The organism is Streptomyces sp. NPDC001980, assembly GCF_040296885.1.
Taxonomy (GTDB): domain Bacteria; phylum Actinomycetota; class Actinomycetes; order Streptomycetales; family Streptomycetaceae; genus Streptomyces.
Map to the genome: position 1 here is coordinate 1 of NZ_JBEOYD010000006.1, position 57,671 is coordinate 57,671.

General features: G+C 69.1%; 51 protein-coding genes and 3 tRNA genes. 27 read left to right on the forward strand and 27 right to left on the reverse strand.

Annotation, left to right across the window (positions count from 1 at the left end):
* Positions 1-68: 68 nt before the first annotated feature.
* Positions 69-1,280, reverse strand: a complete 1,212-nt coding sequence (locus tag ABT137_RS10875; RefSeq protein ID WP_351706623.1) for an alkaline phosphatase — start codon at positions 1,278-1,280, stop codon at positions 69-71.
* Between the two features lie 491 nt (positions 1,281-1,771).
* Positions 1,772-1,855: transfer RNA gene (locus ABT137_RS10880), tRNA-Leu, on the reverse strand.
* 414 nt (positions 1,856-2,269) lie between these two features.
* Here ABT137_RS10880 and ABT137_RS10885 point away from each other — a divergent pair.
* The 8 genes from ABT137_RS10885 to ABT137_RS10920 all read left to right on the forward strand — a co-directional run bounded on the left by ABT137_RS10885 (position 2,270) and on the right by ABT137_RS10920 (position 12,966).
* A complete protein-coding gene (locus tag ABT137_RS10885) occupies positions 2,270-3,139 on the forward strand; it encodes an FHA domain-containing protein (protein ID WP_351705842.1) in 870 nt (289 codons plus the stop codon).
* Positions 3,140-3,149: 10 nt separating this feature from the next.
* Positions 3,150-3,674, forward strand: coding sequence for an FHA domain-containing protein FhaB/FipA (locus ABT137_RS10890; protein WP_089100420.1), 525 nt, complete (start codon positions 3,150-3,152; stop codon positions 3,672-3,674).
* Between the two features lie 98 nt (positions 3,675-3,772).
* Positions 3,773-5,332: a Stp1/IreP family PP2C-type Ser/Thr phosphatase gene (locus ABT137_RS10895; RefSeq protein ID WP_351706626.1), complete on the forward strand. Its 1,560-nt coding sequence runs from the start codon at positions 3,773-3,775 to the stop codon at positions 5,330-5,332.
* A 30-nt stretch (positions 5,333-5,362) separates the two neighbouring features.
* Positions 5,363-6,802 carry an FtsW/RodA/SpoVE family cell cycle protein gene (locus ABT137_RS10900; protein WP_351705845.1) on the forward strand — a complete coding sequence of 480 codons (1,440 nt, stop codon included), beginning with the start codon at positions 5,363-5,365 and terminating at the stop codon, positions 6,800-6,802.
* A complete protein-coding gene (locus tag ABT137_RS10905) occupies positions 6,799-8,283 on the forward strand; it encodes a peptidoglycan D,D-transpeptidase FtsI family protein (RefSeq protein ID WP_351705848.1) in 1,485 nt (494 codons plus the stop codon). The genes ABT137_RS10900 and ABT137_RS10905 overlap by 4 nt, the downstream gene beginning before the upstream one ends.
* Positions 8,284-8,452: 169 nt before the next feature.
* The gene (pknB, locus tag ABT137_RS10910) at positions 8,453-10,441 is read left to right on the forward strand and encodes a Stk1 family PASTA domain-containing Ser/Thr kinase (protein WP_351705851.1); all 1,989 of its coding nucleotides are present in this window, start codon (positions 8,453-8,455) and stop codon (positions 10,439-10,441) included.
* A 218-nt stretch (positions 10,442-10,659) separates the two neighbouring features.
* The gene (locus tag ABT137_RS10915; protein ID WP_351705854.1) at positions 10,660-11,118 is read left to right on the forward strand and encodes a hypothetical protein; all 459 of its coding nucleotides are present in this window, start codon (positions 10,660-10,662) and stop codon (positions 11,116-11,118) included.
* Between the two features lie 804 nt (positions 11,119-11,922).
* Complete coding sequence (locus ABT137_RS10920; protein WP_351705857.1) at positions 11,923-12,966, forward strand: restriction endonuclease; 1,044 nt, start codon at positions 11,923-11,925, stop codon at positions 12,964-12,966.
* An 87-nt stretch (positions 12,967-13,053) separates the two neighbouring features.
* Here ABT137_RS10920 and ABT137_RS10925 read toward each other — a convergent pair whose 3' ends face one another.
* Genes ABT137_RS10925 through ABT137_RS10950 form a run of 6 tightly spaced genes read right to left on the reverse strand, consistent with a single transcriptional unit; the run spans position 13,054 to position 17,217 of the window.
* Entirely contained in the window at positions 13,054-13,803 is a 750-nt protein-coding gene (locus ABT137_RS10925; RefSeq protein ID WP_351705860.1) for a class E sortase, read from the reverse strand.
* A 13-nt stretch (positions 13,804-13,816) separates the two neighbouring features.
* Complete coding sequence (locus ABT137_RS10930; protein ID WP_351705863.1) at positions 13,817-14,848, reverse strand: class E sortase; 1,032 nt, start codon at positions 14,846-14,848, stop codon at positions 13,817-13,819.
* Complete coding sequence (locus ABT137_RS10935; protein WP_351705866.1) at positions 14,845-15,483, reverse strand: aminodeoxychorismate/anthranilate synthase component II; 639 nt, start codon at positions 15,481-15,483, stop codon at positions 14,845-14,847. The genes ABT137_RS10930 and ABT137_RS10935 overlap by 4 nt, the downstream gene beginning before the upstream one ends.
* A complete protein-coding gene (locus ABT137_RS10940) occupies positions 15,480-15,641 on the reverse strand; it encodes a hypothetical protein (RefSeq protein WP_171060312.1) in 162 nt (53 codons plus the stop codon). Before ABT137_RS10940 ends, ABT137_RS10935 begins: the two co-directional genes overlap by 4 nt.
* Before the next feature lie 52 nt (positions 15,642-15,693).
* Positions 15,694-16,377, reverse strand: coding sequence for a class E sortase (locus tag ABT137_RS10945; protein WP_351705869.1), 684 nt, complete (start codon positions 16,375-16,377; stop codon positions 15,694-15,696).
* 27 nt (positions 16,378-16,404) lie between these two features.
* Positions 16,405-17,217, reverse strand: coding sequence for a DUF881 domain-containing protein (locus tag ABT137_RS10950; protein ID WP_351705872.1), 813 nt, complete (start codon positions 17,215-17,217; stop codon positions 16,405-16,407).
* Positions 17,218-17,369: 152 nt separating this feature from the next.
* Between ABT137_RS10950 and crgA the strand changes: the two genes are divergently transcribed.
* A complete protein-coding gene (gene crgA / locus ABT137_RS10955) occupies positions 17,370-17,624 on the forward strand; it encodes a cell division protein CrgA (RefSeq protein ID WP_046727637.1) in 255 nt (84 codons plus the stop codon).
* 306 nt (positions 17,625-17,930) lie between these two features.
* Here crgA and ABT137_RS10960 read toward each other — a convergent pair whose 3' ends face one another.
* The gene (locus ABT137_RS10960) at positions 17,931-18,830 is read right to left on the reverse strand and encodes a rhomboid family intramembrane serine protease (protein WP_351705875.1); all 900 of its coding nucleotides are present in this window, start codon (positions 18,828-18,830) and stop codon (positions 17,931-17,933) included.
* A gap of 98 nt (positions 18,831-18,928) precedes the next feature.
* Complete coding sequence (locus ABT137_RS10965) at positions 18,929-19,462, reverse strand: peptidylprolyl isomerase (RefSeq protein ID WP_351705878.1); 534 nt, start codon at positions 19,460-19,462, stop codon at positions 18,929-18,931.
* Between the two features lie 291 nt (positions 19,463-19,753).
* Between ABT137_RS10965 and ABT137_RS10970 the strand changes: the two genes are divergently transcribed.
* The gene (locus ABT137_RS10970) at positions 19,754-20,455 is read left to right on the forward strand and encodes a DUF5324 family protein (protein ID WP_351705881.1); all 702 of its coding nucleotides are present in this window, start codon (positions 19,754-19,756) and stop codon (positions 20,453-20,455) included.
* Positions 20,456-20,582: 127 nt separating this feature from the next.
* On the opposite strand, the gene ABT137_RS10975 is transcribed toward ABT137_RS10970, so the two are convergent.
* Positions 20,583-20,655 (reverse strand) — tRNA-Ala (locus tag ABT137_RS10975).
* Between the two features lie 185 nt (positions 20,656-20,840).
* Here ABT137_RS10975 and ABT137_RS10980 point away from each other — a divergent pair.
* A complete protein-coding gene (locus ABT137_RS10980; RefSeq protein WP_089100435.1) occupies positions 20,841-21,389 on the forward strand; it encodes a helix-turn-helix domain-containing protein in 549 nt (182 codons plus the stop codon).
* Positions 21,390-21,553: 164 nt separating this feature from the next.
* The gene (locus tag ABT137_RS10985; protein WP_351705884.1) at positions 21,554-23,125 is read left to right on the forward strand and encodes a serine/threonine-protein kinase; all 1,572 of its coding nucleotides are present in this window, start codon (positions 21,554-21,556) and stop codon (positions 23,123-23,125) included.
* Here the strand turns inward: ABT137_RS10985 and ABT137_RS10990 are convergent.
* Together ABT137_RS10990 and ABT137_RS10995 are read right to left on the reverse strand one after the other, a co-directional pair.
* Positions 23,089-24,348, reverse strand: coding sequence for a hypothetical protein (locus tag ABT137_RS10990; RefSeq protein WP_351705887.1), 1,260 nt, complete (start codon positions 24,346-24,348; stop codon positions 23,089-23,091). The genes ABT137_RS10985 and ABT137_RS10990 overlap by 37 nt on opposite strands.
* Positions 24,349-24,640: 292 nt before the next feature.
* Complete coding sequence (locus tag ABT137_RS10995; protein ID WP_003999697.1) at positions 24,641-24,769, reverse strand: DLW-39 family protein; 129 nt, start codon at positions 24,767-24,769, stop codon at positions 24,641-24,643.
* Positions 24,770-25,120: 351 nt separating this feature from the next.
* On the opposite strand from ABT137_RS10995, the gene ABT137_RS11000 reads away from it, so the two are divergent.
* The 3 genes from ABT137_RS11000 to ABT137_RS11010 all read left to right on the forward strand — a co-directional run bounded on the left by ABT137_RS11000 (position 25,121) and on the right by ABT137_RS11010 (position 27,292).
* Positions 25,121-25,462 carry a DUF6344 domain-containing protein gene (locus ABT137_RS11000; protein WP_351705890.1) on the forward strand — a complete coding sequence of 114 codons (342 nt, stop codon included), beginning with the start codon at positions 25,121-25,123 and terminating at the stop codon, positions 25,460-25,462.
* A gap of 283 nt (positions 25,463-25,745) precedes the next feature.
* Positions 25,746-26,534: a GntR family transcriptional regulator gene (locus tag ABT137_RS11005; protein ID WP_351705893.1), complete on the forward strand. Its 789-nt coding sequence runs from the start codon at positions 25,746-25,748 to the stop codon at positions 26,532-26,534.
* Entirely contained in the window at positions 26,531-27,292 is a 762-nt protein-coding gene (locus tag ABT137_RS11010; protein ID WP_502984501.1) for a glycosyltransferase family 2 protein, read from the forward strand. The genes ABT137_RS11005 and ABT137_RS11010 overlap by 4 nt, the downstream gene beginning before the upstream one ends.
* Before the next feature lie 94 nt (positions 27,293-27,386).
* Here ABT137_RS11010 and ABT137_RS11015 read toward each other — a convergent pair whose 3' ends face one another.
* Genes ABT137_RS11015 through ABT137_RS11025 form a run of 3 tightly spaced genes read right to left on the reverse strand, consistent with a single transcriptional unit; the run spans position 27,387 to position 29,826 of the window.
* Entirely contained in the window at positions 27,387-28,358 is a 972-nt protein-coding gene (locus ABT137_RS11015) for an FkbM family methyltransferase (protein ID WP_351705896.1), read from the reverse strand.
* A 3-nt stretch (positions 28,359-28,361) separates the two neighbouring features.
* Positions 28,362-28,565: a ferredoxin gene (locus ABT137_RS11020; protein ID WP_351705899.1), complete on the reverse strand. Its 204-nt coding sequence runs from the start codon at positions 28,563-28,565 to the stop codon at positions 28,362-28,364.
* A gap of 49 nt (positions 28,566-28,614) precedes the next feature.
* The gene (locus ABT137_RS11025; RefSeq protein WP_351705902.1) at positions 28,615-29,826 is read right to left on the reverse strand and encodes an amidohydrolase family protein; all 1,212 of its coding nucleotides are present in this window, start codon (positions 29,824-29,826) and stop codon (positions 28,615-28,617) included.
* Between the two features lie 245 nt (positions 29,827-30,071).
* Here ABT137_RS11025 and ABT137_RS11030 point away from each other — a divergent pair, with 245 nt between their 5' ends.
* The 3 genes from ABT137_RS11030 (at position 30,072) to ABT137_RS11040 (ending at position 35,615) form a co-directional block, all read left to right on the forward strand.
* On the forward strand, positions 30,072-30,521 hold the full coding sequence (locus ABT137_RS11030) for a DoxX family protein (protein ID WP_351705905.1): 450 nt from the start codon (positions 30,072-30,074) through the stop codon (positions 30,519-30,521).
* 96 nt (positions 30,522-30,617) lie between these two features.
* A complete protein-coding gene (locus tag ABT137_RS11035) occupies positions 30,618-31,121 on the forward strand; it encodes a hypothetical protein (protein ID WP_351705908.1) in 504 nt (167 codons plus the stop codon).
* Between the two features lie 345 nt (positions 31,122-31,466).
* On the forward strand, positions 31,467-35,615 hold the full coding sequence (locus ABT137_RS11040) for an nSTAND1 domain-containing NTPase (RefSeq protein WP_502984502.1): 4,149 nt from the start codon (positions 31,467-31,469) through the stop codon (positions 35,613-35,615).
* Positions 35,616-35,876: 261 nt separating this feature from the next.
* Here the strand turns inward: ABT137_RS11040 and ABT137_RS11045 are convergent.
* The 9 genes from ABT137_RS11045 to dnaA all read right to left on the reverse strand — a co-directional run bounded on the left by ABT137_RS11045 (position 35,877) and on the right by dnaA (position 48,782).
* Positions 35,877-35,953, reverse strand: a tRNA-Ile gene (locus ABT137_RS11045).
* Positions 35,954-36,064: 111 nt separating this feature from the next.
* Positions 36,065-36,850: a DUF3566 domain-containing protein gene (locus ABT137_RS11050; RefSeq protein ID WP_351705914.1), complete on the reverse strand. Its 786-nt coding sequence runs from the start codon at positions 36,848-36,850 to the stop codon at positions 36,065-36,067.
* A 19-nt stretch (positions 36,851-36,869) separates the two neighbouring features.
* Positions 36,870-39,464: a DNA gyrase subunit A gene (gene gyrA, locus ABT137_RS11055; protein WP_351705917.1), complete on the reverse strand. Its 2,595-nt coding sequence runs from the start codon at positions 39,462-39,464 to the stop codon at positions 36,870-36,872.
* A gap of 42 nt (positions 39,465-39,506) precedes the next feature.
* Entirely contained in the window at positions 39,507-41,570 is a 2,064-nt protein-coding gene (gene gyrB, locus ABT137_RS11060; RefSeq protein ID WP_351705920.1) for a DNA topoisomerase (ATP-hydrolyzing) subunit B, read from the reverse strand.
* Positions 41,571-41,944: 374 nt separating this feature from the next.
* Complete coding sequence (locus tag ABT137_RS11065; RefSeq protein ID WP_351705923.1) at positions 41,945-42,472, reverse strand: DciA family protein; 528 nt, start codon at positions 42,470-42,472, stop codon at positions 41,945-41,947.
* On the reverse strand, positions 42,469-43,590 hold the full coding sequence (gene recF, locus ABT137_RS11070; RefSeq protein WP_351705926.1) for a DNA replication/repair protein RecF: 1,122 nt from the start codon (positions 43,588-43,590) through the stop codon (positions 42,469-42,471). Before recF ends, ABT137_RS11065 begins: the two co-directional genes overlap by 4 nt.
* A 79-nt stretch (positions 43,591-43,669) precedes the next feature.
* A complete protein-coding gene (gene gnd / locus ABT137_RS11075; RefSeq protein ID WP_351705929.1) occupies positions 43,670-44,545 on the reverse strand; it encodes a phosphogluconate dehydrogenase (NAD(+)-dependent, decarboxylating) in 876 nt (291 codons plus the stop codon).
* Positions 44,546-44,723: 178 nt separating this feature from the next.
* A complete protein-coding gene (dnaN, locus tag ABT137_RS11080) occupies positions 44,724-45,854 on the reverse strand; it encodes a DNA polymerase III subunit beta (RefSeq protein WP_093500822.1) in 1,131 nt (376 codons plus the stop codon).
* Between the two features lie 954 nt (positions 45,855-46,808).
* On the reverse strand, positions 46,809-48,782 hold the full coding sequence (gene dnaA, locus ABT137_RS11085; RefSeq protein WP_351705933.1) for a chromosomal replication initiator protein DnaA: 1,974 nt from the start codon (positions 48,780-48,782) through the stop codon (positions 46,809-46,811).
* A 374-nt stretch (positions 48,783-49,156) separates the two neighbouring features.
* Here dnaA and rpmH point away from each other — a divergent pair, with 374 nt between their 5' ends.
* The 9 genes from rpmH (at position 49,157) to ABT137_RS11130 (ending at position 56,173) form a co-directional block, all read left to right on the forward strand.
* Positions 49,157-49,294: a 50S ribosomal protein L34 gene (gene rpmH / locus ABT137_RS11090; RefSeq protein WP_015659252.1), complete on the forward strand. Its 138-nt coding sequence runs from the start codon at positions 49,157-49,159 to the stop codon at positions 49,292-49,294.
* 21 nt (positions 49,295-49,315) lie between these two features.
* Positions 49,316-49,687 (forward strand): ribonuclease P protein component, encoded by a 372-nt coding sequence (gene rnpA / locus ABT137_RS11095; protein ID WP_089100455.1) that lies wholly within the window; start codon positions 49,316-49,318, stop codon positions 49,685-49,687.
* Positions 49,684-50,049, forward strand: a complete 366-nt coding sequence (gene yidD / locus ABT137_RS11100) for a membrane protein insertion efficiency factor YidD (RefSeq protein ID WP_351705937.1) — start codon at positions 49,684-49,686, stop codon at positions 50,047-50,049. The genes rnpA and yidD overlap by 4 nt, the downstream gene beginning before the upstream one ends.
* A 3-nt stretch (positions 50,050-50,052) precedes the next feature.
* Positions 50,053-51,372 (forward strand): membrane protein insertase YidC, encoded by a 1,320-nt coding sequence (gene yidC, locus ABT137_RS11105; protein WP_351705940.1) that lies wholly within the window; start codon positions 50,053-50,055, stop codon positions 51,370-51,372.
* A gap of 15 nt (positions 51,373-51,387) precedes the next feature.
* Positions 51,388-51,900, forward strand: coding sequence for a Jag family protein (locus ABT137_RS11110; protein WP_351705943.1), 513 nt, complete (start codon positions 51,388-51,390; stop codon positions 51,898-51,900).
* 117 nt (positions 51,901-52,017) lie between these two features.
* The gene (gene rsmG, locus ABT137_RS11115) at positions 52,018-52,734 is read left to right on the forward strand and encodes a 16S rRNA (guanine(527)-N(7))-methyltransferase RsmG (RefSeq protein ID WP_351705946.1); all 717 of its coding nucleotides are present in this window, start codon (positions 52,018-52,020) and stop codon (positions 52,732-52,734) included.
* 298 nt (positions 52,735-53,032) lie between these two features.
* Positions 53,033-54,106: a ParA family protein gene (locus ABT137_RS11120; protein WP_351706632.1), complete on the forward strand. Its 1,074-nt coding sequence runs from the start codon at positions 53,033-53,035 to the stop codon at positions 54,104-54,106.
* Positions 54,103-55,221 (forward strand): ParB/RepB/Spo0J family partition protein, encoded by a 1,119-nt coding sequence (locus ABT137_RS11125; protein ID WP_351705949.1) that lies wholly within the window; start codon positions 54,103-54,105, stop codon positions 55,219-55,221. The genes ABT137_RS11120 and ABT137_RS11125 overlap by 4 nt, the downstream gene beginning before the upstream one ends.
* Positions 55,222-55,555: 334 nt before the next feature.
* Positions 55,556-56,173 (forward strand): GNAT family N-acetyltransferase, encoded by a 618-nt coding sequence (locus tag ABT137_RS11130; RefSeq protein WP_351705952.1) that lies wholly within the window; start codon positions 55,556-55,558, stop codon positions 56,171-56,173.
* A gap of 61 nt (positions 56,174-56,234) precedes the next feature.
* On the opposite strand, the gene trxA is transcribed toward ABT137_RS11130, so the two are convergent.
* The gene (gene trxA / locus ABT137_RS11135) at positions 56,235-56,567 is read right to left on the reverse strand and encodes a thioredoxin (RefSeq protein WP_351705955.1); all 333 of its coding nucleotides are present in this window, start codon (positions 56,565-56,567) and stop codon (positions 56,235-56,237) included.
* Between the two features lie 49 nt (positions 56,568-56,616).
* Positions 56,617-57,585: a thioredoxin-disulfide reductase gene (gene trxB / locus ABT137_RS11140; protein WP_351705958.1), complete on the reverse strand. Its 969-nt coding sequence runs from the start codon at positions 57,583-57,585 to the stop codon at positions 56,617-56,619.
* Between the last annotated feature and the right edge of the window lie 86 nt (positions 57,586-57,671).

The following is a 57,671-nucleotide window of genomic DNA, read 5'->3' on the forward strand; positions in this document are numbered from 1 at the left end:
GGGCCCCCGCCATGACTTCCGTCACCGGCGGGGGCCCGCTTCTCGTTGTCCGGTCGTCAGCGCGTCGTTCAGCGGCGCGTCAGGGCCTGGCGCAGCACGTCGTACACGTAGGTGTTGGCGTGCTTGCCGGTGAATCGGTCGGACAGCGGGCCGGCCGCGGTCACCGGAACGTCCACACCGGTGTGGCCGGACGTGGTCCAGTCGATGTAGAAGCTCTTCTCGCTGCCGCGGATGCTGAACGGACCGTCCTCGGCGGAGATGCCGGTGCCGGACTCGTCAGCGGCGTCCGAGTCCTCGACGGCCAGGCCACCGGTCTCGTGGTCGCCGGTGACGACCAACAGGGTGTCGGGGTGGGTGGCGACGTAGGCACGAGCCACGGCCACTGCCTTCTCGAGTTCCTGCATGGACTGCAGGACGCGGGTGCCGTTGTTCGCGTGGGCGAACTCGTCGACACCCTCTTCCTCGACCATGAGGAAGAAGCCCTTCTTGTTCTTGTCCAGCGTGCTCAGGGCCTTGCTGGTCATGGTGGAGAGACCGACCACCGGGCTGTACACGTCGCCCTGGCCCTCGGCGCGCTGCTGGAACATCTCCTCGTTGGCGAAGAGACCGAGGAGCTTGCCGCCCTTGGCGCGGCTGAGCTGGTCCGCGTCGGAGACGTAGGAGTAACCGGCCTTCTTGGCCTTGTCGATGAGGTTGCCCTTGGTGCCCTTGCTCGCCTCGGACGGGTCCTCGGCGGGCTGGTCCTTGAACGCGCCGGCGCTGCCCGCGGGCAGCCACCAGTCCTCGCCACCGCCCAGGATGACGTCGGGCTTGCTGACCTCGATGTACTGGCGGGCGATCTCGTCCTGCGCCGAACGGTTGGCGGTGTTCGCGAAGAACGCCGCCGGCGACGCGTCGGTGACCTGCGCGGTGGTGACCAGGCCGGTGGCCTTGCCGGCTGCCTTGGCCTGCTGCCCCAGGGTGGCCAGCGGGTTGCCGTCCACGTCGACACTGATCGCGCCGTTGTAGGTCTTCTCGCCGGTGGCCCACGCGGTCGCCGCGGCGGCCGAGTCGGTGACGACGGCCTTCGGGTCGTCCGGCTCCGTGGTCAGCTGGCCCGAGGTGGGGAGCTTGTCCATCGCGAGCTGGCCGCCCAGCCCGGCCAGGTGCAGGCGGGCTGCCTGGCGCGTGGCAGCGCCCATGCCGTCGCCGTTGATGAAGATGACGTTCTTGGCGGTCGGGGTCTTGGCCGAGGCGTGCGGAACCGAGGCCGACGCGCCCAGCGTCGGGTTGACCACCATCGTCACGACCGCAGCGGCGACTGCGGCGGCCGCGGGAGCGGCGAACCGCCGAGCCCTACGAACATCCAGGGACACAACGTCCTCCGTTACTGTTCTTGCCCATTACTTGACCGCGAACATAAGGTCTCTTTGGAGGGTGTTGACCAAGAACAGATGACCAGTACGCGACGAGATCTCCAGCAGGAGGTGAAGGCGCAGGCCCCGTACTTGTTCGGACAGGTCACGCGAGGACGGACTCCTCCGCCCCCTCCCGCCGCACCCACCACCAGCACAACGCGGACAGCCCCACCCGTGAGATAGCTCACGAGCGGGGCGCCCCTGACATGTCTTGACAAGACTGTGCGATGCCTCACAGCCAACGGACAGCCACCGGCCGACGACCGACCACCGACGACCGACGACCGACGACCGACGACCACCGGACAACGAGAAACGGGCCCCCACCGTGACTTCCGTCACCGGCGGAGACCCGTTTCGTCGGTATCTCTCTGTGCGCGAGGGGGGAGTTGAACCCCCACGCCCTTGCGGGCACTGGAACCTGAATCCAGCGCGTCTGCCTATTCCGCCACCCGCGCATTGGGTGTGTCTTCCGGCTTCAGACCCGTTATTTCCTTCGGGCCGGCCCCTTCCGACATCGAGAACACTAGCACGTGGGGCAGGCTGGGTTCACATCCCTTATCCCGGGGCAGCGCTCACCTGGTGATCACGTACCGAGCGGTCGGCGGTCACGTATCAACCTCGTACCGGTCGAGCCCATCTACCCAGGAGACGGATCGGGTCCACAGTCAGGTGCGGGACACTGGTCGTGGGCCACCTCTACGATCCATGGCAGAACAACCGCCGATCCCGCGCAGGAGAAGCACGCCGAGGAGTTCGAAGGGGGCCGCTGGGGGAACCGGCTGATTGCCGGGCGCGTAGATACGATCAGTGAGCGGTAACGGCAACGGCAACGGCAGGCAGTACGGGCAAGGCGACAGAGGAGGTGCCCTGTGGGAGTCCTGAAGAAGTTCGAGCAGCGTCTCGAAGGTCTGGTCAACGGCACCTTCGCGAAGGTGTTCAAGTCCGAGGTCCAGCCCGTGGAGATCGCCGGCGCGCTGCAGCGCGAGTGCGACAACAACGCGACCATCTGGAACCGGGACCGGACCGTCGTACCCAATGACTTCATCGTGGAGCTGAGCGCGCCGGACTTCGAGCGGCTCAGCCCGTACTCCGGGCAGCTCGGCGACGAGCTCGCCGGGATGGTCCGCGACTACGCCAAGCAGCAGCGTTACACCTTCATGGGGCCGATCAAGGTCAACCTGGAGAAGGCCGACGACCTCGACACCGGCCTGTACCGGGTGCGCAGCCGTACGCTCGCCTCCTCCAGCGACCAGCAGGCCCCCGAGCGCGCCCCCGCGGGCGGTGCCCCGCAGCGCCCGGGCGGCTACGGCTACCCGCAGCAGAGCGCCGCCGCCCCGCCGATGCCGAGCGCCCCGCCGCCCGGTGCCCGCCCCGGCGGCTACGGGTACCCGCAGCCGACCCAGCCGGCCGCCCAGCGGCCGCCCTCGGGTCCCGTCGGCGCCCAGGCGCCCGGCGCCCGCACCCGCTACTGGATCGAGATCAACGGCACCCGCCATCAGATCTCCCGCGCAACGCTCGTGCTGGGCCGCAGCACCGAGGCCGACGTGCGGATCGACGACCCCGGCGTCTCCCGCCGGCACTGCGAGATCCGGACCGGAACGCCCTCGACGATCCAGGATCTCGGGTCCACCAACGGCATCGTGGTGGACGGGCAGCACACCACCCGCGCTACGCTCCGCGACGGCTCGCGGATCGTCGTGGGCAGCACCACCATCATTTACCGGCAAGCCGAAGGGTGAAGCGGGGGCAATGTCAGAGCTGACCCTCACGGTCATGCGGCTGGGTTTCCTGGCCGTACTGTGGCTGTTCGTGATCGTGGCCGTGCAGGTCATCCGCAGCGACCTGTTCGGTACGCGCGTCACCCAGCGCGGATCGCGTAGGGAAGAAGGACGCCGGCAGCAGCCCGCCGCCCGGCAGCAGGCCGCGCCACCGCAGCAGCGCGGCCAGCAGCCTGCGGCCGGTGGCCGCCAGCGCCGTAACGCCCCCTCCAAGCTGGTCGTCTCCGAGGGCACCCTCACCGGTACGACGGTCGCGCTCCAGGGCCAGACCATCACCCTCGGCCGCGCCCACGACTCGACGATCGTGCTGGACGACGACTACGCCTCCAGCCGGCATGCCAGGATCTACCCGGACCGCGACGGCCAGTGGATCGTCGAGGACCTCGGCTCGACCAACGGCACCTACCTGGACCGGTCCCGGCTGACGACTCCCACGCCGATCCCGCTGGGCGCGCCGATCCGCATCGGCAAAACCGTCATCGAGCTGCGGAAGTAGTGCTACATCATGGATAGGCGCGAGCGGAGCGAGCACGCAGCGGCGGACCGGACGCCGGTCCCCGGCGCGCTCCCGACCGGAGGGTGGGCACCGTGCGGATGTACCCGGAGCCGACGGGCGAGGTGCGCATGAGTCTGTCACTGCGCTTCGCCGCCGGATCGCACAAAGGCATGATCCGGGAGGGCAACGAGGACTCCGGTTACGCCGGTCCCCGCCTGCTCGCCATCGCCGACGGCATGGGCGGCCAGGCCGCCGGCGAGGTCGCCTCCTCCGAGGTGATCTCCACCCTGGTCACGCTCGACGACGACGTGCCCGGCTCCGACATCCTCACCTCCCTCGGCCACGCCGTGCAGCGCGCCAACGACCAGCTGCGCGCCATGGTGGAGGAGGACCCGCAGCTGGAGGGCATGGGGACCACCCTCACCGCCCTGCTGTGGACCGGGCAGCGGCTCGGCCTCGTGCACGTCGGCGACTCCCGCGCGTACCTGCTCCGTGACGGCGTGCTCACGCAGATCACCCAGGACCACACCTGGGTGCAGCGGCTCGTCGACGAGGGCCGGATCACCGAGGAAGAGGCCACCACCCACCCGCAGCGCTCGCTGCTCATGCGCGCCCTCGGCAGCGGCGACCACGTCGAGCCGGATCTCTCCATCCGCGAGGTGCGCGCGGGTGACCGTTATCTCATCTGCTCCGACGGGCTCTCCGGCGTCGTCTCCCACCAGACCCTGGAGGAGACCCTCGCCAGCTACCAGGGCCCGCAGGAGACCGTGCAGGAGCTGATCCAGCTCGCGCTGCGCGGCGGCGGCCCCGACAACATCACGGTCATCATCGCGGACGTCCTCGACCTGGACACCGGCGACACCCTCGCGGGCCAGCTCTCCGACACCCCGGTCGTGGTCGGCGCGGTCGCCGAGAACCAGCACCACCTGCACGACAACGGCTACATGCAGACCCCGGCGGGCCGCGCCGCCAACCTCGGCCGGCAGGGCCACGGCGGGGGCGGCGAGTTCGGCCCGCCCGGCTCCGGCGACACCACCGGCTACGTCCCCACCGACAGCTTCGGCGACTACACCGACGACGACTTCGTCAAGCCCCGCAAGGGCCGCAAGTGGCTGAAGAGATCCTTCTACAGCGTGCTCGCCCTCGCCGTGATCGGCGGGGGCCTGTACGGCGGCTACCGCTGGACGCAGACGCAGTACTACGTCGGCGCCAACGCCGAGCACGTCGCGCTCTACCAGGGCATCAGCCAGGACCTCGCCTGGGTGTCGCTGTCGAAGGTGGAGACGGACCACCCCGAGATCGAACTCAAGTACCTGCCGCCCTACCAGCAGAAGCAGGTCAAGGCGACCATCGCCGAGGGCGGCCTCAAGGACGCCCAGTCGAAGGTCCAGGAGCTGGCCGTGCAGGCCTCCGCCTGCAAGAAGGAGTCGGAGCGCACCGCCGCCGAGTCCAAGACCAGCTCCAAGACCGGCCAGGGCGAGGCCGGAGGCACCACGGGAACCACCAAGACCTCTCTCACGTCCAAGGCCTCGCCCACACCGTCGAACTCGGCGTCCTCCACGGCGTCACCGTCCCCGTCCCCCTCAGCGACCCCCAGCCCCGGCCCCACCCTCTCGGAGGATGAGCAGAAGGTCGTCTCGCTGTGCGGTAAGCAGTAGCAGGCAAGCCGTGAGAGGCCCCGTCACACGATGAGCAGTACTACCAACACGTCGACGAACCACACGTCCACGATCGGCTCCATCGGCACGCCGAGCCGGCGCAACACCGAGCTCGCGCTCCTGGTGTTCGCCGTCGCCATCCCGGTGTTCGCCTACGCCAACGTGGGCCTGGCCATCAACGACAAGGTCCCCGCCGGACTGCTGAGCTACGGCCTGGGCCTCGGCCTGCTTGCCGCCGTCGCCCACCTCGTCGTCCGCAAGTTCGCCCCCTACGCGGACCCGCTGCTGCTGCCGCTGGCCACCCTGCTCAACGGCCTCGGCCTGGTCGTCATCTGGAGACTCGACCAGTCCAAGCTGCTCCAGTCGATCCACGTCTCGGGCGGCAAGGCCACCAACCAGCTGCTGTACACCGCGATGGGCATCGCGCTGTTCATCGTCGTCCTGATCTTCCTCAAGGACCACAGAGCACTCCAGCGCTACACCTACATCTCCATGGTGGCCGCGCTCTTCCTGCTCCTGCTTCCGCTGGTCCCGGGCCTCGGCCTGAACGTCTACGGCGCCAAGATCTGGATCTCCGTCGGCGGCTTCACCATCCAGCCCGGTGAGTTCGCGAAGATCGTCCTCGCGGTGTTCTTCGCCGGCTACCTGATGGTCAAGCGGGACGCCCTCGCGCTCGCCAGCCGCCGCTTCATGGGGCTGTACCTGCCGCGCGGCCGCGACCTGGGCCCGATCCTGGTCGTCTGGTTCATCTCGATCCTCATCCTGGTGTTCGAGACCGACCTCGGTACCTCGCTGCTGTTCTTCGGAATGTTCATCATCATGCTGTACGTCGCCACCGAGCGGACCAGCTGGATCTTCTTCGGTCTGCTGATGTCGGCGGCCGGCGCGGTCGGCGTGGCCAGCTTCGAACCGCACGTCCAGCAGCGTGTCCAGGCCTGGCTCAACCCGATGAAGGAGTACGCGCTCTCCCAGAAGGGCGTCGCCGGCCACTCCGAGCAGGCGATGCAGGCCCTGTGGGCGTTCGGCTCCGGCGGCACCCTCGGCACCGGCCTCGGCCAGGGCCACTCCGACCTGATCCGGTTCGCCGCCAACTCCGACTTCATCCTCGCCACCTTCGGCGAGGAGCTGGGCCTGGCCGGCATCATGGCGATCCTGCTGATCTACGGCCTGATCGTGGAGCGCGGTGTGCGTACCTCGCTCGCCGCCCGCGACCCGTTCGGCAAGCTGCTCGCCGTCGGCCTCTCCGGCGCCTTCGCGCTCCAGGTGTTCGTCGTCGCCGGCGGTGTGATGGGCCTCATCCCGCTGACCGGTATGACGATGCCGTTCCTGGCGTACGGCGGTTCCTCCGTCATCGCCAACTGGGCGCTCATCGGCGTGCTGATCCGCATCAGCGACACCGCCCGCCGCCCGGCCCCGGCCCCCGCCGCCAACCCCGACGCCGAGATGACCCAGGTGGTCCACCCCTCATGAACAAGCCCCTGCGCCGGATCGCGATCTTCTGTGGCCTCCTGATCCTCACCCTGCTGCTGCGCGACAACTGGCTCCAGTACGTCAAGGCCGACACCCTCCGCGAGGACACCGCCAACCGCCGGGTCACGATCGCCCGCTACTCCACCCCGCGCGGCGACATCATCGTCGACGGCAGCCCGATCACCGGCTCCACGGCGTCCGGCTCCTCCGGTCTCAACGACCTGAAGTACAAGCGCACGTACAAGGACGGCCCCATGTGGGCCCCGGTCACCGGCTTCGCCTCCCAGGCCTTCGGCGCCAACCTGATGGAGTCCGTGGAGGACGGCATCCTCACCGGCAACGACGACCGGCTCTTCTTCCGCAACACCCTCGACATGATCACGGGCAAGCAGAAGCAGGGCGGCAACGTCGTCACCACGCTGAACGCAGCAGCCCAGAGCGCCGCCTACAACGGGCTGAAGAAGCAGGGCGGCAAGGGCGCGGTCGTCGCCCTGGAACCCTCCACGGGCAAGATCCTGGCCCTCGCCTCCTACCCGTCGTACGACCCCTCGTCCTTCGCCGGCGCCTCGGACACCGACGCCGCGGCCTGGAAGAAGCTCCAGAAGAAATACAACCCGAACGACCCGATGCTGAACCGGGCCCTGCGCGAGACCTACCCGCCGGGCTCCACCTTCAAGGTCGTCACCGCCGCGGCCGCGCTGGAGAACGGGCTGTACAAGTCGGCCGACGAGGCCACGAACTCGCCGCTGCCCTACGTCATGCCCGGCACCACCACCGAGCTGAAGAACGAGGGCAGCATCCCCTGCAAGAACGCGACCATGCGGATCGCGCTGCGGTACTCCTGCAACACCGTCTTCGGCAAGATCGGCGCCGACCTCGGCAACGACAAGATGCTCGCCGAGGCGAAGAAGTTCGGCTTCGACGCCGAGCATTTCACCCCGACCCGCTCCAGCGCCTCGGTGTTCTCCGACAACATGAACCAGTCGCAGACCGCGCTGTCCTCGATCGGCCAGTACAACACCGCCGCGACCCCGCTCCAGATGGCCATGGTCGCCTCCGCGGTCGCCAACGACGGCAAGCTGATGAAGCCGTACATGATCGACAAGCTCCAGTCCTCGGGCGTCGACACCATCTCCCAGACCGACCCCCAGGAGATGAGCCAGCCGCTGTCCTCCTCCAACGCCCAGATCCTCCAGTCGATGATGGAGACGGTCGTCAAGGACGGCACCGGCAAGAACGCCCAGATCAACGGCATCACCGTGGGCGGCAAGACCGGTACCGCCCAGCACGGTGTGGCGAACAGCGAGAACCCGTACGCCTGGTTCATCTCGTACGCCAAGCTCCCCGACGGCAGCAAGCCCGTCGCCGTCGCCGTGGTGATCGAGGACGACCAGGCCAACCGCGACGACATCTCCGGCGGCGGCCTCGCGGCCCCGATCGCGAAGAGCGTGATGGAGGCAGTCATCAACTCCAAGAAGTGACCCCGCTCACGTCCCCTTCACATCGGTGCACGTTGACATACCGGTCCTGTATCGGGTTACGGGCTTGGCCAGGTCACACAAACACAGCCGGGTACGGTAGGCCCGGACGGCAGCCTCCGACCGCACATCCGTGCCGGTCGGGACCGACGGAGAGGGCTGGTAGGGAACTATGGAAGAGCCGCGTCGCCTCGGCGGCCGGTACGAGCTGGGCCACGTGCTCGGCCGTGGTGGCATGGCGGAGGTCTACCTCGCCCATGACACGCGGCTCGGCCGCACGGTGGCGGTGAAGACGCTGCGCGCGGACCTCGCGCGCGACCCGTCCTTCCAGGCCCGGTTCCGCCGGGAGGCCCAGTCGGCCGCCTCGCTCAACCATCCCGCGATCGTCGCGGTCTACGACACGGGCGAGGACTACATCGACGGGGTCTCGATCCCGTACATCGTCATGGAGTACGTGGACGGCTCGACGCTGCGCGAGCTGCTGCACTCCGGCCGCAAGCTGCTGCCCGAGCGCGCGATGGAAATGACCATCGGCATCCTCCAGGGCCTGGAGTACGCGCACCGCAGCGGCATCGTCCACCGTGACATCAAGCCGGCGAACGTCATGCTGACGCGCAACGGCCAGGTCAAGGTCATGGACTTCGGTATCGCCCGCGCCATGGGCGACTCCGGCATGACCATGACCCAGACGGCGGCCGTCATCGGCACCGCCCAGTACCTCTCCCCGGAGCAGGCGAAGGGCGAGCAGGTCGACGCCCGCTCGGACCTCTACTCGACGGGCTGCCTCCTCTACGAGCTGCTGACGGTACGACCGCCCTTCGTGGGCGACAGCCCGGTCGCGGTCGCCTACCAGCACGTCCGCGAGGAACCCCAGCCCCCGTCGGTGTTCGACCCCGAGATCACGCCCGAGATGGACGCCATCGTCCTGAAGGCCCTGGTCAAGGACCCGAACTACCGGTACCAGTCCGCCGACGAGATGCGCGCCGACATCGAGGCGTGCCTCGACGGCCAGCCGGTCGCGGCCACCGCCGCCATGGGCTCCGTCGGCTACGGCGGCTACCCGAACGACATGCCGACCACGGCCATGCGCGCCGACGGCGCCACCACCATGCTCCCCCCGATGAACCCGGACGACGGCGGCTACGGCTACGACGAGCGCCCGGACCGCCGCCGCCAGCAGAAAAAGAAGAACAACACGTCCACGATCCTGCTCGTGGTCGCGGGCATCCTGGTGCTGGTGGGCTCGATCCTGATCGGGAAATGGGTGGTCAGCGGGGGCGGGGCGGACAAACCCTTCGCCGCCCCGAACTTCGTCGGCCAGACCTACGCGGATGCACAGAAGATGGCCGTCAATTCCAGCCTGAAGCTGGGCACGCCGACACGGAAGACCTGCAACAACGCGCCCAAGGGCAGCGTCTGCTCCCAGGACCCGACAGCGGGCTCGGACGTCAACAAGGGCGACACGATCAACCTGGTCGTCTCCACGGGCGCCCCGAAGGTCGTCGTACCGAGCGTCGTCGGTCAGAACATCGACGACGCCAAGACCACGCTCGAGGGCGACAAGTACAACTTCGTCGTCAAGACGAAGCAGCAAGTCTCCGGTGAGGACCCGGGCACCGTCCTGGATCAGGATCCGGCCCTCGGCGCGGAAGTCCAGAAGGGCTCCACGATCACCCTCACCATCGCCAAGGCCGAGGAGAAGGTGACGGTCCCCGACGTCACCGGCAGGAGCTGTGACGACGCCAAGGCGCAGATGACGGCCAACAACCTGACCGGCAACTGCACCGAGGTGGACACCACCGACGCCAACCAGGTCGGCAAGGTCGTCTCGACCGACCCGGGACCCGGTCAGCAGGTCAAGAAGAACTCGGTGGTGAACATCCAGATCGGCAAGGCCCAGCAGCAGACGGCCGTGCCGAGCGTCCTGGGCCAGACCGTGAGCCAGGCCAAGCAGACCCTGCAGGCGGCCGGCTTCACCAATATCCAGTTCAACGGCGACTCCAGCGACAACGCGCTCGTCACCAACCAGGACCCGCCGGCCAACACCGGCGAAGACGACCCCGGCAACACGCAGATCACCCTGACCACGGTGAGCACCGGCAACAACGGCGGGAACAACAACGGCGGTACCAACTTCTTCGGCGGTACGACCGGAAACTGACGCCGTCCTGCTCCGTCTGAACGGCGGAAGTCCCCCGAGCCGCACCACGCAGCTCGGGGGACTTCCGCCGTTTCGGTTCCCTGTGAGTCACATCACGCACACCGCAATGCTCTCCATGTCCACCATTTCAAGATCTTTGATCTTGAAATAGTGGACGCCCGCCCTGTGGAATGCGATCTCCATCGATTGCCTCACAGGCATCACACAAGGGGGTACTCATGAAGCGTCTCGCTTCCGCCGCTCTCACCACGGTCGCGCTCGCCGCGGCGGCTGTCGTCGGCACGACAGGCACCGCGTCCGCCGCCACCGGCCCGAACTGCAGCGACGCCTACCAGATCGGCAGCACCGGCTACATCACGGTGGACGGGGCGACAGCCGCCTCGGTCAAGCAGTACTACTCGCCGAGCTGTAACCGGAACTACGGCTACGTGTTCGTGTGGCAGAGCTTCCGCAGCGCGCACTCCCACTGGTTCGCCTCCGCCGGCGTCTCGACGACGAGCGACAGCGTGAACCACGCCAGCCAGGGCGACTCGGACGTCACGGAGATCTGGTCGGGCGCAGCCGCAACCGTGGGCTCCTGCACGACGGGGTACGGCTTTCTCGACGTGACCAACGCCGACGGCACCTCCTCAAGCGGAAACCACCAGGGCACCGGCCAGAGCAGCAAGGTCTGCTGACCCTGCTCACCGATGGCCGACGTGTGGTGGCGTTCAGGGCTCGTCAATGAGTCCGTCCAGACGGTGGGCGAGGAATCGCCGCCATTTGCGAACCGTGTCGGCGGCCACTTGCAGGCCCCTGGCGACCACGACAATCGGTGACACCTCAGGCCCTGCGCGCACGCCGGCACGATGCGTGCGCGCAGGGCCTGGGCAGGACGGCGGCTGCGACGGTCGCGCTGTTGTGCGCGGCCGACGCGGCGGTGCTGACAGGGGCCCGCTCGCTCATCGCGATCAGCGAGTGGATCACAGATGCCTCTCAGTCCGTCCTGGGAATTGGGAATCATGGGGCTCACAGCCGATCCGCTCAGCGCAGTCCGGCCTGTGCCGCACGCCGCTACGGTGTCCCGCATGATGCAGCGCGTTGACGGTGACACGCTGGACGCGGCGATCAGCGCGTACTCCAGGCCCGATCGCTACCCCGGCCCCGGGCGTGATGCGTGCTCGGATCTTGGACAGGGGATCGGGTGAACGACGAAGGGCGCGACCATCCGTGATCGCATGATTCCACTCGTGTGATCGCAAAGGCTGCACCCGCACGTTATTCCGCCCGGCCCTGCCCACGTCGCGCCAACTCGCTGATCAACACGGCCTCATTCTCGAGGAGTTGTGCACGTCCGAGCGACTGTCGTCGCTCTGTCGTCACTGAACACCTGCCCTTCTGTCGATCGTGTCTTCCCACTCAACCATTCGTTGGCCGGATCGGGTGGGGACTCGCAGCTCTGCCCTGGCCGTACGGCCACACCACGATCGAAAGGGCAGAGCGTGATCAACGAATCGGCACTGCTGGAATCGCAGAGCCTGCGCGACAGCGTGCTGGACCGCACCGACGTGCTCGACAAGGTGAAGGCGCTGTCACTGCTGCCGGACGGGATGCATGTGACGACGGCGATGGTGGCGACGTACTTCGAAGTCGCCGAAACAGTGATCAACAACCTGCTCAGCCGCCACAGGCAGGAGCTTGAGTCGAACGGCCTTCGCGTGCTCCGCGGTCCTGAACTGCGCGAATTCAAGGAACTCAACTTGAGTTCCTATGGCGGCCCGCAGCCCCGCTCCGGCCTGGCCATCTGGTCCCGCCGAGCCGTCCTCAACGTCGCCATGCTCCTCCGCGACAGCGAAGTCGCACGTCAGGTACGTGTCTACCTCCTCGACATGGAGTACCTGGCCCGGACCCAGCCTGTGGATAACCCGGCGCCAACAGACCTCCTGGCTCTTGACGACCGCATCGACCAGCGCATCACCCACATCCTCGGCAAGACCGTAGTACCGATGTTCAACGCCCTGATCGAGACAACCGGCGAGCATCGGCAAGAGCTGATCGCCCTGCGCGCAGGAGTCCAACGCATCGAGCGGCGGCTCCACCAGCACCACGCACGGCTGAAGAGGCTCGAAGGAGTCCGAGACGACCGCCCCGCCGTCGGAGTCATGGCCGCCATGGACGCCATGAACGGCCGCACCTTCGAACGCCACATCGCCAAACTGCTGATCCGCGACGGATGCACCAACGTCGTCGTACAGGGCGGCCACGGCGACCGTGGCGTCGACATCATCGGACTCACGGCCGACGGGCGACGCCTCGTCGTCCAGTGCAAGAGGTTCGCGCCCTACCTCAACATCACCAGCCCCGACGTCCAGAAGTTCATCGGGTCCGCGAAGGTCCTGTACAGCGCAGAGGTGGCGCTCTACGTCGCAACGTGCCCCTTCACTCCTGAGGCCCTGGACATCGCTGCCGAAGCCGGGATCACCGCCGTACACCGGGGGGTGCTGGAGGATTGGAGTGCCGGGGAACCGCTGAAGGTCCTGGCGTGAGAACGAGGTGACGTGAAAGGGCCCGAAGCTGCAAAGGGAAGTTGCGGCTTCGGGCCCGGCTCGCTCTTAGCGTGACAAGACGTCACGCTAACGCAGTTCCTTCGGCGGAGTCCGCTTGCTGTCGACCTTGTCGACGCGCACCAGCTCGCCCCACACCACGTACCGGTACCGGCTCGTGTACACCGGCGTGCAGGTCGTCAGGGTGATGTAGTGGCCCGGCTTGGTCTTGCCGGACTCCTTGGGGACCTGGGAGAGGACCTTGACGTTGTACTTCGAGGTCTCCGGGAGGATGTCGTAGACCTTGTAGACGTACCAGTTGTCACGGGTCTCGAAGACGACCGGGTCGCCGACCTTCACCTTGTCGATGTTGTGGAACTTGGCGCCGTGGCCGTCGCGGTGGGCGGCCAGGGTGAAGTTGCCGGTCTTGCCGGTGGTGGGGAGCATGGCCTTGGCGGGGTCGATGTAGTAGCCGGCCACGCCGTTGTTCAGGACGTCCGTCGACGTGCCCTTCTCGACCAGGACCTCGCCGTTCTTCATCGACGGCACGTGCAGGAAGCCGATGCCGTTCTTCGTGTTCAGCGCACCGGGACCGGTGTCCTGCTGGGCCCAGGTCTCCCGGACCTTGTCACCCGCCCGGTCGGCCTTGCGGTCGGCTATCACGTTCGTCCACCACAGCGAGTAGACGACGAACAGGCCGAGCACCAGGCCCGCCGTGATGAGGAGTTCACCGAAGACGCTGACCGCCATGGCGATCCGGCCGATCGGCCGCCGCCCCGGCACGGACGCCGCGTCCGGCGCGTCGGTCTGCTCTTCGGTGTCGTCGGCGGTCGCTGCCACTGTTCCTCTGCCCCTACTCGACGAGCGCGTCTGGCTTGCCCTTGCTGCGCGGGCGTTCCTCGACCATCTTGCCCCACACGATCAACCGGTACTTGCTGGTGAACTCCGGTGTGCAGGTGGTGAGAGTGATGTACCGGCCCGGCTGGGTGAAACCCGAACCCTTCGGCACCGGGTCCAGCACACTCACGTTGCTCGGCGACGTCACCGGCAGCATCGACGTCACCTTGTACACGAAGTACTCGTCCTGCGTCTCGACGACGACCGCGTCACCGGCCACGAGCTTGTTGATGTACCGGAACGGCTCACCGTGCGTGTTGCGGTGCGCGGCCAGACCGAAGTTTCCGGTCTTGTCCTGCGGCATCGCGGTCTTCAGCGCGCCCTCGCCGTAATGCCCGACCATGCCCTTGTCGAGGACCTTCTTGTTGCTGACGCCCTCCGCGATCGGCGCCACCACGTCCAGCTTCGGGATGTGCAGGATGGCGAAGCCCTGCCCGGGCGCGAAGACACCGGGGGCGCGCTTGCCGCTCGCCCAGTCCTTCTGCAGACTGCTGGCCTCGCTGCCGGCCTGAGCGTGGGCGCGGACGTTCGTCCACCACAGCTGGTAGGTGACGAACAGCAGCATCAGCACGCCGGTGGTGATGAACACCTCTCCTATCGCCCGGCTCGCCATGACGGCCGGGCTGGGCTTGCGCAACCGCTGCTGCCGACGGGCCTCGACCCGGGAGAGCGGCCGGCCCGCCGCCGTGCGCGGCGCGGTGTTCTCCTGCGGCGCCGTCTCCGATGCGCCACCATGCCGCCCACCACGCCGCTTGGCGGCCTTTCTGCGGGCCGCTCGGCCGCCCCCTGGGGTTCCGGTGCCGGAAGAGGCTGCTGTGCCCGCAGAAGCCGATATGGGCAGCGGATCGGGGATCCGCAGCGCGACCGTCTCCTCGTCGACCGGCGGGAGGGGCGGGAGAAACGCCGTCTCCCCGAGCGCGCCAGACCCCCCGTACGGCTGATCCCCGTACGAGGCACCGGTCTCGCGCTCGGGGCGCAGCGCGGTCACGCCGTGGCCCTGCCCACCACCGGGGCAAGCCCCGCCGACCTCGCCACGGCCCCCTGGTCACCGCACTCCACCAGCCAATTGGCCAGCATCCGGTGCCCGTGCTCGGTCAGCACCGACTCGGGGTGGAACTGCACGCCCTCCACCGGGAGTTCACGGTGTCTGAGCCCCATGATGATCCCGTCGTGGGTGCGGGCGGTCACCTCCAGCTCGGCCGGCACCGTCGCCGGCTCGGCGGCCAGCGAGTGGTACCGGGTCGCCGTGAAGGGCGAGGGCAGCCCCGCGAAGACCCCCTGGCCGCCGTGCTCGACCAACGAGGTCTTGCCGTGCAGCAGTTCCGGCGCCCGGTCCACCACACCCCCGTACGCCACCTGCATCGACTGCATGCCGAGGCAGACACCGAAGACCGGGACACCGGTCGCGGCGCAGTGCCGGACCATGTCCACGCACACCCCGGCCTCCTCCGGCGTCCCGGGACCGGGCGAGAGCAGCACCCCGTCGAAGCCGTCCTGGGCGTGCGCCGTCGACACCTCGTCGTTGCGCAGCACCTCGCACTCGGCACCCAGCTGGTACAGGTACTGGACCAGGTTGAAGACGAAGCTGTCGTAGTTGTCGACGACGAGAATCCGCGCGCTCACTGGTTGTCCACCGTCACATCGTTGAAGGGCAGCAGCGGTTCGGCCCAGGGGAAGACGTACTGGAAGAGGACGTAGACCACGGCCAGGACCAGCACAAGTGAGATCAGCGCCCTCACCCACGCGTTGCCCGGCAGATGCCGCCAGATCCAGCCGTACATGCCGTCCCTTCCGTTCCACCACGGCACCAGAATCCCGCCGTACTGCACCAGACTAACGGCGCAGCGCCTTAGGTCTGCCTGACTCCACAGGCTGTGTGGAGTCCAAGTGCGCCCAGACGATCAGCCGATGGCTGTGCCCCCATTCCGGATCGCACGTGGTCAGCGTGAGATAGCGCCCCGGACGCGTATACCCCGACTTACGTGGCACAGGGTCGATCACTTCAACGTCCGTCGGAACTGTTTTGTAAGGGCCTTTGTCGATCCGATACGTGAACCAGGTCGTCCCGTCCGTCAGGACGACCGCATCGCCCTCACGCAGCTTCGGGAAGTCGAGAAACGGGTCGCCGTACGTGCGCCGGTGGCCGGCGACCGCGAAGTCGCCCACCTGCCCGAGCCGGGCGGTCCGGGCGTAGTGGGCGAGGCCCTTCTTCAGCACATCGGTGCCGGTGCCCTCCAGGACCGGCTTGTTCCACGTGAAACCGAACCGGGGGATGTACATGATCGCGAAGGGCTTGCCGTAGTGGTACGCGGCGGGCTGCGCGGGTGCGGCGGTCGCCTTCGCCGTGGGGTGCACCGTGGCCTTCGCCGACCACTGCCGCTGTAACTGGTCGATCTGGTCGTGCATCTCGCTGTCGGCCTTCACACCGGTCCAGAACAGCACGTACGCGACGAAGAGCACGATGAGCGTGCCGACGGTGATGCAGAGCTCGCTGACGGTCCTGACGATCACGCGCACCGGCGGCTCCAGAAAGTGACGAGCTGCTTACCCCACGGGCTTCGCGTAGTGCAGATCCACTGTGCCCGAGTAGCCCGGCAGAGTCACCGTCCCGTCCTCGGTCACTTTCCAGCCGAGGCCGTACACGTTCACGTACACCATGTAGTTCTGGATGGCCTCGGAGTCCGCGAGCGACTTCTGCATCTTCGCCGGGTCGCCGATCGCCTGGATCTTGTACGGCGGTGAGTAGACCCGGCCCTGGAGAATCAGGGTGTTGCCGACGCAGCGCACGGCGCTGGTGGAGATCAGCCGCTGGTCCATGACCTTGATGCCCTGGGCGCCGCCCTGCCACAGGGCGTTCACCACGGCCTGCAGGTCCTGCTGGTGGATGACCAGGTAGTCGGGCTGCGGCTCGGGGTAGCCCGGGAGCTTGGCGGTGGCGTTCGGCGGGGCGTCGTTGAGCGTGACGGTGATCGCCTTGCCGGTCAGCTTCTGGGTGCCCGCATCCTTCTCCAGGCCCGCCAGCTGGTCGTCCTGGGCCTTGGTGGAGCCGTCGTCACGCTTGGCGAGCTTCTCGTTCTGGTCGCGCGTGCTCGCGTTGGACTCGTCCAGCTCCTTGTTCCTGCGGCTGTGCTCCTGGATCAGGTCGGAGAGCTTGAGCAGGTTGTCGTCCGAGCGGATGTCGGTGCCCTTGGCCGTGTTGAAGCTGGTGAAGAAGAGAAGACCGGCCAGGGCGAAGACGCCCACGGTGAGAATCCGCACCGGCCGGAAGCGCGGCCGGAGGCCGGAGGGGAAACCGCCCTCGCCGGCCGGGTCCGAACCCGTTGATCCGGTCGCGTTGGAGTCGGCAGAATTGCTCAACGTACCCTTATCTCCTTCAGCGCCACGGAAGCACTACGCTAACGGACGCCCGGGGGAGCGCTCAGTCTGCCCTTACTGTCCCCTTGTACGCTGCCCCGAGCCCGACCCAGTTACCTGCGCGGCCACGCAGCGCATCGACAGGAGAGACCCTCGTGCCGAAGTCACGTATCCGCAAGAAGGCCGACTACACGCCGCCCCCGGCGAAGCAGGCGACCGCCATCAAGCTCAACAGTCGGGCCTGGGTCGCGCCGGTGATGCTGGCCATGTTCCTCATCGGGCTGGCCTGGATCGTCGTCTTCTACGTGACCGACGGTTCACTGCCGATCGACAGCCTCGACAACTGGAACATCGTCGTGGGCTTCGGCTTCATCGCGGCCGGCTTCGGCGTCTCCACCCAGTGGAAGTAACCCGACCGACAGCTCTGCCCAGGGCTGTTCGCTGAGTTATCCACAGGCCTGAGCTGCTGTCCACACCCTCCTGGGGAAAAGACGACGATCTGTGGATAACCCGTTGGGTGTTGACGCCAGTACGACTACCACAACACCCGCCGCAAAATCCTTCGCCCCCTCCCTGACCTGCGACAACGCAGGTGAGTGGGAGGGGGCGCAGTTGTGCACGCACGTTTTGCACAAGATCGGCCACTGACTGTGGACAACGGTTCGGTATCGGTGCGGTGAGCCGCCGTGATCGGTGATCGGTGATGAGCCTCAGGCTCAGGTGAGCTGCGCGGTCCGGATGACCGTGATCACCACGGCCGCGACCAGCACCAGCGCACACGTGCCGTACTGGATCAGGTTCCGCCGCTCGCGCGGGGCGTGCACCATCGCGTAGCCGGTGATGACACCGGCGACCAGGCCGCCGATGTGGGCCTGCCAGGCGATGCCGCCGCTGAACGTGAAGATGAGGTTGATCACCAGCAGGGCGATGATCGGCCGCATGTCGTAGTTGAGCCGGCGGATGAGCACCGCGGTCGCGCCGAAGAGGCCGAAGATCGCACCGGAGGCGCCGAGCGAGGGCTGGTTCTGGGCGGCGAGCAGATAGGTGAGAGCGCTGCCGGCCAGGCCGGAGACGAAGTAGAGCGTGATGTAGCGGGCGCGGCCGAGGGCGGCTTCCAGGGGGCCGCCGATCCACCAGAGGCTGAGCATGTTGAACACGATGTGCATGGGGCTTGAGCTGTCATGCAGGAACATCGCGGTCAGCATGCGGTAGTACTGGCCCTGGGCGATGCCTTCGACGTCGCCGTACTGCGGGAACCAGGCCTGGCCGATCAGGTCGAACCGGTTGGTGAAGCCGTCGCCGACGGAGAGCTCGACCAGGAAGACGGCGATGTTGATGCCGATCAGGATCTTGGTGAGGAGCCGCGGGTCGGCGGTCATCGTGCCGCCGGCGAGGGTGCGGGGCTGGGAGGCGGCCGGGGGCGGGCCGCTCTGGCCTGCGGTGGTGCCGCGGACGCAGTCGGGGCACTGGAAGCCCACGGAGGCGCTGACCATGCACTCGGGGCAGATGGGGCGCTCGCAGCGGGTGCAGCGCACACCGGTCTCCCGGTCCGGGTGCCGGTAGCACTTGGGCAGGCTGTGGGCGTCGCGCGCGCTGCCTGTCGCCTGGTCCTCCATGGGATCCCCTCGCTCGTCGTGGGCAGTGTTCCGCCCCGCCCATCCTTACGGACGAGCGGGGCGTTTGGTTCCCTTCGGGCGCTTCGTTTTCGGACCGCTCAGCCGCCGCGCTTCTCGACGACGACCGTCTCGATGACGACGTCGTTCACCGGCCGCTTGTTGGGTCCGCTGACGGGGACGGCCGCGATGCTGTCCACGACCTTCTGGCCGGCCGGGTCGACGACCTCGCCGAAGATGGTGTGCTTGCGGTTGAGGTGGGGAGCGGGGTTCACCGTGATGAAGAACTGGGAGCCGTTGGTGCGGGGGCCTGCGTTGGCCATGGCGAGCAGGTAGGGGCGGTCGAAGCGCAGGTCGGGGTGGAACTCGTCCTCGAACTTGTAGCCGGGGCCGCCGATGCCGGTGCCGACCGGGTCGCCGCCCTGGATCATGAAGCCGCTGATCACCCGGTGGAAGACCGTGCCGTCGTAGAGCGGGTCCGTGGAGACCGTGCCGGTGTCCGGGTGGGTCCACTCACGCTCACCCTGCGCCAGTTCGACGAAGTTTCTGACCGTCTTGGGCGCGTGGTTCGGGAAGAGCCGGACCTCGATGTCGCCGAGGCTGGTCTTCAGGGTGGCGTAGAGGTGCTCGGCCACGGTCCGCCTTCCGTTGTGCTCGGATTCAGTGCCCTCGATCCTCGCACGGTACGGCGGGTCCGATGCCCGGCCGGGGCTTCCGGGCCTGGATCCTCACGAATCACTTGCGGAACCCCTTCTGTCATGCGGGGGCGCGCGGCGTCGATCCGTGGCATTGTCGTCGACAAGCCCCTCTTAGCTCTGGTTGCACCCGTATGCCCGTCCTCGCGCGCCGCCCGGCCCGCGAGCAGGCATGATCCGTAAAAGGGTGGAAAGTCGAAATACCGTACGCCACCGAGGAGGAGGAAACCCGTGACCCGCAAAGAGAGCGTGCGCGCCGCGACCAGTTCGGCGAAGGACAGCGTGCGGCACGCCGCGGAAGCGGTGGCGCCCTACGCCGACACGGCCAAGGAGCGTGCCGCGTACTACGCACAGGAGGCACGCGTACGGCTCGCGCCCGTGGTGTCGCAGGCCGCTGAACAGGCCCGCGTCCAGTACGACGCCCGTCTCGTGCCGCGTCTGGAGCAGGCCCGCATCCATGTGCCGCCGAAGATGGACCAGGCCGCGCACGACGCCGCCGACCTGACACGCAAGGCGGCCCGGCAGGCCGCCGACTACTCGCGTCCGAGGATCGAGCAGGCGGTGGCCGCGGCCGGTCCGGTCCGCGAGGAGGCGACCGCCCGGGGTGCCGCGGCGCTGGCCGCGCTGCGCGGCAATGTGTCGGCCGAGGACATCGAGAAGCTGGCTCGCCGGAACCAGCGGCGCTCGGCGTGCGGTCGTGCGTTCAAGGCGTTCGCGGTGTTCGGTGTGCTGGCCGGTGCGGCCTTCGCCGCCTGGAAGTGGTGGGACAAGCAGGCCAACCCCGACTGGCTGGTCGAGCCCCCGGCCGCCACGGAGGTCCCGGACGCGGGCCGCCTCAGCTCGGTGGACGGCACTTCCCCCCTCGACCCGGAGGTCCAGGCGAAGGAGGCGGAGGAGCACGGTTCCCGGTCCCGGGACGACAAGAACCGCTGAGCCCGGCGGATCGCACGTCTGCCGTGTCCCGTCCACGGCGCCGTTTCACGTGAAACCAATCGCTTGACCGTGAGGGCGAACAAATAACCCCTCTGACCGCGTTTACGCAGGTCAGAGGGGTTTGTTGTGGAGCCTAGGGGAGTCGAACCCCTGACATCCGCCATGCAAAGACGGCGCTCTACCAACTGAGCTAAGGCCCCGTACGGGAAGCGACCGGCCAAGCGGAAGGTCCGCGGGGTCGGTGCCGCAGACCAGAGTACCGGGTCACCCCCCGTACCTCGCAAAAAGATTGGGGGTCCCCGCAGATGACCACTCTCCGTAAGATGCTCGACGGGGTTCGCTGTAGCGAACCGTGGTTTTTTTGGGGAAGCGATGGGGAGACGCAATGGACGCCGCACAGCAGGAGGCCACCGCCAGAGCGCGGGAGCTGCAGCGGAACTGGTACGGAGAGCCGTTGGGGGCGCTCTTCCGTAAGCTCATCGACGACCTGGGGCTCAACCAGGCACGTCTCGCGGCGGTCCTCGGACTGTCCGCGCCCATGCTGTCGCAGCTGATGAGCGGGCAGCGGGCGAAGATCGGCAACCCGGCCGTGGTCCAGCGGGTGCAGTTGCTCCAGGACCTCTCGGCTCAGGTCGCGGACGGCAGCGTGAGCGCGGCCGAGGCGACCGAGCGCATGGACGAGATCAAGAAGTCCCAGGGGGGTTCGGTGCTCAGCAACACCACGCAGACGACGAGCGGTTCGGGAGCGCCGACGGTCAAGCGGGTGGTTCGCGAGATCCAGTCGCTGCTGCGCTCGGTGGCCGCCGCCGGTGACATCATCGACGCGGCGGACACACTCGCTCCGACCCACCCGGAGCTGGCGGAGTTCCTCCGGGTGTACGGCGCCGGCCGCACGTCGGACGCGGTCACGCACTACCAGTCGCACCAGAGCTGAGCCACGGCCCGGCGCGCCGGAGGGGGTCCGGTGAACCGGGCGGGGCCAGGCCCTGGCCGAGGGGGTCACGCGAGAGGGGTCGTATCGCTCATCCGGGGGAAGCAAGGGGGGTAACAGGCAAGGGGGGTGGCAGGGGAAGCCGAGGGGGAGGGGTACGGGCAGTCATGGGTGAGGTCTTCGCGGGCCGGTACGAACTGGCCGACCCGATCGGTCATGGCGGAGTGGGCGCCGTGTGGCGCGCCTGGGACCACCGGCGCAAGCGCTATGTGGCGGCCAAGGTGCTCCAGCAGAGCGACGCCCACGCGCTCCTGCGCTTCGTGCGGGAGCAGGCGCTGCGCATCGACCATCCCCACGTCCTGGCTCCGGCCAGCTGGGCCGCCGACGACGACAAGGTCCTGTTCACGATGGACCTGGTCGCCGGCGGCTCGCTGGTCCACCTCGTCGGGGACTACGGTCCCCTGCCCCCGCTGTTCGTCTGCACCCTCCTTGACCAGCTCCTCGCCGGCCTCGCCGCGGTGCACGCCGAGGGTGTGGTGCACCGGGACATCAAGCCCGCGAACATCCTGCTGGAAGCGACCGGCACCGCCCGTCCCCGGCTGCGCCTGTCCGACTTCGGCATCGCCATGCGGTTCGGCGAGGCCCGGCTGACCGAGACCAACCTCGTGGTCGGTACGCCGGGTTACATCGCCCCTGAGCAACTCCTGGGCGCGGAGCCCGACTTCACGGCCGACCTGTTCGCCGTCGGCCTGGTCGCCCTGTATCTCCTGGAGGGCGCCAAGCCCGACGCCAAGGCGCTCGTCCAGTACTTCGCCGAACACGGCACTCCGGGTGCGCCCAAGGGCATCCCGGACCCGCTCTGGCAGGTCGTCGCCAGTCTTCTCCAGCCGGACCCACGTGCCCGTTTCCGCACGGCCACGGGAGCCCGCAGAGCCCTCGCCGAGGCCCGGGAGCTCCTCCCGGAGACGGACGCGGACGACGAGTCGATCGAGATCTTCGACCAACTGGGGCCGCTGCCCACGGGGTTCAGGGCGGAGGGTCCGGTGCGGGTGGCTTCGGGGGTCGACACAGCGCAGGAGGCCTCGGGGACTGCGGCAGGGCCCGCTGCACCGGGAGCGGCAGCGCCGAATCCCGACGCGGCGACCGCGACGGGGCAACGGGCAACCGGGGCCGCCCCGGGCCGGGAGAAGGCCGCGGAGCCGGCCGGTGCGGCAGGGACGGGGGTGCAGGCGGGCCCGGGTGCGAGGTCGGCTGTCGCGGCGCCCGGTCCCGGCGCCGGGACCGGGACCGCCGAAGGGTCCCCGGCGGTCGGCGCCAACGGCACCCGCGGCGGCGGAACCGCTTCGGCCCCCGCCTCCATGTCCGACACCGGCAGCTTCCGGCTCCCCCCACCCCAGACGCCGGTCGCCCCGGCCCCCGCTGCCGTACGGCCCGGGCCGACACCGCCGTACCCGCCGTACGCCCAGCCACCGGCAGCCCCGGGCGCGCAGCCCCACACGCCCTGGCCACCCGCGCAGCCGCTCCCCCCGGTCCAGCCGCACGCTGACACCCCCACCCCCACCGCCACGTACACCGCGCAGGAACCGCAGACCCCGCCGCCGTCGTCGTCGGTCCGCACCCACGGCCGGCGTCGGCGGCGGGCGCCTCGGCCCGGTCCGCCCGCCAGGGCGGTCGTGCCCGTCCTTCTCCTCGCGCTGGCCTGTTACGCCGTCGGTTTCTGGGCGCTGGCCCGGCTCTGAGCGCGCCGGGCGGTCAGGGTCCACACGCCGAGGACGAGCAGCAGGGCGGTGCCCGTGCCGATCCCGCCGGCCGCGAGCGCCCGCATCGCCGTGTCGTCGCCGCCCGTGGTCAAGAGGCCCCCGCGGTCCCAGGACACGCCGAAGATGCCCTTCGGGATGGGCGAACCGGCGTACGCGGGGCCGGAGTTCGGGGTGCCGTCGACGCGGACCCGGAGCGTGACGCCGTACGGCCCCTTCCCGAAGGTGTCCGCGGTCTGCCCGGTGAGGTGGACGACGAGGTAGTAGGTGCCGGCGAAGCGGACGGCGCTCTCGGTGCCGGAGGCGGCGTACCGGTTGGCGTAGGCGACGGGTGGCAGGGGATCGAGGGAGGACGACTTCTGGGTGCCGTCGTAGCCGAGGGAGACGTCGTCGACGTGGCCGCGGACAGGGTTGTAGAGGGACAGGTTGAGCGCGGCGCTGACATAGCCGGGGGTGTCGCCGCCGGTGCTGCCGAGGTCGACGGTGGCGTGGAGCTGCTGGCCCCAGTCGACCGGGACGGCGTAGTAGAGGGTCTGGCCGGGCGTGATGTCGGTCTGCCAGACGCCCTGGTCCAGGGTGCGGGCCGTGGTGAAGCCGGCGCCCGCGGTGCGGTGGCGGGGGTCCGAGGTGAGCGGCGCGGGTGACGCGGAGTTCCAGGCCTCGGGGGCGGTGGTGGCGCCGGTCTTGGCCAGGGCCGGTTCGGTGACGGGGGCGATCTCCAGGTCCCAGCTGCCGGGGGTGGTGGTCCGTGAGCCGGAGACGAGCCGCTCGACGACCACGTAGTAGGTTCCGGCGTCCTGGCACAGCGCCCTGCCCGCGTCCCGCCGCCCCACCGCCGTCACCGGCCGTGGGCTGAGCCCGGCGCCGAAGCGGGCGCTGTCGTAGTCGCAGGCGGTGCCGTTGGCGTCCTCGATCGAGACCTCGATGCCGTCGCTGGCCGAGACGGTGGCGGAGGCGGGCGGCACGGCGGTGACGGGGACGTAGGCGGTGGCGGCGGCGGTGAGTTCGAGGCGGAAGTACAGCTCGCCCTTGTCGGGGAGGGTGCTGCGGTAGCTCGTGCCGGGCTCCAGCGGTACGGCGTCCGTGGTGCTCGCCGCTCCGGAGACGGTGCGGGCGTCGGGGGCGAAGGCGTATCCGCTGCCACCACCATCGGCGGCGGCAGCAGCGGTCGGGAGCAGTGCCGTCAGTGCGAGGGCGGCCGTCATGCAGATGGCCCGCCCTACCGCCGTACGCCACCGCCATGCCGCCGTACGCCACCGCCGTATCACGCGCGCCCCCCAGTCGTCGTCCGCCGACCGCCGAAGTCACGGCCCGGCCGGGCCCCATACTGCCCCGCGCGCCCCCGCGCCACCCGGCGATCCACGTGACCGTCCGAAACGCCCCGCCCGGAGCACCTGCATCGCGCCCACAGCCACCCCGGCAACCCTGGCCACCCCGGCAACGCAAAACCCCGACCGCACTGGCGGCCGGGGTCTCAGTGTCGTCTGTTGTCGGTACTCACGAACCCGTGGGCACGGAGTCAGTCGCCTCCGTCCACAGATCCTGCTCGGCGCGATCCGCCTGGATCTGGCGGTACACGAGGAGCCCGCCGATGGCGGCCAGTGCGACCAGGAGAAGCTTCTTCACCGCGCGACCTCGTCTCTTCCTTGACGTAGGGGACCTCTGCCGCCCGACTATACACACCGACCGATATCGATCGGTGACCTGGCATCCGACCCCCAACTCCGTTCCGCCACAAGGCGTTGCACGAGGTCGGACCGCTCCGATCGGAGGGTGATCACACCTCCACGGACGGTTACTTTGCTCCCTCTCGACTCCCTTCGCGGGCCTTTCTTCGGATTTTTCCCACGCCATGCGCCCATCCGTGTGGTGTTCATCGGAACATCGACGCGCCACAAGCCGACGTCCCCCACTTCGCGACCCCCATACACATCATGAGGAAAGTACGCAAATCGCCCAACCCGAAAGTGAGGGGCCATGGCCCGGAACTCCAAGGTCATGAAGCTGTGGACCGCCATCGTCACCGCCTTCCTCGCGCTGTGCACGGCGCTCGGATTCGTCTCCGCCACCACCGCCGCCGCCGTACCGCAGACCGAGACCCCGCGCAACAGCACCGGCGACGACCACGTCACGGACCGGGTGACGATCCCGGCACAGACCCACTGGCTCTGGTCCCAGGCAAGGTCCCTCCCGCCCACGATGAAGCAGCGCATCCGGGCCGAGGCCCACGGCAAGACCCCCAGCTGCCGGCACCGCCCCCTGGACACCACCGAGTCGGAGACCCCGGCCGAACCCCCCGCGGCACCGCTCGACTGCTGATCCCCCAGGTACAGACGGCTCGGACGCAACGGCGCAGGGCGACTTGCGTACGTACCAGCGCCTACTGCGACACAGACCCGCGACCGGAATCGATCCGGCCGCGGGCCTCCGCACGTCCGGACATCCCTGCATCTCTGCGCCCCTGTACCCCTGCATCTCTTGCGTCTCTTGCGTCTCTTGCATCTCTTGCGGCTCTTGCGGCTCTTGCGGCTCTGCGTCCGTGCATCCGTGGCCGGAGCGGCTCGACTCCTCAACTCCTCTTGAGGAGTCGTAGGCTGATCATGTGCCCAAGGCGTACGAGGAGATCGCCGACGACCTCCGCCGCTCCATCAGGAAGGGCGAGCGCGAGCCCGGCGCCCGGCTGCCCTCCGAGGCGGAGCTCGCCCGGCACTACGGGCGGAGCGTCCCGACGATCCAGAACGCGCTGCGGCTGCTCAGCGCGGAGGGACTGATCGACAAGCGGCACGGCAGCGGCACCTTCGTGCGCCGTCCGCGCACCCGCGCGGTCCGCGACAACGAACGGCACCAGTGGGAGAAGGACCGCGCCCTGATGCCGGAGGCCACCCGGGCCAAGACCGGCGCGACCGAGCGCGAGACCGGCCTGGTCATCGACGACCTGGTCTTCTTCGCCCGCTACCGCGAGCTGGCCGCGCTCGGCGACCTCGCCGACGCGTTCGGGGTGCCGGAGGGCACCGTGCTCCTGGAACGCACCTACCGGACCAGGCACTCCGCCGAGACCGCCCCCTTCAACCTGGTGACCTCCTACCTCGTCCGTGACCTGATCGCGGCCAATCCGGAGCTCCTGGACGAGGCAAACGAACCCTGGCCGGGCGGCACCCAGAACCAGCTGCACACCGTCGGCATCGAGGTCGACCGCGTCGAGGAGCGCTTCACCGCCCGGCCACCGACGCCGGAGGAGGCCCGGGAGCTGGACCTGCCGGCCGGCACCTCGGTGATCCTGCTGCGCAAGACGTCGTACGACATCCACGACCGCATCGTGGACATCACCGCCGTCACGCTCCCCGGCGACCGCACCGAACTGCTCTTCACCACACATCTGGAAAGGTGGTGAGCGCTGCCGTGACCCGGCGCATCACCGTCGTCACCGCGGTCCACGCGCCGTCGGCCCGCTTCCTGCCCGAGGCCTACGCGTCGCTGTGCGAGCAGCGGCTGCCGGACGGGTGGGAGTGGGAGTGGCTGATCCAGGAGGACGGGCACGGCGACAAGGTGCCCCGGTACGTTCCCGACGACGCGCGGGTGTCGTTCCGGCAGGGCCGGGCCGGCGGTCCCGGGGTCGCGCGCACCATGGCGCTGGCCCGGGCGCAGGGGCCGTACGTCAAGGTCCTCGACTCCGACGACCGGCTGCCGCCCGGTGCGCTGGGCCGTGACCTGGCCGCGCTGGAGGCCCGCCCGGACCTCGGCTGGGCCACCTCACGGGCCCTGGACCTGCTGCCGGACGGCTCCACGGAGGGTTTCCCCGGCGACCCGGAGGAGGGTCCGATCGAGCGCGGGACGGTGCTCGGCCACTGGGCGGCGAACGGCTTCCGCGCCCCGGTCCACCCGGCCACCCTCTTCGTCCGCCGCGAGCTGCTGCTGGCCCTCGGCGGCTGGATGGCGCTGCCCGCCTCCGAGGACACGGGACTGCTGCTCGCCCTCGACGCCGTCAGCGTTGGCTGGTTCACGGCGGAGGTCGGGCTGTTCTACCGCAAGTGGGAGGGCCAGGTCACCGGCCGCCCCGCACACACCGACCCGGTGGAGCGGGAGGCCCGCATGACGGTCGTGGCGGCACGGGCACGGGCGCTGGCGGAGCTCGGCTGGCGGTACGGCTGACGGTACGGCTGACGTAGGCGGTACGGCCGTCTTACAGCGTGTGCGGTACGACCGTCCTACCGCGCCGGTCTGTACGACCGCCCTGCCGCGTCGCTCACAGGGTCGCCGCGTCCACGCGCGAGAACACCAGGTCGCTCTCCTCGGTCACCGGGCGGTCCCAGCGGACCGGGACCACCGGCGGGCCGTACAGGGCGCGGGGGTAGCTGTCGGCCGCGTAGCTGTTGGCGAGCCGGTAGACGTGGTAGCCGGCGTCGGTCATGGTGCGCAGCAGGTCGTCCGCGGAGTCGCCGAGCTGGGCCATCCGGTCGGGGGTGACCTCGACGGTGATCTCGGCGTCCGGGCGGAGCTTCTCCAGCAACGGGGCGAGCCCGCGCACCACCGCGCCCTCGGCGCCCTCCACGTCGATCTTGACGACCCGCGCGGTCTCGATCTCCTCCGGCCGGAGCAGTTCGGGCAGCGGGACGGCCTCGATGTCGAAGCTGGACTCGGCCGGGCCGTCCCACGGGACGATGCTGTTGGCACCCATGTTGCGGGAGCTGGCGAGCACGAAGGTCAGGGTGCGGTGGGCGTCGGAGACGGCGGCGTTGACCGCGCGGATGTTCCGGCAGCCGTTGAGCGCGCTCTGCTGCTCCAGGCGGCGGTGGAAGGCGGGGGAGGCCTCGACGGCCACGACCCGGCCCTTCTCCCCGACCAGCCGGGAGGCGAGGACGCTGAAGACGCCGATGTTGGCGCCGACGTCGACGAAGCAGTCCCCCGGCGCCAGCCGGCCGCGCAGCCAGCGGGTCATGTGCGGTTCCCACACCCCGAAGAGGTAGAGGTAGCGCTGGATGAGGTCCTGGGTGTCGACCGCGAACCGGTCGCCGGAGAGCGTCTCGACGACGCGCTGCCGGGGGTGGTCGCGCAGGTAGGGGTTGAGCGCGCGGGCCGCGAGGGTCTTGCCCCAGGGACGCGGGAAGTCGCGGACGTAGCGGCGGCCGAGGGTGGCCAGGAGTTCGGTGAGTCCGGTGAGTCCGGTGAGTCCGGTGAGTTGGCTGGATTCGGTGGGGGCGGTGGGGGCAGTGCTCATCCGCTAGTCGGTGACCCTTCGGCCGTCGATCCGGATCGCCTGCGACGGGCAGCGCTCGGCGATGTTCCGGACCAGTTCGTCGTCCCCGGACTCCTCCCGTCCGGGCAGGACGAAACCGTACCCGTCCTCGAAGCCGAACACAGCGGGTGCCCGGAAGGCACACTCGCCCGACCCATAACAGACACCGGCATCGACGGAGACCTTCATGGAAGGTCCCCTGCCCAGCAGAGGACCCGCCGAACCGGCGTCGCACCGGCTATGTGAACGGCAGCTCCAGCATCCGGATCGCGTTGCCGCGCAGCAGCTTGTAGGCGACCTCGGGGTCCAGCCCGCCCACGTGTTCCTGGGCCACCCGCTTGGTATCCGGCCAGGTCGAGTCGACGTGCGGGTAGTCCGTCTCGAAGGTCGCGTTGTCCACGCCGATCGTCTCGATCGCCTCGATGCCGTGCCGGTCCCGGAAGAAGCAGCAGAAGATCTGCCGGTAGTAGTACGTCGAGGGCGGTTCGGGGATCAGGTCCTTCACCCCGCCCCACGCGCGATGCTCCTCCCAGACGTCGTCGGCGCGCTCCAGGGCGTATGGGATCCAGCCCATCTGGCCCTCGCTGTACGCGAGTTTCAGCCGGGGGAACTTCACCAGGACCCCGGAGAAGAGGAAGTCCATCATCGAGGCCATGGCGTTGTTGAAGCTGAGCGAGGCCTGGACGGCGGGCGGCGCGTCGGGCGAGGCGGCCGGCATCTGCGAGCTGCTGCCGATGTGCATGTTGACGACCGTCCCGGTCTCCTCGCAGGCCGCGAAGAACGGGTCCCAGTAGCCGGAGTGGATGGACGGCAGGCCCAGGTAGGTGGGGATCTCGCTGAAGGTGACCGCCCGGACCCCGCGCTCGGCGTTGCGCCGGATCTCGGCGACGGCCAGGTCGATGTCCCACAGCGGGATCAGGCACAGCGGGATCAGCCGGCCGCCGCTGTCCCCGCACCACTCCTCGACCATCCAGTCGTTGTAGGCGCGGACACAGGCCAGCGCGACCTCCTTGTCGTCGGCCTCGGCGAAGGTCTGCCCGCAGAAGCGGGGGAAGGTGGGGAAGCAGAGGGAGGCCTCGACATGGTTCATGTCCATGTCCTCCAGGCGGGCCTTGGGATCCCAGCAGCCGCGCCGCATCTGCTCCCGGGTGATGCCGTCGAGCGTCATCTCGTCCCGGGAGAAGCCGACGGCCGCGATGATGCGCTTGTACGGGAAGAGCAGGCCCTCGTACTCCCACCAGTCGGTGGTCTGGCCCTCGGGGTCGGTGGTGAAGCGGTACTTGCCGCCGACGTAGGCGAGATCGCCGATGCCGGCGGTGAAGGGCTTGGGCCCCTTGTCGCGGTACTTGCCCGGCAGCCACCGCTCGAAGAGGTGGGCGGGCTCGATCACGTGGTCGTCCACGCTGATCACCCTGGGCAGATCCTGGGTGCCGGTCGCGTTCTCTGCCATGCCTACCCCCTGCTGCCTGCGGAGTTCCTTATTTATCTGACGGTCCATCAGATAAACCGTCGACATTCAGGCTAGGCCCAGGAGCTCGCACCAGCAAGGCCCACCACACCCCGCACCCCCTCCTCCCGAAACCTTCCGGAACCTCATGGAGTTCGTCCCGCCCTCCCTCTTGCGACGCACGCCGCCTTCCGCTGAACTGACGAACCGTCAGATAGATGCCGTTGGGGATCCGGGGAGGGTGCGGGATGCGATCAGCCTTGCTGAACGGTGCCGAATGGTTCGCGGTGCTCCGCATCGGGCTCGGTCTGTGGTGGCTGGAGAGCTGGCGGCACAAGGACAAGAAGCAATGGTTCGGCGGCGGAGGCATCCGATGGGCGGCCGGTGTCGCGGAGAAGCACCGCTGGCCGGTGGTCAGGCGGGGCTTCGACATCGTCGTCGCGCCGCGCCCCCGGCTGATGGCCTACGTCGTGGCCTACGCGGAGCTCGCCCTGGGCCTCGGACTGGTCGCCGGCTTCCTCACACCGATCGCGCTGGTGGCCGGGTTCCTGCTCAACCTGATCTACCTGGTCCTCATGATCCACGACTGGGCGGAACAGGGACAGAACCTGATGATGGCCATGATCTCCGTGGTCGGCCTGTTCGCCATCAGCTGGCAGAGCTGGTCGGTGGACTCCGCGCTGGGGCTGTTCGGCTAGCCGGGACGCCCTTCGGGGCAGGGCCCAAAGGCCCGAGATGAGGCGCACCCGCAGCGACCCTCGCCCCATCACGGCACCCCCAGCGAGGAGGCACAGATGCCGACCGACCCCTCGAAGTCCCCCTCCGGTTCTCCCTCGAAGTCCCCCTCCGGCTCCCCTTCGGCGGGCACCCTGAGGAAGCTGCACTCGGCGCGCGCCCGCAGCGCGTACGAGCGTGCGGTGGCCTCCTGCCGCCACGCGGGGATCGACCCCGACGCGGCCCAGACCGTCCCGACGAGCCCGGTGGGCCGGGCCGCGAACGCGCTGCGGCTGTCGGCCCAGTCGCTCACCGCGCTGGCCGGTACCGCGCCCGACCCGGCGGCGGACGCCCGCTGCGCCCGCAACGCCGCCGCCACCGCGGCGCTGGCCGCGCAGGTGGCCGCTGCCCTGGACGACCGCGCAGAGGCGGCTTCGGCCCTGCGCGCGGCCCTCACCGCATCCCAGGCGGCGGCGACGGCGGCCGGCGGCACGGCGGCCGGACGGGACGCGGCTCTGACCGCGAAGGCCGACGACACGGAGGAACGCGCGGTCGAGGCGGCACGTAAGGCGGGCTGGATGTGATCCCGTGCCGTTCGGCTCCGGTCCCTCCCCACGTGGGGACCGGTGCCGAACGGCGCGGGAGGTGTAGGACCGCCGCCTGAGCCCGGAGGCCGGCTCAGTGGGCGGGAGCAGCTCGCGTCGCACGGCCACTCCGGCGGAAGGCCACCGGCCGAAGGTGACCGAGAACGTGCGGTGCCGTGAGCTGTCTCTGCGAATGCTGAGCTGGTCGGCCGGTCGGGGCGACCCCCGATCACCGCGTTGCTGCGGTGAAATCCTGCCAGCCGAGGGGCCCGTATGAGGAGGGCAGCACGTCCGGTCCAGGGCTTCGCCGCAGGTCAGCCGTATAAAGTGGGTTTTCCGGTCCGGATGGCCAGCAGCGGGGGAAGTAAGGGGTGGAGAGCCTTGGGTCCCGACGCAGGGGCACGCACAGCCTTCGCGGAACGCCTCGCGTTGCTGTACAGGGAGGCCGGTAATCCTCCGCTCAAGCGCGTCGCCGAGGCGGTCGACCGACTGCATCGCGTCGACGAGCGGGGCCGGCCCGTGCGGGTCTCGGCCCAGCGGATCAGCGACTGGCGGCGGGCGAAGAACGTGCCCGCACAGTTCGTCGCTCTCTCCGCCGTCCTGCAGGTCCTGATCCCGCAGGCCCGTCGCGCCCAGCCGACGCCGGTGTCCGGCGGGCTCTACGACATGGTCCAGTGGCGGAAGCTCTGGGAGCGGGCCGTGGCCGATCCGGTCGGCGAGCTGCCCGCACCGGAGGCCGAGGAGACGGAACAGCCGCCACCGGTCGACAGCGTCTGCCCGTACCGGGGGCTGGCCTCCTACCGCCGTGAGGACGCCCGCTGGTTCTTCGGGCGGGAGCGCAGCACCGACGCTCTGGTCGCCCAGCTCCGTTCCGCGGAGTCGGGCGGCGGCCTGGTCATGCTGGTCGGCGCCTCGGGCGCGGGGAAGTCCTCGCTGCTGAACGCCGGCCTGGTCACCGCACTCCAGAGCGGCGCCCTGGCCGACGAGGAGGACCGCGACGGCCCGCGCCACATACTTCAGCTCATCCCGGGTGCGGATCCCGCGAAGGAGCTGACCCGCCGCATACCCGAGCTGGCCGAGCCGGCAGACCTGGATGATCCGGATGCCGTACGAGAGGCGATCACGGCCTGGGCCCGCCGGGAAACAGCGGCCGGGCAGACGGCAGCCGGAGGGACAGCGGCCGGGCAGACGGCGACCGGACGGACCACCGCCGAGCAGATGGCGACCGGACGGACCACGGCCGGATCTACCGTCGATGTTTCACGTGAAACACGACCACCCTCGCGCCCCCATCCAACCCGTCCGGTCCTGATCGTCGACCAGTTCGAGGAGACCTTCACCCTCTGCACCGACGAGGCGGACCGGCGCTCCTTCGTCCAGCTCCTGCACACGGCCAGCACCCCCGCCACGTCCGGCGAACCGGCCCCCGCCCTGGTCGTTCTGGGTATCCGTGCCGACTTCTACGAGCAGTGCCTCGGCTACCCGGAGCTGGCCGACGCGCTCCAGCACCGGCACATGGTGCTCGGTCCGCTGACCACCGCCGAACTGCGCGAGGCCGTGACCGCTCCCGCCAAGGCCGTGGGCCTGGAGCTGGAGCCAGGTCTCGCCGAACTGATCGTCCGTGAGGTGAGCGCGGACGGCCCGCGCGGCGCCCATGACGCCGGTGTCCTCCCGCTCCTGTCGCACGCCCTGCTCGCCACCTGGCAGCGCCGCAAGGCGGGCCGGCTGACGCTGGCCGGCTACCGGGCGGCGGGCGGCATCCAGGGCGCCGTCGCGGCAACCGCGGAACGCGCCTGGTCGAGCCTGGACCCGGCCGCCCGCACCGCCGCCCGGCTGCTCCTGCTCCGGCTGGTGCGGCTCGGCGAGGACACCCAGGCGACCCGCAGACGCGGCACCCGGCGCCAGCTGGCCGCGGAATCCACCGACCCGAACAAGACGGAGGAGTCGCTCGAAGCCCTGGTCCGGGCCCGGTTGGTGACCCTCGACGCCGACACCGTGGAGATCACCCACGAGGCGCTGCTGCACGCCTGGCCCCGGCTGCGCGAGTGGCTCGACGAGGACCGCAACGGCAACCTGCTGCGCCAGCGCCTGGCGGAGGACGGCCAGGCCTGGGAGGAGTCGTCCCAGGACTCCGCGCTGCTCTACCGGGGCTCACGCCTGGAACAGGCCCACACCTGGGCGAAGTCGGCCGGTGACACCTTCCTGACCCGCAGCGCGGTGGAGTTCCTGGCGGCCTCGGTACGGCTGCGCCGGCGCACGGTGTGGATCAGCCGGGCCGCCGTGTCGGCGCTGGTCGTGCTCGCGCTGCTGGCGGCCGGCTCCGCCGTGATCGCCCGGCAGCAACGGGACGACGCGGTGTTCGAGCAGGTGGTGGCGGAGGCCGACCGTTTCCAGTACTCGGACCCGTCGCTCTCCGCCCAGCTGGACCTGGTGGCCCATGATCTGCGCCAGGACGACGAGGGCGCCAACAACCGCCTGATCTCCATCGTCAACGCCCCGCTGGCCACCCCGCTGCTCGGCCACACCGGCGCCGTCTACCTGACCACCTTCAGCCCCGACGGCAAGGTCCTGGCCACCGCCGCCTACGACCGCACGGTCCGGCTGTGGGACGTGAGCGACCCGACCCGGCCGAAGGCCCTGGGCAAGCCCCTGCTCGGCCACACGAGCTGGGTCTCCAGCGCGGTCTTCAGCCCGGACGGCCGAACCCTGGCCAGCGCCGGCGACGACGGCACCGTACGCCTGTGGGACGTCTCCGACCCCGAGCACCCCACCTCTCTGAACTCCCCGCTGGCCGGCCACGACGGCACCGTCTACCTGGTCGCCTTCAGCCCGGACGGCAAGACCCTGGCCGCCGCCGACGAGGACCACACCGTCCACCTGTGGGACGTGCACGACCCGCGGCACCCCGCCTCGCTGGGCACCCTCACCGGTCACACCGAGGCCGTGCGCTCCATCGCGTTCAGCCCGGACGGCCGCACCCTCGCGGCCGGCAGCGACGACAACTCGATCCTCCTGTACGACGTGTCCGACCCCCGCCGCCCCGAGCGCGTCGGCACTGCGCTCACCGGCCACACCGCGACCGTGCACTCCGTGGCCTTCAGCCCCGACGGCCGCACCCTCGCCAGCGGCAGCAAGGACGACACCGTACGGCTGTGGGACGTCAGCGACCGGGCGCACGCCAAGGCCCTCGGCGGGCCGCTCACCGGCCACACCGGGCCCGTCTGGTCGGTGGCCTTCAGCCCCGACGGCTCCATGCTCGCCGCGGGCAGCGCGGACTCCACGGCCAGCCTGTGGAACGTCGGCAACCCGGCCTTCCCCTCCCAGGTGGGCGAGCCGCTCGCGGGCAGCAGCGGCGAGATGTACGCCGTCGGCTGGAGTCCCGACGGCCACACCCTCGCCACCGGCAGCGGCGACGGCAAGGTGCGGCTGTGGTCGATCCCGGGCTCGGACATGATCGGCGCGGCGGGGGCGTTCAGCCCGGACGGCCGGGTCCTGGCCACCGGCGGCGGCGACAGCCGGATGCGGCTGTGGAACATCACGGATCCGGCCCGGCCCACCGCGCTCGGCGAGCCGTTCACGACCGGGTCGCGGGATCTGCGCTCCATGGTGTTCACCCGGGACGGCCGCACCCTGATCATCCTGACCAGTGAGAACAACCTCAGCTGGGTGCAGCTGTGGAACGTCTCGGACCCCGCGCACCCCGCCCAGTACGGTGCGCCGGTCCGGCTGGACACCCGGTACGCGGGCTCCGAGGCGCTGGCGCTGAGCCCCGACGGCAGGACCGTGGCAGCCGACTACGACGACCGCACGGTCCAGCTCCTGGACATCAGCGACCCCGCCCACCCCACGCGCCTCGGAGAGCCCCTCAAGGGCCACACCGGCTACGTCAACGCGCTCGTCTTCAGCCCGGACGGCAGGACCCTGGCCAGCGGCAGCGCGGACGGCACCGTCCGCCTGTGGAACGTCTCCGACCGAACCCGTGCCAGGCCCCTCGGCAGCCCCCTGAAGGGCCACCTGGGCCCCATCAACACCCTCGCCTACAGCCCCGACGGCCACACCCTAGCCAGCGGCAGCGACGACGACACGGTCCGCCTCTGGAACGTCTCCGATCCCGGCCACGCAACCCGCCTCGGCTCGGCCCTCACCGGCCACACCGAGGCGGTGGTCTCCCTGACCTTCAGCCGGGACGGCAGGACCCTGGCCAGTGGCGGCAACGACAACACGGTCCGTCTGTGGAACGTGTCGTCCCCGTCCTCGGCCCACCCCATCGGTCAGTCCATGAGCCCCAACGCCAAGACGGGCAACTTCCTCTCCTTCAGCCCGCGGAGCAACATGCTGGGCGTCTCCAGCGGCGCCGACACGGTCCGGCTGTGGAGCCTCGACGTCGACCAGGCGGTCAACCGCATCTGCGCGGTCACCCGCAACGTCCTGACGCCCGCCAAGTGGCGCGAATACCTCCCCCGCCTCGCCTACGACCCACCTTGCGACGCCTGATCCGCCCCCACCCCCGACCGTCTTTGAGTGATCCCGATCACAACTGCTCAGGACGGCCGAGAAGTTGACTCCCGCCGCACAGGCCACCTTGTTAGGCTGGCTGCAACCCGGTCGCTGGTGCATCCCCCGTCGCCAGCGACCGGGCCTTTTCATGCCCGCTCCCGTCCGTGCCACCGCGGCCCCCACCTGCACCGGCACGAGCCCGATGCCGGCCGTAGATGCCAAAGACCCCCGATCCATCCGGATCGGGGGTCTCAGTACTGGTGGGGCTAACAGGATTTGAACCTGTGGCCTCATCCTTATCAGGGATGCGCTCTAACCAACTGAGCTATAGCCCCGCCGCGCTCTGCGGTGTATGTCCCGCGCGCTGACTCCTGAAGATTAGCGCACGACCGGGGCAGTCCCAAAATCGGTTGTCGGGGGACCGTCAGGAGAGGTTTGAACTCCGGTTACTCGTCCTCGGCCAGGGTCAGCTCGATGCCGCCGACGAAGCCCGCGGAGAGGTTGTAGATGAACGCGCCGAGGGTCGCCAGCGCCGTCGCGAGGACGACGTCGATGACCGCGATGATCGCCGTGAACGTCAGGACGTGCGGGAGGGAGAGGAACGCCTGGAGGTCGAAGCCGTTCGACTCGTTCGAACCGGTCGCCTCCGAGATCGTGCCGCCGACCGTCGAGAACACACCCATCGCGTCCAGGACCATCCACAGCACCGCCGCCGCCACGATCGAGCAGATGCCCAGCGCGATGGAGAGCAGGAAGCTGACCTTCATCACCGACCAGGGGTCGGCCTTGGCGACCCGCAGCCGGGCCTTGCGGGTGCGCGGGGCGGTGCGCGCCCCGGCGGCGCCCGTACGCGGCCGTCGTACGCCCCCCGCGGGCGCCTGCGCGGCCTGCGCCGCCGGGTAGGCCTGCGGCGGGTGGTAGGGCCCGGCGGGCTGCTCGGCACGCCGTTCCCCGGGCAGCGGGGAAGCCCCCTGCTGCTGCGGCTGCGCGGGCGCCGGCCGGTCGCCCGGCGCGGCCGGCCCTCGGGTGTCGGTCACGGTTCCCCCCTGCGCTCCCGGTGCGTCCGGCGCGGGCGCCTTCGCGGGCGCCTTGATCGCCTTCAGCTGGGTCGTGTGCGTGTCCGCCTGCTGCGGCGCACCGCCCCCGTCGGACGCGGCGGAGCCACGGCCGCCGCCGTCCGCATCCGTACCCGTCGAGGTACCGGCCGATCCGGCGCCCGTGGCTCCGCTCACGATGACTCACTCCTCGTGCCTACTCGGCCGAGGGCGCCTCACCCTCGTCCGTGCCGCTGGTCGCGACACCCTCGGCGGTCTCGTCCACGGCGTCCTCGCCGTCGACTTCCTCCGCCTCGCTGCCGGCCTCGGCGTTACGTGCGATACCCACGACGGCATCGCGCTTGCCCAGGTTGATCAGTTGGACGCCCATGGTGTCACGGCCCGTCTCCCTGACCCCGCTGACTCGCGTGCGAATCACACCGCCGGACAGGGTGATGGCGAGGATCTCGTCGTTCTCCTCGACGATCAGCGCGCCGACCAGCGAACCGCGGTCCTCCACGATCTTGGCGGCCTTGATACCGAGGCCGCCGCGGCCCTGGACGCGGTACTCGTCGACACGGGTCCGCTTCGCGTACCCCCCGTCGGTGGCAGTGAACACGAACGTACCGGGTCGAACAACATTCATCGACAGAAGTTCATCCCCCTCACGGAAACTCATGCCCTTGACACCGGAGGTGGCCCGGCCCATGGGTCGCAGAGTCTCGTCGGAGGCGGTGAACCTGATCGACTGCGCCTTCTTGCTGATCAGAAGCAGATCGTCGTCCGCCGAAACCAGCTCGGCACCGATCAGTTCGTCGTCGGAACCGTCCTCGCGCTCCCGCAGGTTGATCGCGATGACACCGCCGGAGCGGGGCGAATCGTAATCCTTCAGAGGCGTCTTCTTGACCAGACCGGCCTTGGTGGCCAGCACCAGGTAGTCCGACGCGTCGTAGTCCCGGATCGCGAGGATCTCGGCGATCGCCTCGTCCGGCTGGAAGGCCAGCAGGTTCGCCACGTGCTGACCGCGCGCGTCCCGGCCGGCGTCCGGCAGCTCGTAGGCCTTCGCCCGGTACACCCGGCCCTTGTTCGTGAAGAACAGCAGCCAGTGGTGCGTGGTGGAGACGAAGAAGTGGTCGACGATGTCGTCTTCCTTCAGCTTCGTACCGCGCACGCCCTTGCCGCCGCGCTTCTGCGCCCGGTAGTCGTCCGTCTTGGTCCGCTTCACATAGCCACCGCGCGAGACGGTGACCACGATGTCCTCCTCGGCGATCAGGTCCTCGATGGACATGTCACCGTCGTAGGGCACCAGCATGGTCTTGCGGTCGTCGCCGTACTTCTCGACGATCGCGGCCAGCTCCTCGCTGACGATGCCGCGCTGGCGGACCGGCGAGGCGAGGATCGCGTTGTACTCGGTGATCTTCGCCTGGAGTTCGTCGTGCTCCTGGATGATCTTCTGGCGCTCCAGGGCGGCCAGTCGCCGCAGCTGCATCTCGAGGATGGCGTTGGCCTGGATCTCGTCGATCTCCAGGAGCTCCATCAGGCCGGTACGCGCGATCTCGACCGTGTCACTGGCCCGGATCAGCGCGATGACCTCGTCGATCGCGTCCAGCGCCTTCAGCAGACCGCGCAGGATGTGCGCCCGCTCCTCGGCCTTGCGCAGCCGGAAGCGGGTACGGCGGACGATGACCTCGATCTGGTGCGTCACCCAGTGCCGGATGAACGCGTCCAACGACAGCGTGCGCGGCACACCGTCGACCAGCGCCAGCATGTTGGCGCCGAAGTTGGACTGGAGGTCGGTGTGCTTGTACAGGTTGTTCAGGACGACCTTGGCGACCGCGTCCCGCTTCAGCACGATGACGAGGCGCTGGCCGGTGCGCGAGGAGGTCTCGTCGCGGACGTCGGCGATACCGCCGACCTTGCCGTCCTTCACCAGGTCGGCGATCTTCTGCGCGAGGTTGTCGGGGTTGGTCTGGTACGGCAGCTCCGTGACCACCAGGCACTGGCGGTTCTGGATCTCCTCGACCTCGACGACCGCGCGCATGGTGATGGAGCCGCGCCCCGTGCGGTACGCCTCCTCGATGCCCTTGCGGCCCACGACCAGCGCGCCGGTCGGGAAGTCGGGGCCCTTGATGCGCTCGATCAGCGCGTCCAGGAGCTCCTCGTGCGAGGCGTCCGGGTTCTCCAGGTACCACTGGGCGCCGGCCGCGACCTCGCGCAGGTTGTGCGGCGGGATGTTGGTCGCCATACCGACCGCGATACCGGCGGAGCCGTTGATCAGCAGGTTCGGGAAGCGGGCCGGCAGGACGGTCGGCTCCTGGGAGCGGCCGTCGTAGTTGTCCGTGAAGTCGACGGTCTCCTCGTCGATGTCGCGGACCATCTCCATCGACAGCGGCGCCAGCTTGCACTCGGTGTACCGCATGGCGGCCGCCGGGTCGTTGCCCGGGGAGCCGAAGTTGCCGTTGGAGTCCACCAGCGGCATCCGCATCGACCACGGCTGGGCGAGGCGCACCAGGGCGTCGTAGATGGAGGAGTCGCCGTGCGGGTGGTAGTTGCCCATGACGTCGCCGACGACACGGGCGCACTTGTAGAAGCCGCGCTCGGGGCGGTAACCGCCGTCGTACATCGCGTACAGGACGCGGCGGTGCACGGGCTTGAGGCCGTCGCGGACGTCGGGCAGCGCGCGGGACACGATGACGGACATCGCGTAGTCCAGGTAGGAGCGCTGCATCTCCGTCTCGAGCCCGACGGGCTCGACACGCATCGCGAGCTCGCCGCCCTCTTCAGGGGTGACGGGAGTGTTCTCGTCGGTCATAGCTGGTCAAGATCCTTCCTGGTGCGGTCAGCTGAGACCGACTCAGATGTCGAGGAAGCGGACGTCCTTGGCGTTGCGCTGGATGAACGCGCGGCGGGCCTCGACGTCCTCGCCCATCAGGACCGAGAACAGGTCGTCGGCCTGGGCGGCATCGTCCAGGGTGACCTGGCCGAGGACCCGGTGTTCCTGGTCCATCGTGGTGATGCGCAGCTCCTCGGCGTTCATCTCGCCGAGACCCTTGAAGCGCTGGATCGAGTCCTCGCGGACGCGCTTGCCGCGCTGCCGCCCCATCTCGAGGAGCGCGTCGCGCTCGCGGTCCGAGTACGCGTACTCCGTGTCGTCCCGGCCCCACTTGATCTTGTACAGCGGCGGACGCGAGAGGTACACGTGCCCGGCCTCGACCAGCGGCCGCATGAAGCGGAACAGGAAGGTCAGCAGCAGGGTGGAGATGTGCTGGCCGTCGACGTCGGCGTCCGCCATCAGGATGATCTTGTGATAGCGGAGCTTCTCGATGTCGAAGTCCTCGTGCACACCGGTGCCGAAGGCCGAGATCAGCGCCTGGATCTCCTGGTTCTGCAGGATCTTGTCGATCCGCGCCTTCTCGACGTTGAGGATCTTGCCGCGGATCGGGAGGATCGCCTGGTACTGCGGGTTGCGGCCGGACTTGGCCGAACCGCCGGCGGAGTCACCCTCGACGATGAAGATCTCGCACTTGGTGGGGTCGTTCGACTGGCAGTCGGACAGCTTGCCCGGCAGGGACGCCGACTCAAGGAGACCCTTGCGCCTGGTGAGGTCACGGGCCTTGCGGGCCGCCACGCGCGCGGTGGCCGCCTGGATGCCCTTGCGGATGATGTCCGCGGCCTCCACCGGGTTGCGGTCCAGCCAGTCGTTCAGGTGCTCGTAGACCGCCTTCTGCACGAAGGTCTTGGCCTCCGTGTTGCCCAGCTTGGTCTTCGTCTGGCCCTCGAACTGCGGCTCGCTCAGCTTGACCGAGATGATCGCGGTCAGACCCTCGCGGATGTCGTCACCGGTGAGGTTGTCGTCCTTCTCGCGGAGCAGCTTCTTGTCGCGCGCGTACTTGTTGATCAGCGAGGTCAGCGCCGCGCGGAAGCCCTCCTCGTGGGTGCCGCCCTCGTGCGTGTGGATGATGTTGGCGAACGAGTACACACCCTCGCTGTAGCCGCTGTTCCACTGCATGGCGACCTCGAGGGACAGGCTCTTGTCCTTGTCCTCCGCCTCCAGGTCGATCACCGTCGGGTGCACCGCGTCGCCCTTGCGGGAGTTGAGGTACTTCACGAAGTCGACGATGCCGCCCTCGTAGTGGTACGTGACGGTCTTGACCTCGGCCTTCTCGTCGGCGCCGGCCTCGTCCGCCCCGGCCACCGCCTTCGCCGACTCGCGCTCGTCGGTGAGCCGGATCGTCAGGCCCTTGTTGAGGAACGCCATCTCCTGGAAGCGCCGCGACAGCGTCTCGAAGGAGTACTCGGTGGTCTCGAAGATGTCCGGATCCGCCCAGAACGTGACCGAGGTACCGGTCTCGTCGATCTCCTCGTGCTTGGCCAGCGGAGCCGTCGGAACGCCCAGCTTGTAGTCCTGCGTCCAGCGGGCACCGTCGGTCTTCACCTCGACCGAGACCCGGGACGACAGAGCGTTCACGACGGAGACACCGACGCCGTGCAGACCGCCGGAGACCGCGTAGCCCCCGCCGCCGAACTTGCCGCCCGCGTGCAGCACGGTGAGCACGACCTCGACGGCCGGCTTGCCCTCGGAGGGCACGATGCCGACGGGGATGCCACGGCCGTTGTCGACGACGCGCACGCCGCCGTCGGCCAGGATCGTCACGTCGATGGTGTCCGCGTGACCCGCCAGAGCCTCGTCGACGGAGTTGTCCACGACCTCGTACACCAGGTGGTGCAGGCCGCGCTCGCCGGTCGAGCCGATGTACATACCGGGTCGCTTGCGGACCGCGTCCAGCCCTTCGAGGACGGTGATGGCGCTGGCGTCGTAAGAGGCGGTGACCTCACCGTTCGCGCCGGCGTCGGTGGACGGGATGTTCTCGTTGGGGTTGCCGGAATCGGCCACGAAGCGCCCTTTCTGGCACAGCACGAGCCGGGCTCGTCGGCGGGTTGCCGGAGCGGCTGCGGCATGTTGCGTTGGTAAGCCTTGATCAGCGTTGCTCAGCTTTTCCCGGACGGTCCCCACGTTCGGGGCGGGATTGTCTCCCAGTCTACCGGTAGCGCCGACAGTGATGGGGGTTTGCCGGTACCTGAGTCCGCATGTGCCGCCCTGAACCCGCCTCCGCCGACTCCCGATATGCGGATGGGGGCTCCAAGAGGCTCACGGAGGCACTCAGCGCTTCCGGCTGTCAACCCTTGGCTACTCCGGCGTCAGGTCGCGATTCGCAACCGCGTGCGGTCGTACGACGATCAGCCGGGCCGGCCGTGGAACGGCACCGCACCCGGCTGTGATCGTGACGTAAGTCACCCGTAGGTATCCCCGGGACCCATGCTCCCGGGGGCGCGCAAAGGGCCGTAGCGCCGGGCCGGACCACCGGGATTGAGCACCTTGATCAGGCGCACGGTGCCGTGCCCCAGGTCCTCGTTCAGGCGGGCGACCAGCGCGGGCGCGAGATGGCGCAGCTGGGTCGCCCAGGCCGTGGAGTCGCACTGGACGACCAGCACCCGCTCGTCCTCGTCGTACCGCTGCGGCACACAGTGCTTGGCCAGATCCTCACCGACGATCTCCGGCCAGCGGCCCATCACCCCGCCCACCGCGGCCGGCGTCTCCCAGCCGCGCTCGGTGATCAGCCGGTTGATCGCGGAACCCAGCGCCATCGGGTCGCGGCCGTCGGCGCGCGCGCCGGAGCGCAGGCCACCGCACCGCGCCTGCTTCTTCTGCTGCGCCGCGTCACCACGCGCGCGTGCCGCCTCCTTGGCCGCCCTGAGCGCCACGCGCGCGAGGTCGACACCGGAGGGTTCGTCCTTGGGTGCGGGTCCGTCGGTGCTCATGCCCGCTCCACCGTCCCGTCGGCCACCGCGTACCGCGTACCGGCAAGGATGTGCGGTACGTCGTCGTCCACGGCGGCGGTGACCAGCACCTGCTCACCGGGCGCGACCAGCTCCGCCAGCCGCTCCCGACGCCGGGCGTCCAGCTCGGCGAACACGTCGTCGAGCACCAGCACCGGCTCGTTCCCCTCGGCACGCAGCAGGTCGTACGACGCGAGGCGCAGCGCCAGCGCGTACGACCAGGACTCGCCGTGCGAGGCGTAGCCCTTGGCGGGCAGCTGCCCCAGTTTGAGGACCAGGTCGTCGCGGTGCGGGCCGACCAGGGTCACCCCCCGCTCGATCTCCTGCTTGCGGGCGTCGGCCAGGGCCGCCATCAGCTGGCCGTACAGGTCCTCACGGGTGTGCGCCTCGCCGGGCGCCGACGGCTTGTACTCCAGCGCGACGGGACCGCCGCCCGGCGCCAGCTGCTCGTACGCCTTGTCCGCAAGGGGCTGGATCGCGGCGACCAGGTCGAGCCGCTGGGCGAGCAGCTCGGCGCCGGCCCGCGCGAGGTGCTGGTCCCACACGTCGAGTGTGGACAGGTCCATCGAGCGGCCGCCGTGCCGCCGGGCGAGGGCGGCGGTCTTCAGCAGGGTGTTCCGCTGCTTGAGCACCCGCTCGTAGTCGGACCGCACACCGGCCATCCGCGGGAACCGAGCCGTGATCAGCTCGTCCAGGAAGCGCCGCCGCTCGCCGGGATCGCCCTTCACCAGCGCGAGGTCCTCGGGCGCGAACAGCACGGTCCGTACGATCCCCAGCACGTCGCGCGGCCTGACCTGCGATGACCTGTTGATGCGCGCGCGGTTGGCCTTGCCGGGGTTGAGCTCCAGCTCGATCAGCTGCTGCCGGTCGCCCTGCCGGACCTGTGCCCGGATGACCGCCCGGTCGGCGCCCATGCGGACCAGGGGAGCGTCGGAGGCGACCCGGTGGCTGCCGAGGGTGGCGAGATAGCCGACGGCCTCGACGAGGTTGGTCTTGCCCTGGCCGTTGGGGCCGACGAAGGCGGTGACGCCCGGGTCGAGCGGGACCTCGACCCGGGCGTAGGAGCGGAAGTCGGCCAGCGACAGATGCGTGACGTGCATAGGCTTTTCGCCGACCTCCCCGTGACCTTGCTGCTTCGTCTCTGCTCGGTGCTGCTTCTCGGTTCTGCTTCTGTCGCTGCTACTTCGCCTCGACGGCGTGGCCGCCGAACTGGTTGCGCAGCGCGGCGATCATCTTCATCTGCGGCGAGTCGTCCTGCCGGGAGGCGAACCGCGCGAACAGCGAGGCGGTGATCGCGGGCAGCGGCACCGCGTTGTCTATGGCGGCTTCCACAGTCCACCGGCCCTCGCCGGAGTCCTGTGCATAACCCTTCAGCTTGTCCAGGTGCTCGTCCTCGTCGAGGGCGTTCACCGCGAGGTCGAGCAGCCAGGAACGGATGACCGTTCCCTCCTGCCAGGAGCGGAAGACCTCACGCACGTCCGTGACGGAGTCGACCTTCTCCAGGAGCTCCCAGCCCTCAGCGTAGGCCTGCATCATCGCGTACTCGATGCCGTTGTGGACCATCTTCGCGAAGTGGCCCGCGCCGACCTTGCCGGCGTGCACCGAACCGAAGTCGCCCTCGGGCTTGAGCGCGTCGAAGACCGGCCGGACCTTCTCGACGTTCTCGGCTTCGCCGCCGTACATCAGGGCGTAGCCGTTCTCCAGGCCCCAGACGCCGCCGGAGACCCCGCAGTCCACGAAGCCGATGCCCTTGGCGGCCAGCTCCTCGGCGTGCTTCTCGTCGTCCGTCCAGCGGGAGTTGCCGCCGTCGACGACCACGTCACCGGGCTCCAGGAGCTCGGCCAGCTCGTCGATCGTGGACTGGGTCGGCGCCCCGGCCGGGACCATCACCCACACCACGCGCGGCCCGCTGAGCTTGCCCACAAGCTCTTCCAGGCTGTGGACATCGGCGAGGTCCGGGTTGCGGTCGTATCCGACGACGGTGTGGCCCGCGCGGCGGATCCGCTCGCGCATGTTGCCGCCCATCTTGCCGAGGCCGACGAGACCGAGCTCCATCAGTTGGTTCCTTAGGTTGCGGTGTGGCAGGAGGGGCACGATCGTGCCCGCGTCCGAGCCTAATCCCGGCCCTTTGCGCACAGTTGTGGGCATAGCCGCTCACCTGGGGAAACCCACCGGGCTTCGGTGCCGGATACCCACAGGGGGCAGCCGGCACCGTGCACAGCTGTGGACAAACTCAGCCGCTGAGCCGCACCGGCATGATCAGGTACTTGTACGCCTCGTCCGCCTCGGCATCCACCGCGGGCTTGCCGCTCAGCAGCGCCGGCTTCGTGGACGTCGTGAACGACAGCTGGGCCACCGGCGAGTCGATCGCGCTCAGGCCGTCCAGCAGGAACGTCGGGTTGAAGGCGATCGAGATGTCGTCGCCGTCCAGCTGTGCGTCGACCCTTTCCACAGCCTGTGCGTCGTCGCTGGAACCGGCCTCCAGGATCAGCACACCCTGCTCGAAGCTGAGCCGCACCGGCGTGTTCCGCTCGGCCACCAGGGCGACGCGCTTGACGGCCTCCACGAAGGGGGCGGTCTCGATCACGGCGACGGAGTTGAACTCGGTCGGGAACAGCGTGCGGTACTTCGGCAGGTCGCCTTCGAGCAGCCGCGTGGTCGTACGGCGACCGGCGCCCTCGAAACCGATGAGCCCCTCGCCCGCGCCCGAGCCGGAGAGGGCCAGGATGACGCTGTCGCCGCTCGTGAGGGCCTTGGCGGTGTCCAGGAGCGTCTTGGCGGGCACCAGGGCGACCGCGGAGGCCTCCGGGTTCTCCGGCTTCCACAGGAACTCGCGGACCGCGAAGCGGTAGCGGTCGGTGGAGGCCAGGGTGACCGTGTCGCCCTCGATCTCGATCCGCACACCGGTGAGCACCGGCAGCGTGTCGTCGCGCCCGGCGGCGATGGCCACCTGGGAGACCGCGGAGGCGAAGACCTCGCCCGGGACCGTGCCCGTCGCGTTCGGCATCTGCGGCAGGGACGGGTACTCCTCCACCGGCAGGGTGTGCAGCGTGAACCGGGACGATCCACAGACCACCGTGGCCCGTACACCGTCTGTGGAAATCTCCACCGGCCGGTTGGGGAGCGCACGGCAGATGTCGGCGAGCAGGCGGCCGGAGACCAGGACCGTGCCCTCCTCCTCGACCTCGGTCTCGACGCTGACCCGCGCGGAGACCTCGTAGTCGAAGCTGGACAGGCTCAGCTGGCCGTCCTCGGCCTTCAGGAGCAGGCCGGCGAGGACCGGCGCCGGCGGACGGGCCGGGAGGCTGCGTGCCGCCCAGGCCACTGCCTCCGCGAGTACGTCGCGTTCCACCCGGATCTTCACCGTAAGCCCGCCTCCTGCTGTTGCCGGGGCTTCTCGCCCTGCTGCGTCTTCTTCGTCGTCTGTCTCGGTGTCGTCGGCCCCGGAGAGGGGAAGAACACCGGGGACCAGTCTGACGCACCGCACTGACAGCTGGTGCCTCTCGGGGTCAAGTCGTGACGAGGCGCGGTCAGGGGCCGGAGAGCGAGTTGTGCACAGGGCCCTCTTCGAAACGGATTCCCAGCTCTCTCTAGTTGTCAGTAGTAGTAGGGGCTGTGGATACCGTGGATAACCTCGTTTGCCCAGCTCAGGGCGGAGATTTTGTCCACTGCCCCTGTGGGTGGCACCGGTGGACAACTGGGTGTCGCTGTGGAGAACAGAAAGTTCTGCACACGCCATGCACAGCCCGAGGGGAGTTCTCCCCAACACCGTCCCCAGCTTTACCCACCTTTCCCACAGCCCAACCCGGCACCTTTGTGTGACGCCTTTCACTCGACCCGGTGAGCGGGCGCGTCACGTTGCCGAACAGTGGACAGCGGTGTGGAGAAGCTGGGGATCGCTGGGGACAACCGCCCCTCAGCCTGTGGGCTAGCGGTGGACAACTTCATCCACAGTCTGTGGATCCCTTCTCCGTCCACAGTCTGTGGAGATCCGTCGTCCACGATTCCACAGGCACCTGAGCTGCCCTGATGCCGTTTCAACCCCCAGCCTGTGGACGAGGTTCGGGACAACTTCACAGTCCCCAGGGTGTGGACGCAAGAAAGTCGGCAAATCTGTGGAGGACGCCCGTAACCGGGCCGGTATTCGAACAGCGGACTTCGCTGCAGCGCCCCCTTGGGGGCGCGGGGAACTGCGCGACCAGCCCCCACCGACCGGCACGGGACCCCCTCCGAACCACCCCAGGACGCCAAAAGGGCGCCCCGGGATCTCTCCCAGGGCGCCCTGAACGCCGTAGAACCGTCGGCCGAACCCCGACCGCTACCCGTTCTTGATGCGGTTGGTCAGCTCCGTCACCTGGTTGTAGATCGACCGCCGCTCCGCCATCAACGCCCGGATCTTCCGGTCGGCGTGCATCACGGTCGTGTGGTCCCGGTTCCCGAACTGCGCCCCGATCTTCGGCAGCGACAGATCCGTCAGCTCCCGGCACAGGTACATGGCGATCTGCCGCGCCGTGACCAACTGCCGCCCGCGCGAGCTCCCGCACAGGTCCTCGACGGTGAGCCCGAAGTAGTCCGCGGTCGCCGCCATGATCGCCGTCGCGCTGATCTCCGGCGTGGAGTCCTGCCCCCCGGGGATCAGATCCTTCAGCACGATCTCGGTCAGCCCGAGATCGACCGGCTGCCGGTTGAGCGACGCGAACGCCGTCACCCGGATCAGCGCGCCCTCCAGCTCACGGATGTTGCGCGAGATGCGGGAGGCGATGAACTCCAGCACCTCCGGCGGCGCGTTCAGCTGCTCCTGCACCGCCTTCTTGCGGAGGATCGCGATCCGCGTCTCCAGTTCCGGCGGCTGGACGTCGGTGATCAGACCCCACTCGAACCTGTTACGCAGCCGGTCCTCCAGCGTGACCAGCTGCTTGGGCGGCCGGTCGCTGGAGAGCACGATCTGCTTGTTCGCGTTGTGGAGCGTGTTGAAGGTGTGGAAGAACTCCTCCTGCGTCGACTCCTTGTCCGCGAGGAACTGGATGTCGTCGACGAGCAGGATGTCCATCTCGCGGTAGCGCTTGCGGAAGCTGTCGCCCTTGCCGTCGCGGATGGAGTTGATGAACTCGTTGGTGAACTCCTCCGAGCTCACGTACCGCACCCGCGTGCCCGGGTAGAGGCTCCGCGCGTAGTGCCCGATCGCGTGCAGCAGGTGCGTCTTGCCGAGTCCCGACTCCCCGTAGATGAAGAGGGGGTTGTACGCCTTCGCGGGCGCCTCGGCGACGGCGACCGCGGCCGCGTGCGCGAAGCGGTTGGACGCGCCGATGACGAACGTGTCGAAGAGGTACTTCGGGTTCAGGCGGGCGGTCGGCTCACCGGGGCCGCCGGCCGGCGCGGGCTTCGCGCCCAGCGGCCCGGGCCCGCCGGCGCTCGGCATGTTCGGGAGATTGGGCAGGTCCGGCCGTCCGGGACCGCCCCGGTGCCCCTGGCCCGGCCCGCCCGAGGACTCGGGCAGCTCACGGCGCCCGGAGTCCCGGTCGTAGTCGGACCGGTCATGGGCGGACCGGTCATGGGCGGGCCGCTCGTAGTCGGAGCGGTCGTAGTCGGGCCGGTCGTAGTCGGGGCGCGGCGGTTCGTACTCCGCGCGCTGCTGCTCGTACGGCGGCCGGTCCAGCGGCTGCGGGCGGTACTCCTGGGCGTACGAGTCCTGGCCGCCGTAGCCGTCCGAGCGGTACGCGTCCTGGGACGGCGAGGCATAGGGATCGCGCTCCGGGAAGCCCAGCCGCGGCTGCTGCCAGCTGTACTCGTCCTGTCCGGGGCGCGGCCAGGCGCCGGGCTCCGGGCGCTGGTACTCGGAGGGGTAGGCGGGGCGGGCGGTGGGCAGCTGGTCGCGGCCGCCCTGGTCCGGCAGCTGGTCGGCGCGGTGCCGGCCGTACCCTCCGTCGTACTGCCCGTCGTACTGCGACGACGGGGGCTCGGGCCCGTCGTAGCGCTGTTTCTGTACGGGGGGCGCCGGCGGGGCCGGGGGCTCGCCCGCGGACTCGTCCACGGTGATCGCGATCCGGATCGGGCGCCCGCACTCGCGGCTCAGGGTCTCGCTGACGATCGGTGCGAGACGGCCCTCCAGTACGTTCTTAGCAAATTCGTTCGGTACGGCGAGGAGAGCGGTGTCCGCGACCAGCGCGAGCGGCTGGCAGCGCCTGATCCAGTGTTCGTCCTTCGCCTCCACACCCTGACCGCGGCCCTCACCGAGGAGCTGCTCCAGTACTCGTGGCCACACTGCGGCAAGATCGGCAGGTACGTCAGCCACAGGGCACGCTCTCTCACAGGTCCCACGAACGTGTGGTTCGAGGACGGGTTGGGATGAATATCGGGTCGGGCGGGGATAAAGGAACGAATCGGAGTTCAGCCACGGTAGTCAGCGTGGCGGGTGCGGTTCAAGTTGTTGTCCCCAGCCTGTGGATAGTGTCTCTCCGTCACTGCTGGTTTGACCGAATGGCGTAGCCCCGCGTACCGTAACCAGGTCGAGTTGTCGATGGCTGCTGCCGCCTGCCTCCGATGGGCACAGATCGCTGAAGGTGATCGGGAAGCGGTGCACTCGGGCGTGATGCGAGCTACTCGTGGGCGCACGGTGACAGCCAGGACGGCACCCGCCACCACCGATTTGATCTCTGGAGCCCCCGAGTGAGCAAGCGCACCTTCCAGCCGAACAACCGTCGTCGCGCGAAGACCCACGGCTTCCGCCTGCGGATGCGCACCCGTGCCGGCCGCGCGATTCTCGCGAACCGTCGTGCCAAGGGTCGCGCCAGCCTGTCCGCCTGATCCCGATCAGGTCATGACGTCGTGCTGCCTACCGAGCATCGGCTGAGGCGGCGCGAGGACTTCGCGACCGCGGTACGACGGGGGCGCCGGGCAGGCCGCCCGTCCCTCGTCGTCCACCTTCGTAGCGGTGCCACGGACCCGCACGCGCCTGGGGAGAGCGCTCCCCCGACGCGTGCGGGTTTCGTCGTGAGCAAGGCCGTGGGTGGTGCGGTTGTGCGCAACACAGTGAAGCGCAGACTGCGCCATCTGATGCGTGAGCGAGTCGCCCTGTTTCCCCCCGGTAGCCTGGTAGTCGTACGAGCGCTGCCCGGAGCGGGCGACGCCGACCATGCACAGCTGGCCCGAGACCTGGATGCCGCCATCGAGCGGCTGCTGGGAGGGGGCGCGCGATGAAGTACCCGCTGCTGGCTCTGATCAAGCTCTACCAGTGGACGATCAGTCCGCTGCTGGGGCCGGTGTGCAAGTACTACCCGTCGTGCTCCCACTACGGCTACACGGCCATCGACCGGCACGGTGCGATCAAGGGCACGGCTCTCACGGCCTGGCGCATCCTGCGGTGCAATCCGTGGTCGCTCGGTGGTGTGGACCATGTTCCGCCGCGCAAGCGCCCGCGGTGGCACGAAATGCTGCGTGACGCCTGGCGTGCACGCAGGGGCGGGCCCTCCGCCGCCGAACCGGCCACCGAGGAGAAGCCTCCCTACGGGCTTCCTTCGAGCCCGGCCGCAGAGACTTCGTCCCATGCCCAAGGAGCATGATTAGTGGACACGATTGCCAGCCTGTTCAGCTTCATCACGACACCCGTCTCATGGGTCATCGTCCAGTTCCACTCGGTGTACGGGAAGATCTTCGGTCCCGACACGGGCTGGGCCTGGGGCTTGTCCATCGTGTCCCTGGTGATCCTGATCCGCATCTGCCTGATCCCGCTCTTCGTGAAGCAGATCAAGGCGACCCGGGCCATGCAGACGCTCCAGCCCGAGATGAAGAAGATCCAGGAGCGCTACAAGAACGACAAGCAGCGTCAGTCCGAAGAGATGATGAAGCTGTACAAGGAGTCGGGTACCAACCCGCTCTCCTCGTGCCTTCCCATCCTGGCGCAGTCGCCGTTCTTCTTCGCCCTGTATCACGTGCTCAACGGCATCGCGACGGGCTCGACGATCGGTGTCATCAACGAGTCGCTGCTCGCCAGCGCCCGTAAGGCCCACATCTTCGGGGCACCGCTCGCCGCGAAGTTCACGGACGGCTCCTCGAAGGTGGAGGCGCTCGGTGCCTCCCTCACGGACGTCCGGGTCGTCACCGCGATCATGATCGTCCTGATGTCGGCGTCGCAGTTCTACACGCAGCGCCAGCTGATGACGAAGAACGTCGACACCACGGTGAAGACGCCGTTCATGCAGCAGCAGAAGATGCTGATGTACGTCTTCCCGGTCATGTTCGCCGTCTTCGGTATCAACTTCCCGGTCGGTGTCCTCGTCTACTGGCTGACCACCAACGTGTGGACCATGGGCCAGCAGATGTACGTCATCCGCAACAACCCGACCCCGGGTTCCAAGGCCCAGGCCGCCTACCTGGAGCGCCTCACCAAGCACGTCACGCACCACGGCAAGACCCGTCGGCGCAGCGAGAAGACCATCGTCAAGGCGATCGTCGCCAAGGGCCGGGACCGCAACGAGTTCGAGCGCACGTTCATCAACGCGCTGACCAAGGCCGGCCTCACGGCACAGGCCGACGGCGCCGTGGTGAAGGGCGAGGCCCAGGCCGTCGCGCAGACCGAGGACGGCGTCACGGCCACCGGTGCCGCCAGGCGCCAGCAGCCCAAGCGCCAGAGCAAGGCCCAGCGGCAGTCCGGCGCGGTGAAGGCGGCCGGCGACACCGCATCGGCTTCCTCGGACTCGCCAGCTTCTTCGGGCCCGTCGGCTTCGGAGGGCAAGACGACCTCGCTGGAGAAGTCCGACGAGCCGCAGGACGCCAAGCCGGCCGCCCAGCAGGCCCCGAAGGGCGGTTCCAACGGCCGCAGCAGGGCCCAGTCCGGTCAGCGCAAGGGCGGTCCGCAGCGCCCCAAGTCCCCGTCCAAGAAGTAAGAAGGAGCCCATCCCGTGACGGAAGGCACCACCTCCGCCGCTGCCGAGGGTGCAGACACCCTGACCCGCCTGGAGCAGGAGGGCGAGATCGCGGCGGACTACCTCGAAGGTCTGCTGGACATCGCCGACCTCGACGGCGACATCGACATGGATGTCGAGGCCGACCGCGCCTCCGTGTCGATCATCAGCGACTCGGGCACCCGCGACCTCCAGAAGCTGGTCGGCCGCGACGGGGAGGTGCTGGAGGCCCTCCAGGAGCTGACCCGCCTCGCCGTGCACCGGGAGACCGGTGACCGCAGTCGGCTGATGCTCGACATCGCGGGCTACCGCGCCGAGAAGCGTGCCGAGCTCTCCGAGCTGGGCGCCAAGGCTGCCGCCGAGGTGAAGAGCACCGGCGAGCCCGTGAAGCTCAAGCCGATGACCCCGTTCGAGCGCAAGGTCGTGCACGACGCGGTCAAGTCCGCCGGGCTGCGCAGCGAGTCGGAGGGCGAGGAGCCGCAGCGGTTCGTCGTCGTGCTGCCCGCCTGAGCGGTCTCCCCGTTTTACCGGCCCCGTCTGTTGAGCAGGCGGGGCCGAACTTTGTCAGCCTGGTAGTTCTGGTGGCCGGTGCACGGAGCGCCGGCGCGGTACGGAAGGACGGTCCCCGTGACGGAGGCTGCGGAGCTCCCCCCGGCGCCTGAACAGGCGCGGGAAGTGTTCGGTGAGCGCTTCGCCGATGCGGTCCGCTACGCGGAGCTGCTCGCCGAGGCAGGCGTGCAGCGTGGTCTGATCGGCCCACGGGAAGTGCCCCGCCTGTGGGAGCGGCACCTGCTGAACTGCGCGGTGCTCTCTGAGGCCGTTCCCGAAGGGGTGACGGTCTGCGACGTGGGTTCCGGAGCCGGCCTGCCCGGCATTCCGCTGGCACTGGTACGGGAGGACCTCAACATCACCCTGCTGGAGCCGCTGCTTCGGCGCACCAACTTCCTGACCGAGGTCGTCGAGCTGCTCGGCCTGGACCATGTGACCGTGGTGCGGGGCCGCGCCGAGGAGGTCATGGGCAAGCTGCCTCCGGTGCATGTGGTGACGGCCCGTGCTGTGGCCCCGCTGGACCGGCTGGCCGCCTGGGGCATCCCGCTGCTGCGTCCCTACGGCGAGATGCTCGCCCTCAAGGGGGACACGGCGGAGGAGGAGCTGAAGGCTGCGGCCACCGCGCTGACCAAGCTCGGTGCGGTGTCCACGTCCATCCTGCATGTGGGTGAGGGCGTGGTGGATCCGCTGTCGACCGTCGTCCGCGTGGAGGTCGGAGAGAGCCCGGGCGGCGTGCGCTTCGCGGCCAAGCGGGCGAAGGCGGCTCGTACGGGGAGGGCACGTAGGCGTCGCTGATCCGTCCTGACGACCAGACGTACTCCACACAAGCTGCCAAACCTACGCATGACGGAGTGTCGCGGCTTTTCGGTACTGCTCGCTGTGCATCGTGTTTCACGTGAAACGTCGCTCACTGCTACACGGCATTATCGGCCGGGGCCGCGCTGCGGCCGAACCGCGCGACCGAAAGCCCCTCGGAGCCCTCAGAGAGGGAGCCTCTGGTGACACTCCGTCCTCCCTGCGGGGCACGGAGTTGTCCACAGAGGTGGATTTCTCCACAGAACACCAGGCCTCACTGGTTCACGACCCCGAAGGCATGGGAGGCTCTGTTCATTGCGAGCCTGAAGTCGAGGAGAGTGAATCCTTGCGGTCCGACGCCAACATCGCGGGACCGATGACCGATCCGGTCCCCGGTCCCCGTACCGAGTCGATGGGGGCGGATGTTTCACGTGAAACACCGCCTCCGATGGACGACACTCCCATCGGTCGTGCTGCCCAACTCGCGGTGGAGGCTCTGGGCCGCGCCGGCGAAGGACTGCCACGTCCGGAGCAGACCAGAGTCATCGTGGTCGCCAACCAGAAGGGCGGCGTGGGCAAGACGACGACCACCGTCAACCTTGCCGCGTCCCTGGCCCTGCACGGCGGCCGCGTCCTGGTGATCGACCTCGACCCACAGGGCAATGCGTCCACCGCACTGGGGATCGACCATCACGCCGAAGTTCCTTCGATCTACGACGTGTTGGTCGAGAGCAAGCCTCTGGCAGAGGTTGTCCAGCCGGTGGTGGACGTCGAAGGCCTCTTCTGTGCCCCCGCCACGATCGATCTCGCCGGTGCGGAGATCGAGCTGGTGTCCCTGGTGGCGCGGGAGAGCCGGCTGCAGCGGGCGATCCAGGCGTACGAGCAGCCGTTGGACTACATCCTCATCGACTGCCCGCCTTCGCTTGGCCTGCTGACGGTCAACGCGCTCGTCGCGGGCGCCGAGGTGCTCATCCCGATCCAGTGCGAGTACTACGCGCTGGAAGGCCTGGGCCAGCTGCTGCGCAACGTCGACCTGGTACGGGGGCACCTCAACCCCAACCTGCATGTGTCGACCATCCTGCTCACCATGTACGACGGCCGGACGCGCCTTGCCTCCCAGGTCGCGGACGAGGTGCGCAGCCACTTCGGCGACGAGGTGCTGCGGACGAGCATTCCCCGCTCGGTCCGCATCTCCGAGGCGCCGAGCTACGGGCAGACGGTACTGACCTACGATCCTGGATCGAGCGGTGCCCTCTCGTACCTTGAGGCGGCCCGAGAAATCGCGCTGAAGGGCATCGGGGTCAGCTATGACCCGACGCAGGCCCATATCGGCGCTCAGACCAACCCGAACATGGTGGAGGGGATCCAGTGAGCGAGCGACGGAGGGGGCTGGGTCGTGGTCTCGGTGCACTGATCCCAGCTGCCCCGACCGAGATGACCCCGGCCCAGTCGGCCGTGGGGGGAACGGTAGTTCCGTCCCCCGCCGCGGCTCCGGTGCTGACGACCGACCGTGGCGTCGCCGCGGCCAAGGTGACGACGCTGCCGGCTGTTTCACATGACACCGAGGAGCTCTCGGTGTTCGGGGTCGGAGGAGGCGCGGAGACGCCCGCTCCTCCGATGGGCGCCCACTTCGCGGAGATCCCCCTCGACGACATCACGCCGAACCCGCGTCAGCCGCGTGAGGTCTTCGACGAGGACGCTCTGCAGGAGCTGGTCACCTCCATCCAGGAAGTCGGCCTCCTCCAGCCCGTCGTCGTCAGGCAGCTGGGCCCCTCCCGCTACGAGCTCATCATGGGCGAGCGGCGCTGGCGGGCCTGCCGTGAGGCCGGCCTGGAGGCGATCCCGGCGATCGTCCGGGCGACGGACGACGAGAAGCTCCTCCTGGACGCGTTGCTGGAGAACCTGCACCGCGCTCAGCTGAACCCGCTGGAAGAGGCCGCCGCCTACGACCAGCTGCTGAAGGACTTCAACTGCACGCACGACCAGCTGGCCGACCGCATCGGGCGCTCCCGCCCGCAGGTCTCCAACACCCTGCGGCTGCTGAAGCTCTCCCCGGCGGTCCAGCGCCGGGTGGCCGCCGGAGTCCTGTCGGCCGGGCACGCCCGGGCGCTGCTCTCCGTCGACGACTCGGAGGAGCAGGACCGGCTGGCCCACCGGATCGTCGCCGAGGGACTGTCGGTACGGGCCGTCGAGGAGATCGTGACCCTCATGGGCTCGCGGCCCCAGACGACGACCCGTGCCAAGGGACCGCGGGCCGGCGCCCGGGTCTCCCCGGCACTGAGTGACCTCGCGACCCGGCTCTCGGACCGCTTTGAGACGCGGGTGAAGGTAGACCTGGGCCAGAAGAAGGGCAAGATCACCGTCGAGTTCGCCTCGATGGAAGACCTTGAGCGGATCCTCGGCACGCTCGCCCCCGGTGAGGGACCGGTCCTGCACCAGGGCCTTCACGACGGCGACTCCTCGGTCTCCGAGGAGCCCGAGGACTGACCGTCCCGGGTGTTTCCCACCCGGTCGGCGTCCTGTCGCTCAGAGAGCGGACCATGTCCGGTGTGTACCGGAACACGGTCCGCTCTTTGCTTTCAGGCGCTATCGATGGAAACGCTGTGTGGATACGATGCGTTCGGTATGGCGCATCCACCTGGCAGCTGGCAGCACCTCTGAGAGAGGCGGGGGCCATGCGATCGATGAGCCGCACCGGACTGGTGAGCGCAGGTCTGGGACTGGGCGCGACCGTCGGATTCTTCGGCAGTCTGCTCAGGGAACGCAGCGCTCTGACAGCCGCTCGCGACGCCGCGGGCGAAGGAAGCGAGGAACAGCCTTCATGGGGCGTCGGCTCGTACCGCTCACGCTGGACAACCTTCAGGACCTTCCCCAGCGCTGTCGCTCGTGTGTCTTCTGGGAACTGGATCCCGTCAGCAGCGAAGCAGCGGTGAGAGCGGGTACAGCCGCGCTGGAGAAGGAATCCTGGATCTCCGCCGTCCTGCTCGACTGGGGATCGTGCGGCCGAGTGGTCTATGTCGACGACGTACCGGTGGGCTTCGTGCTCTACGCTCCGCCCGCCTACGTCCCGCGCTCCACGGCGTTCCCCACGAGCCCGGTGTCACCCGACGCCGTGCAGCTCATGACCGGCTTCATCATGCCCGGCTATCAGGGGCAGGGGCTCGGACGCGTGATGGTACAGACGGTCGCCAAGGATCTGCTGCGGCGGGGCTTCAAGGCGATCGAGGCTTTCGGTGACGCCCGCTACAAGGAAGCTGCCTGTCTGCTCCCTGCCGAGCACCTGCTGGCTGTGGGCTTCAAGACGGTCCGACAGCACCCCTTGCACCCCCGGCTGCGGCTGGAGCTGCGGACGACGCTCTCATGGAAGGAAGACGTGGAGCTGGCGCTCGACAGGCTTCTGGGGGCCGTACAGAAGGAACCGGCGCTGCGGCCGCTATGAGCGCCCCAAAGCGAATGGGCCAACCCCTGGGGGTTGGCCCATTCGTGTTTCACGTGAAACATCACTCGGTGATGAAGTCCTCAAGGTCGCGGACGAGCGCGGCCTTCGGCTTGGCACCGACGATGGTCTTGGCGACCTCGCCACCCTGGTAGACGTTCAGGGTCGGGATCGACATGACGCCGTACTTGGCCGCCGTGTTCGGGTTCTCGTCGATGTTCAGCTTGACGATCTCGATCTTCTCGCCGTGCTCGGCGGCGATCGCCTCAAGCGACGGGGCGATCTGGCGGCACGGGCCGCACCACTCGGCCCAGAAGTCCACCAGGACGGGCTTGTCGCTCTTGAGGACGACCTCTTCGAAGTCGGCGTCGGTCACATGCTTCAGAGTGCCGGCCACGGCGGGCTCCTTTACTTGATCGTGCGGTGGTGGGGCGGAAGGGGAAAGGTCAGACGGCGGTCTTCTCGGGCTCGGCCTTTTCCTCGTCCGCGAGGGCGGAGAGGAAACGCTCGGCGTCGAGAGCAGCGGAGCAGCCGGTACCGGCCGCGGTGATCGCCTGGCGGTAGGTGTGGTCCACCACGTCACCGGCGGCGAACACCCCCGTCACGTTGGTGTGCGTCGAGGGCGAGGCGACCTTGAGGTAGCCCTCCTCATCGAGGTCCAGCTGACCCTTGAAGAGCTCGGTTCGCGGGTCGTGGCCGATCGCGATGAACAGACCGGTCACCGGCAGGTCGGAGAGCTCGCCGGTCTTGACGTTGCGCAGCTTCAGACCGGCCAGCTTCTGCTCGCCCTGAACCTCGGCGATCTCACTGTCCCAGGCGAACTTGATCTTCGGGTCGGCGAAGGCGCGCTCCTGCATCGCCTTGGAGGCGCGCAGGGTGTTCCGGCGGTGGACGATCGTCACGGACTTGGCGAACCGGGAGAGGAAGGTGGCTTCCTCCATCGCGGTGTCGCCGCCGCCGATCACGGCGATGTCCTGGTCCTTGAAGAAGAACCCGTCACAGGTGGCGCACCAGGAGACGCCGCGCCCGGAGAGGGCGTCCTCGTTCGGCAGACCGAGCTTGCGGTGCTGGGAGCCGGTGGTGACGATGACGGCCTTCGCCTTGTGGACCGTGCCGGCGGTGTCGGTGACGGTCTTGATCTCACCAGTCAGATCGACGGAGACGACATCGTCCGGAATCAGCTCGGCACCGAAGCGCTCAGCCTGCGCCCGCATGTTGTCCATGAGCTCGGGGCCCATGATGCCGTCGCGGAAGCCCGGGAAGTTCTCCACCTCGGTGGTGTTCATGAGGGCACCGCCCGCGGTGACGGCCCCCTCGAACACCAGGGGCTTCAGCGACGCGCGCGCGGTGTAGAGCGCCGCCGTGTAGCCGGCGGGCCCGGAGCCGATGATGATCACGTTACGGACGTCGCTCACGGCTTGATTCCTCGTCTCTGGTCTACGTCATTCGACCGGTGGGAGCTCCCGTCAGAAGCTCTCACCCCACCCAACGGATCCTAAGG

Coding starts and splice junctions, on each gene's coding strand:
- ABT137_RS10875 (WP_351706623.1), bottom strand. CDS start 1,280: ATGGTGGTCAACCCGACGCTGGGCGCGTCGGCCTCGGTTCCGCACGCC.
- ABT137_RS10890 (WP_089100420.1), top strand. CDS start 3,150: ATGTCAGAGCTGACCCTCACGGTCATGCGGCTGGGTTTCCTGGCCGTA.
- ABT137_RS10895 (WP_351706626.1), top strand. CDS start 3,773: ATGTACCCGGAGCCGACGGGCGAGGTGCGCATGAGTCTGTCACTGCGC.
- ABT137_RS10900 (WP_351705845.1), top strand. CDS start 5,363: ATGAGCAGTACTACCAACACGTCGACGAACCACACGTCCACGATCGGC.
- ABT137_RS10905 (WP_351705848.1), top strand. CDS start 6,799: ATGAACAAGCCCCTGCGCCGGATCGCGATCTTCTGTGGCCTCCTGATC.
- pknB (WP_351705851.1), top strand. CDS start 8,453: ATGGAAGAGCCGCGTCGCCTCGGCGGCCGGTACGAGCTGGGCCACGTG.
- ABT137_RS10915 (WP_351705854.1), top strand. CDS start 10,660: ATGAAGCGTCTCGCTTCCGCCGCTCTCACCACGGTCGCGCTCGCCGCG.
- ABT137_RS10940 (WP_171060312.1), bottom strand. CDS start 15,641: ATGTACGGCTGGATCTGGCGGCATCTGCCGGGCAACGCGTGGGTGAGG.
- ABT137_RS10960 (WP_351705875.1), bottom strand. CDS start 18,830: ATGGAGGACCAGGCGACAGGCAGCGCGCGCGACGCCCACAGCCTGCCC.
- ABT137_RS10980 (WP_089100435.1), top strand. CDS start 20,841: ATGGACGCCGCACAGCAGGAGGCCACCGCCAGAGCGCGGGAGCTGCAG.
- ABT137_RS10985 (WP_351705884.1), top strand. CDS start 21,554: ATGGGTGAGGTCTTCGCGGGCCGGTACGAACTGGCCGACCCGATCGGT.
- ABT137_RS10990 (WP_351705887.1), bottom strand. CDS start 24,348: ATGACGGCCGCCCTCGCACTGACGGCACTGCTCCCGACCGCTGCTGCC.
- ABT137_RS11000 (WP_351705890.1), top strand. CDS start 25,121: ATGGCCCGGAACTCCAAGGTCATGAAGCTGTGGACCGCCATCGTCACC.
- ABT137_RS11015 (WP_351705896.1), bottom strand. CDS start 28,358: ATGAGCACTGCCCCCACCGCCCCCACCGAATCCAGCCAACTCACCGGA.
- ABT137_RS11020 (WP_351705899.1), bottom strand. CDS start 28,565: ATGAAGGTCTCCGTCGATGCCGGTGTCTGTTATGGGTCGGGCGAGTGT.
- ABT137_RS11025 (WP_351705902.1), bottom strand. CDS start 29,826: ATGGCAGAGAACGCGACCGGCACCCAGGATCTGCCCAGGGTGATCAGC.
- ABT137_RS11030 (WP_351705905.1), top strand. CDS start 30,072: ATGCGATCAGCCTTGCTGAACGGTGCCGAATGGTTCGCGGTGCTCCGC.
- ABT137_RS11035 (WP_351705908.1), top strand. CDS start 30,618: ATGCCGACCGACCCCTCGAAGTCCCCCTCCGGTTCTCCCTCGAAGTCC.
- ABT137_RS11040 (WP_502984502.1), top strand. CDS start 31,467: ATGGCCAGCAGCGGGGGAAGTAAGGGGTGGAGAGCCTTGGGTCCCGAC.
- gyrA (WP_351705917.1), bottom strand. CDS start 39,464: ATGACCGACGAGAACACTCCCGTCACCCCTGAAGAGGGCGGCGAGCTC.
- ABT137_RS11065 (WP_351705923.1), bottom strand. CDS start 42,472: ATGAGCACCGACGGACCCGCACCCAAGGACGAACCCTCCGGTGTCGAC.
- recF (WP_351705926.1), bottom strand. CDS start 43,590: ATGCACGTCACGCATCTGTCGCTGGCCGACTTCCGCTCCTACGCCCGG.
- gnd (WP_351705929.1), bottom strand. CDS start 44,545: ATGGAGCTCGGTCTCGTCGGCCTCGGCAAGATGGGCGGCAACATGCGC.
- yidD (WP_351705937.1), top strand. CDS start 49,684: ATGAAGTACCCGCTGCTGGCTCTGATCAAGCTCTACCAGTGGACGATC.
- ABT137_RS11120 (WP_351706632.1), top strand. CDS start 53,033: ATGGGAGGCTCTGTTCATTGCGAGCCTGAAGTCGAGGAGAGTGAATCC.
- ABT137_RS11130 (WP_351705952.1), top strand. CDS start 55,556: ATGGGGCGTCGGCTCGTACCGCTCACGCTGGACAACCTTCAGGACCTT.